The following is a 56,713-nucleotide window of genomic DNA, read 5'->3' on the forward strand; positions in this document are numbered from 1 at the left end:
CCCCGCCGGGAAGCGGAAAAGGCACTTTCTGTCAGATCGGCCTTCAGATACGGTCCACACCTGGTCCTCCACCCAGCCGTGCGCCGCCGGACCCTGCTCCAGGAATCCTGCCAGCTTTTCGAGGCAGTACGGCGACAGCCGGCATCGTGATCCACTCGGGCCACGCGAGGCCAGAGCTGCGACCCCGCCGTCCCGCCATAACTGATGCCACTGGTAGGCCGACTTCCGGCTCACCCGTGGGATAGTGCTCGCGGCGGGGGCTCTGGCGCCCGCGCATGCCGACGGCAAGACTCCTGGGTCCGCTCAGCGTGGTGGGGTGGTCAGCCAGGACTTGATGACTTCGGCCGGCACCGGCACAGGCGTGTGCGGGGTGAGAGCCTCGGCGATGGCGGCCGCGAGTTCGTCGACGGTACGGACCTGGTACCTCGGCGGGGTGATCCAGATGCGGGGTGCGGCATCGGGGTCGTCCTGGTTGGCGAAGAGCTGGGCGTACAGGCAGGCCAGTCCTTCGTCGTAGCCCCAGGTGCTGTAGTGGTCCCAGCCCGGCATCCAGAACGCCTGCGGACCGGCCCGGAGCGCGTTCGGGGTCACCGGCCGGGGCCGGGGCGGCTGGGTGTACGTCGGCCCGTAGACGATCTCCCACAGGCCGTCGGAGTGCTCGAGGACGTCCATCCGCACGTGCTGCTTAAGCGTGCGCAGCTGGCGGCGGAACTCGTCCGCGTCGAGGCCGGCCCGCTGGGCGAGCACGGGGATGTCGGCGTCCCACAGGTTTAGGCCGAGGATGTCGCCCTCCCCCTGGCTCTGCTCGGCCACGGCCAGGAACACCCGCCGGGCTGTCTCGTCTGCGATGTTCCTGCTGTGTACGTACGAGATGGCATGCTGGCTCACGTGGACGTTCCTTCCTGTCAGCGTTCGACGATGCGGCCTGCGGTGTCCCGGCTGCGCCCGTGGAGGGTGTCGAGAAGGTCCGCGAGGACCGACATGGTCTTGGGCTCGGCCCGAGCGATCTGGTCTGTGACGGCCAGCGCCTGAAGCGTCGGAGCCAGCTGGTTGAGCAAGGCCAAGGCGTCGGGCAGCGTCTTCGCGTAGACCCATTCGGAGTGGACCGCGCCCTCGAGGTCGAACAGGTAGCAGGGTTCACGCAGCCGCGAATAGACGGTCAGGATCAGCGGCATCGTGTACTCCTTCCCAACCCCGGTCCACGTCTCATAACCCGCAGCCTTGATGCCCGCAGTGAGATCGCTATCGGCTCCGGGCTGGTTCATCACCGGATCCTCGGTGATGAACCAGCTCCCCGCGCTGTAGACCCAGCCCTGTTGAGCCTCGCCAGCGCTCTGCAGCGTGCTGTCGTTCATGGCCTTCCCCTTCTTGGTGCGTGCTATCGGTTGTGATCGGCGTTATGCCTGTCAGGCCCGGACCACGGCTCGCCACCCCGCCCGGACGAGTTCTTCGTCGATCCACTGCGTGGTCGAGGCGGGGGGAGAGACGGCTCACCGGGAGGAAAGCCGCATCCTCGACTGGGAAGGATGGGGCCGCGCCCCCTACGGATACGACGCGGCCGCCCTGTACGTGTACGCCCTGCTCACCCCCGACACGGCCGCCCGTATCCGGACCGAGCTGGCCCCCCGTCCTGGACCGGCCCGAGGCCCGCACCGGCCTGCTCACCGTCTGCGCCCAGATCCTTCAGGCCCAAGACCGCATCGACTTCTACGCCGAGCTCGCCGAGCCCGTACGCGAGCACCTGGCCCACCTGTAGCTCTCGCGCCTGCACGGAGTCGACGCCGCGCCGACCGGCGGCCAGTGTCGGCGGGCCGGAGGCGGAGGGCTCCGACCCGGATCCACGCGCCCGGCGCTGGTCATCCCGTCACTTCCGCGGCAACGCCTGGCTGCGGCCGGGTCCGCATGCCCCATCGGGCAAGAGATGGGCCGACAGCGCCCAGTGCCGCGAAGAACAACGCCAGCAGCAGCCAGCCTGCTGTGCCGAGTCCGAGCACCACCGTGGTGAGGATCGCGGGGGCGAGAGCCTGGCCCGCGCTGAAGCCGAGACCGAGGACACCTTGGTACTGGCCCTGGGCGTGGTCGGGGGCCAGACCGAAGCCCAGGGCGAAGCCCGCCGATGACTCCCAGACCTCTCCCAGGCTGTGGACGAAGATCGCGGACAGGACCAGCCCTGCCGCGGCCCAGACCGGGGTGTACGCCGCCAGCGCCATAATCGGGCAGCTGACGAGGAAGAGCAGCCCCGCCGTGCGAAACGCCCGGCCGCCGTCGTGTGGGGTTTCGATACGCGAGCCGATCCTGGTCTGCATCAGCACACAGAAGAGGGAGTTGACGGCGAACAGCGCTGCCACCGTCCAGCGCGGCGCTTCGGTGTACTCGGAGATCCAGATCGGCAGGAGCAGCGAGACCACCGGGTACTGCAGTCCCATGGCCCCGTAGAGGGCGGTGAATGCCAGGAAGGGACGATCCGCGAAGACGAGCCAGCGCCGCTGCTGCGACGGCGCTGCCAGTACCGGATAGCGGGGCAGCAGAAGCAGCAGCACCGCGCGCAGGGCGAAGCTCGCCGCGTTGCCGAGGATCAGCGTGACGTAGGCGCCGCGGGTGCCCGCGGCCAGCGCCAGCCCCGCACCCACCGTTCCCAGGACGACGCCCAGGTTGACGAACGTGCGCAGCCTGGCACGGAACAGGGCCGGGCGCTCACCCCCCACCCGGACCACCAGCGCGCCCCACGCCGCCCCACCAGCCGCCGCGGCGATCTGGTCGACCGTCGCAATGAGCGTGAGCGCGGCCCAGCTCTCGACGAGGACGAGGGCCGCCATGGACACCGCCTGGATCACGAGAGCCAACATCATGATCATGCGTGCCCCTCGCCGGTCGGCGAGTTGCCCGCCTGGTATCCCCGCGCACAGGCCGATCACTCCGGCGATGGTGAGCGCGGCGCCGACCTGCACCGCGGGCAGGCCCACGACCAAGGTGAAATAGAGCGCCGACGCCGCGTTGAACAGACCATTGCCGACTCGGTTGACGAAACTGGCGGCGATCAGCACGCGTTCGGGCCCGCTGTCCCCCGCCATCCGGCCTATTCGGCCTGCCAAGCCGTCCTTGATCATGGACGGCAGGCTAACAGCGGCCGCTGATCCAGCAGCAGTCGCACCAAGATCGCGTGCTCTGGTTGCGCCACACGGACGAGGAGCGCTCGACCCCTGAAGGTTCTGTCGTCAAACGATGGGTCGCTGCAACCCTGTTGCGCCGACTGGTGACTCTGAACCTCACAGATTGGCGTCGGCGGGGCACCGCCCGCGGCTGCTGCGCGTGGCGGAGACCGCGGCGATGGTCCAGGCCGTCACCCACACGGCTCCCACAAGCAATGCCGCGAGCGCGGTGGGCATATGGGGAGGGGTGGCACCCAGGCTCGGCGCCAGGCCCGCCGCGCGGGCACCGAAGCCCTCACCACGGCAACTGAAGGCCGACCGCTACCCGGCTGGTCCACCGACGCCGGCCGCACCGAGGACATCCGGTGGCGCCAGGCCCGCACCACGCTGCTCGAGGCCGTCGCACGCCACCACCACGCTCACCTGCTCGCCGCCATCGTCGAGCTCGGCGGTGAGCTGGAGCTCCCAGCTACCCGTAGCGGGCGCTTCAGGGGCGCCGTCATCCCAGAAGGCTGCGCGGTCAGCGCCGGCCGCCGCCGATGCGGCGGTCGTCGGCCAGTGCGGTAAGAGGGCCGAACTCGCGGGCAAGCTGGTTCCACGTCAGAACCTCGCCACAGCGGGCCGGGAACTCCTTCGGGTTGAACTCGGGCATGGTCCAGGTGCCAGTGCCCCGGTCCCGCAGCCACAGGTCCCCGTCACCGTCGACCACAGTCGGCGGGACCGGTACGGGCTCGGCCTGATCGGTGGGTTCCCAGGTGACCCGGCCCGGGTGGGAAACGCGGCGCAGCTCGGTGGTGGCCAGCCGCGCGGCCAAGTCACGGGTGGACTCTTCGGCGTCCTTGACCGACGCGAGTCGGAATGCGTCGTCAAGTACGGGCAGGGCTGGATTCTTGCTGCGCTTTGAACTCATACGCTGACTACCTCCGATGGGGGGCGTCACATCCGTTATGGCACCCCGTAGAGGAACACGGTATCCGAGGCGGGAGCCGGGCCGGCTACGACCACTGTCCAGGTGGAGGCGCTGGCACACCGGGCGGTGGTGGCGAGCATCAGCAGTCGGCAGAGGTCGTCGCGGTCGTTCTCGTCGTACCGGAAGCGCAGGTGGTGGAGGAAGCTCTCCGGTTCGTCGTCCGGGAGGCCGATCGGCCTGACCTGACCCGCACCCACACGTCACCAGCCACCCCGGCGCCTGACCCGCCGCATCACAGGGCCGGCACTGCCCCGGCCGGAAGGCCGGTAGCCGCGCACACCCACTTTTCTGGACGTTCGGGCCCCGCCCTCGCGCGAATGGGCGCAGAGTTCGATGAATGCGAGAACCCGGCAGTGGTGGCGAGGAGAACATGGTGCGCCCGAGTGTGGGCCCGGAAGCACAGGCGAAGCAGGCCTGTGCTCTGGAGCGACTGAAGGAGCTGCGGGCAATCGCCGAGCGGGCCCGACTGGCGGCGGATCAGGCTGAAGCCGCGCTCCTGGATGCCTCGGTCGAGCTCATGTTGGACAGGGTGTTGGACCCCGGGGAGCTTTGGGGACCTCCGAGATCGCGAACGCCTCTGGCATTCGTTCGCGGATCCTGAGCAAGGCCGCAGGCTCTTCGCCTAGGTACGCCCAACTGCTGGAGACGGCGAAGGAACTGGAAGAAGGGTGAGGCCGCCAGCACGGTAGGCAGCCCTCAGACGCTCTTGAAGCTGGCCTCACTGCTCCGAGCGGACTCTGCCTCTCCCACCCCAGGCAGGACCGCCATGTTCGGGGACCCCGCCCCTGCCACCTTCGACCGCATGCCGGCCGCCCAGAAGCCCGCCGCCGACCAGCTCGGCCTCGAAGCCACCGGACGTCGAGTGTGGGGTACCGGACTGCACCAGAAGGCACTCGACGACAGCCTGACTCGGCCCACGTTCAGGAGATGGCAGCACGGAGATCCGGGCGCACCGCGCGGATCTCCGCCAGTTCTGCGGGCAGAGGAGTCGCTTCGCACGGGCTCCGCTCTCCTCGACCCGGGCTGGCGGTGTGACGGCAAGTCCGGGGGCGAGGGGCGGTGAGCCGCAGCCACCCTCCTGGGGTGCCCGAGGCGCCACCAGAACACCCCAGTGATCTTGCGTCGGCCACTCACCGCACCGGTCGTAGGTCTCCCATCACTCGTATGCGGGTGTGGACACGCCCACGACCAGTCTCTTCTCGACCGCGTGGCCGACGGTGGCCGGGCTCGGGTTCTCGATCATGACGGTCATGCGATGGTGCTCCTCTCGATCGGTTCGAGTGGTGCAAGGGGTGCAGCCGCCCCGGGGCCGTAGGAGTGCGGGGCGGGGGGCCTGTGGGGCGTCAGATCAGCTCGACCTCGATCGCCAGGGCGCCCAGGGCTTCCTTCTCGGGGCCGTAGATGGCGCGGATGTTGGTGAGCTGCTGTTCCCGGCTGGCGGAGGGGTTGACCTTCTCCGGGCCTTCGCCGTCCAGGAGGGCCTCGAAGGTGGGGTACTCGGCGACGCGGAGCACTGCGACCGCGCACCGCTCGTCGGTGTCTCTGATGCGGAACTCGATCCGGTCGCCGGCCGCGAGGTTCTCCAAGTGTGGGTACTTCACCCGGACCTCGATCGTCTTGGTGCCGGAGGCCACCAGCTCGAAGTACTGGCGGTAGAGGTTGAGGTGGTGGGTGGTGCTCATGCGGGGGTACGGCTCCCTGTCGTGGTCGTCATCATGCGGCCGATCTCGGCGGCCGAGTACGAGCGGAAGAAGTGGCGGGGGTCAGCGAAGAGGATCTCTGCGAGTGTCAGCAGGTTCTCGGCGTACTCGGTCAACGAGCCCGGCCACTGCCGCGTGTCAAGCATCCACGGTTCCGCGCCCTCGGGCAGCGCCGCGCCTCCCTCGCGGATCAGGGACTTGGAGAGCTTGGCACCGGTGTCGGTGACGATCTGCGGGCAGAACAGCCGGGCGGGAGGCTGGGCCAGGGGGAAGCCGAGGGCCTGGAGGGCGCCGTCGACCAGGTGGGAGCCGAACACCCAATCGCCGCCCTTGACCATGACGGGCAGCGTGTCCGGGTCACCTGCCGCGGAGAGTTCCTTCACCAGGTTCCGGTAGAGCGTGGCGAGGTCGAGGTAAGAGCCAGCGCTGGGGGCAACGATCCCGCTGTACGGGCCGTGGTGGAGGCAGTGGGCGTAGACCTGGGCGCAGTCCTGGCCCTCGATGACGACGCGGGTCCGCTCGGCGTACTTCTCCGCCCAGCCGCAGCCCGGCTCCAGGCAGGGGACGCGGACGTGCGGCATGCCCGTCGAGGGGGCCAGCCACCAGCGGGCCGCGTCCAGCCGGGACAGGATGCGCAGCCACGTCCGCCGGTACGTCTCGGTGCGCTGCTGCTCGGAGTACGTGTTGATCTCGTACCCGATTCCGGTGAGCGCGGAGAGAGCCTCGAACAGGGTGCCGTACACCTTCTCCACCTGGCCCCGGATCTCGTCCTCGCCGAGGGCCTGGGCGTAGGCGCGCTGGTAGCGGTGGCCGCTGGTCGGGTCCGTCGCAATTTCGTGCGGGGCGTTGTCGAGGGCGCCGAAGACGATGCTGACGGGAAGGTCGAAGCGGTCGCGGACGCGTGCCGCTGCGGCGAACGCGAGGGACTGGACCAGGGAGGTTCCGATGTGCGGGGCGCCGTTGATCTGGGTGCCCACGGTGAAGACGACGCGCTCGGGGGCCTGCGCGCGGATGCGCGGGGTGAGGACGTCCTCGGCATAGGTCAGTGCGTTGGCGAGGACGGTGTTCGGCGACGCGGGATGGGCGGACACGGCTTCTCCCTCGGGGTCGGTGGTCCATGCGGTGCTGTGCGGGGGTCAGCGGGCGTCGGCCTGGCGGAGGGCCTGGTGGTCGGCGATGACCCATTCGACCCCGCCCCCTTCCGGCCTGATGAAGACCGCCTCGGGGATGACACGGCGGGTCGCGGGGTCCTCCCACTCGCCGATGAACTGCACGACCCCTTCCCGGTCCCTGGCGGGGTCGAAGATCCGGGCGCCTTCGTACAGCCAGGAGGGGCGCCTGCTCACTGCGTACCGTCCTCGCCGGCAGGAACGACGCGGGCGTGCAGCGCGCCGAGCTTCTGCCAGCCCCGTTCCGCTCGCGCCATGAGGGCCAGGGAGGGCTGGCCGTATGTCTCGGCGGTGTCGGCTTCGACCGCGAAGGCGTCCCAGGGGATGCGTTCGGCGGGCTGGTCTTCGAGCTGTAGGGCCCGGGGGCGGTTGGGGAGTTCGGGGCCAGGCATCGAGCGCTCCTCTCCGAGGCGGTGCAGCGGGATGCAGGGACCGGGGAGGACGACTACGCCCCCGCTGCCGGGGTGGTGCGGCGTCAACCTCGCTCCCGCATAAGGGGGCTGGTCGATCCCGCGAGATGAACGTACGGTCGCGCTGCGTGCGGTAGGACTGACTGCGGGTACGTGTTACGGCAGGGGGCCGCACCGGGGAGCGCGCGATGGCCACGAGACCAATCACCGGCACGATCGCGGGCTTTGTGCTGCGCACAGCGCGGGAGTCGGTGCCGCTCACTCAGGCGGGGCTGGCTGAAGCCTTGGGCGTGGACCTGGCCACGGTCCAGGGCTGGGAGTCGGGCCGGCGGCCGGTCGCGAATATGAGGGCGGTGGCTCTGCTCGGGCTGCGGCGGAGGCTGGCTGGGCTCGGTGCGGACGCGACGATCGTTGCCCTGTTGGACGCGGCGATGGACGCGGACCGGATCATTGCAGCTACGCTCCAGCCCGCCGAGGGGTCGCACCCTCTGGCAGAGTGGGTACACACCCGGGACACCGCGCACATGCTTGCGTGGGCACTCACCGGGACCCGGCCGCCCTCTCTTGCAGGTATCCCCTCCCCGCGCCGTCGAGGGCCAGCAGCAGCATCTCCGCTCCTTCATGCTCCGGATCGGTTGGCCTTCTTCGAGCGGCTGCGCACCACGACGGAGGCGGCCCCTCGGACCGACCCCCAGGGCGTGCTCCTGCACCGGCAGGCCCTGTACCTGACCTCCTACGACAAGAGCCCCGAGGCGGTGGCCTGGACGGCACAGGCGCTGCATGACCGGCGCGGTCTGCTGGCCCGGAGGGGATGGACACCGCAGTGGGCCGAAGCGCGTTCAACGGCGACCGCCCTCGCGCGGCTGGGAGACCCGGTGCCGCTGCTCGACTTCATCGAGCGGGCCATGGTGGACGACGACGCGGGCGAGGCCGCGAACCTGAACTACTGGGCCTACTGGCTGGGAGGTACTCCGCTACCGCAGTCCGACGACATGTTCATGCGGGACCGGCAGCTCACGGGCTGGGACCCCGTCACCCTGCTGCGGGGGTTGACGTACGGACTCCATCACGCCCCGGGATACGTCGACCTCTACGCTCACACGATGTGGGCCCTGCTGACGGCCCACCCCTGGCTCCCGCAGGCGTCCGGCCTGCTGGTGCGGGACCTGGCGGAGCGTACCGAGCGACTGCTGGACTGGGGCGGCATCTCCGAAAGATCCCGGCGTGAACTCACCGGCGTGCATTACGTTCTTCGTGATCGAACCTGAAACCGGAGGTCAGCAGATGGCAGACGAGACGGCGAACGTCCAGGGCACAGCTGGATTCCTCTTCGAGATGGGCGTGCTCAAGAACGCGAAGCGGACCGGCTGGTGGTTCACCGGGAACAACAACCCGGAGTCGATCGCCGAGCACTCGTTCCGCGTCGGCATCGTCGGCGCCGTGCTGGCCATGATGGAAGGCGTCGACCCCGCGAAGGTGGCGCTGATGTGCCTGTTCCACGACACCCAGGAGACGCGGATCGGGGACATCCCGCACATCGGACGGCGGTACATCGACGCGGCCTCGAACGAGACCGTCACCGCGGACCAGGTTTCTGCCGCCCATCCGGCAGTCAAGGCCGGCGTGCAGCGCGTGGTGGGCGAGTACGAGAGCGGTGACACCCCCGAAGCGATCGTGGCGAAGGACGCCGACAAGCTCGAATGTCTGGTGCAGGCCGTGGAGTACCGAGCCCAGGGCTACAGCCTGGTGCAGGACTGGATCGACACCTCGTTGAACAGCCTCAAGACGGCGTCTGCGCAGGCCCTCGCGGAGGCCGCGCTGACCATGTCGCCGCTGGAATGGCGGAAGACCTTCCTGGGGCAGTAGCCAGGGTCGGAACCGACGAAGGCTCCACTGACCGGCTCCTGGCCGGGACGGGGCTTTCGTGTTGGTGGAGGTGTACTACGGCGACGTTCAGGATCCTGTGGGTTCCATCGGCATGAGGGAATAGGTGCGTCCGCCGCACCGAACCTTGTCGGCCGGGAAGCTGGGGGCGGGGCCGTGTCTGGCGCCGTGAAGGTGCTGGTTCAGGCAGAACGGACAGCGGGCCGAGATCGTCCAGGCGCCGCCGGGGTCGCGGAAGGCGAAGGCAGGGACTTCGGGTATCCCGCTCCGGTCACGCCGGCGGTAGAGGTACAACACATTTCCCCCGAAATTCGCGAAGCAGTAGACCGTGTCGGCGACGTCGTCCGGGTGACCGTGCCCGTCTTGGTCGCCCGCTGCTCCGGCCAGCCGCGACAGCGTGAGCAAGCCCTCGGGTCCTGGCGCGTCCGGCCCCTGGACACGCCAGGCCAACCGCTGTTCGTACCCAGCGCGCAATGCCTGACGGCATGGGATCCGACGCTCCTCATTGACCACGCGCCCGCCGGCTTCCAGGCGCATGGACATCGGCCACGCATAGAGAGGCGATCCCACCTCCCACGCTTCTCCCACCACGACCTCAAGGAAGGCACCACCTGCTGTGACACCAACCCGTTCTTCATCCCCACCGTCTCTTCTGGGAGTCTTCGGACACCCGGACGACGAATCCCTCCTGGCCGGCGGCGTTCTCGCGCAGCACGCGGCAGCAGGCGCGGTGACCGCCGTGGTCACCGCCACCTGGGCCCCCGACAGCCGCCGGGCCGACGAACTCGCCGAAGCCCTGGCCATCCTGGGGGCGGGAAAACCACGCATGCTCGGCCTCGCCGACGACCGAAGCCCCGAGTCCGCGCCCGGCCGGCCGCGGCTGTGCGACGCCCCGCTGGACGAGGTGGTGGAAGGGATCGTCGAGCACATCCGTGCCGTGAGGCCGCAAGTCGTCATCACCCACGACGCCTACGGGCAGCTGACCGGTCACCCTGATCATGTCCGCACGCACCAGGCCACCGTCATCGCCTTCCATGCCGCAGGCCTCGAACACCGCTACCCGCAGGCAGGCACACCCTGGCAGCCCGCAGCTCTGTACGCGGCCACGCACCCGCACTCTGGAGTGGACACGCTCGGCGCGCTCCTCACAGCGGTGGGGAAGAAGGTGCTGAGCGTGCCGGACGAGCACGTCACCGCGACGGTCGACGTAACCACTTGGTCGGAGCAGAAAATGGCCGCGATCTTGGCCCACCGCAGTGAAGCGGCACGGCAACGGTCCCTCCCCGGGATCCTGACCCGCCTGTCAGACCCGGCACGGAAGTCGATCATCGCGACGGAGTTCTACACCCGTCTCGACGCCGCACCTGGGCCCGTTGGGCAACAACAGCTCACCGTGTGACACGCCACCGGGGCACCTCTGATCAAAAGCCGGTGCACCAGAGGTACTCCCCGCCAACGCGCCTGCTGCCCTGGCTGCCGCGGTCGTCCGTGCGATGCTGCTTCCCTACGACGCGACGGCGATCCGCCCGGGACTTGGCCGCGCTGCTGCAAAGCTGGGGTGCTGGCAGTCAGAGCTGGGTTAGGCCATCGGCCAGCACGCAGAGGGCTTTGCCCACCGCTTCGGCTGCCCAGCCAACCCCAGCGGCCACTTCGGCCTGAGCCCGCGGCACGGGCACCTGCAGGTCGATCTGGCCTGGCTGCTCGACATCGCGCACCAGGAGGTCCCCGGCGACCCTGAGGTCGTGGACTGGGGAGTCCTCGAAGCCGCCCGGGCACGGCACGGCTTCCGTGTGATGGAACCAGCGCCGGCGCGGGCGCCCGGTCCGCCTGGTACGCAGCCCTGGCCACCGCCACGTAATTCCCCAGGCGGGGGCCCCTGTGGCGGAGCCTCCGCCTGGGGGCGTTGGAGGTGCCCCCTTCCGAAAGGTCCTACTCCTGCGTGAGGGTCACTCAACGCAGCCGGAGCACACCGCTGACGCCGGCGTGGTCGGAGGGCCACAGTCCTGACGGGGTTCGGTCGGTCTGGGCGTAGCCCACCTGGTTGGTCGACAGTGCGGTGGCCTTGCCGCGGAAGAGTACGTAGTCGATGCGCTGGGTGAGGTTGGAGGTGGGGTTGCGCAGGTCGGGGGCCTGGCAGCAGGTGAAGCCGGGGTTGCGGTGGCGGGTGGCGATCCAGGCGTCGGTGAATCCGGCGGCCAGGAGGCGGCTGTAGCTCTGGGTGTTCGTCCCTGGTGTCGCGCCGACTCCACCGGCCGCCGAGTTGAGGTCGCCGATCAGCACGGTGGGGAGCGTGGTGTTCAGCGGGCCCGCGAGCAGTTCATCGGTCTGTGCTTCCTGGACGGCGGGGGCGGCGGGCTCGAGATGCGTGGTCACCACCCGGGTGGTGCGGCCTCGTAGCGTGGCGTCGGCCGCTGCCCAGCCGCGCTCGATCCGCAGGGGCGGGTTGGGCGGGCAGCCCAGCACCGGCCGGCAGATGGGCACGTGGTTCTGGAACCGGGCGGCCTGCGCGTTCGCCACGGAGAACTTGTGTGCGGGCAGGTCGGTGCGGGCCAGCAGTACGTCGCGGTCGGTAAGGCGGATGTCCTGCAGGCCGCTGGGCGTGGAACGCGGGGCCTCGAAGTCGCTGCCGACGGTGACGCTGGCCACGGCCTTGTAGTGCTTGCCCCGGGCGGAGAGCTCGTCGAGAAGGATCTGCAGGAAGTCGTACTCCACGTGGGTGGCGCTGCCCGGCCCGGCGGGCGTCTGGCTGCGCCACAGAACGGCTTCCTGGAGGCCCACGAGGTGAGGGTCGGCCTCGGCGATCTCGTCGGCCAGCGCCCCGGCGCGCTCGGGGAAGTTCGTCGCCTGGACATTCGCCCACACCGCGGTCACCGCCGCGACGAGCCCCTGCGGGCTGGTCGCGGCGAGGACGGGCGCGAGGTCGGCGCCCAGGTAAAGGTTGCGGGTCATGACCCGCAAAGGGGTGGTCCCCCGGCCCTCGGCGGCCGAAGCCGCGCCGAGCGAACCCGGCGCCAGGAGTGCGAGCGCGCACAGGGCGGATGTGAACCAGCGACGAGTCATGCGGGCAGCCCTTTCGGTTAAAACCGGACAACTGCCTGCATTCTCGCCGGAACCTATGGTGTTCTCGGGGAGGCGGCGATCCAGGTGTAGGCCGGGCAGCCGAAGCGCGTCACAAGGAAGGGCGGCGAGGCTCCCACGGAGCGGCTGGTGCCGACGGAGCCGACTCCGGGATCCCCCTGGGGAAACGCGTGAACTTCTGGCTGGGGACATACGGACTCTGTCGGGGATCTTGTGGTGCTCCTTCAAGGGCAGGGGCGGCGAGTCACATCGCAGCCCGTTCTGCCGGCACTGACTCAAGACGGAGAAGTTCTTCGGCGGAACAGTCGGAATCAGGGTCTTCTACCAGGCAGAGATTGAGTCCTCGCTCGTCCCGCCGGACCAGAGCCGACAAAAGACAGGAGTCCTTCGGATCGTCGATGCGCAGGGAGACGGTGTCGCCGCTGGTGAGCGCATCGTCAGCGAAGGAGGAACCCGCGTCGTTCGGCGAGCTGAAGAAGCTCCAGCGTCCGGTTGCAGCGTCCGGGCACGATGTGCCTCCCAACATTGCACCGGTCAGGTTTTCCCCCGTCATACCGCGGTCCGCCCGCAAATGCAGAAGAGCGCCGCCTGGACTACTCCACTCGCCCGCAAGCGCCGACTGATCAACGCGAGCCGCGTCTCCACCCGCATCGGCGCAAGCAACGCAGGCCCACGCCAACGTAGCGACCAGAGCCGACCACCATCTCACTGAAGTGCTCATCCCTATCCCACCCCCACATCCGCCCGTCTGAACGCGTTCAGAATAGACGGCAGGCTCAGACGATCTCACAGTGGGAGGTCGCTGTCGCAGGGTCATGGGCCCAGGAGTACGCGTTGGCGCAGGAGGTCGAGGTTGGCTCGGCCGTAGGCCATGCGCTTGATGAGCTTGACGCGGGTGACGTGGCCCTCGACCTGGCCGGAGCTCCATGGTGTGGAGAGACCTGCGGTGACGGCGTCGAGGTCGCGTCGCAGGCCGCTGACCAGCGAGTGGAGGGCTGGGAGGTCGTCAGCAAGGACTCGCTCCATCCAGCCGGGAAGTTGGTCTCCGTGAAGGTGGTGGAGCATCTCGGCGAAGTCGTGGACGTGCCGGGCCGCGGCGTCGAGGTGAGGGCAGGCCGTACGGATCTCCTTCAGTTCCGCGGCGTCGGCGGCCGCGAGGTGTTGGGGGTGCGTCATGATCCAGCGGACGACGCGTCGGGGCTTCGGGGCCGACCTGGGCCGCGGCCGGGACACCGGTTGCTGCCTCCGTCCTGGCTGGCGGGGAGGTCTGAAGGCGCGGAAGTAGCAGCGGAGGCACTGGACGCTCCCGGTAAATCCGCGCTCGCGCAGTTCCCGGTGAAGCTGGGGAATGTCGTGACAGCCCTCCAGCCAGCGGGCATGGAGGTAGGTCTTGTGCTCGTCCAGCAGGGACAGTCGTCCGGTGGCTTTGGCCAGGAGTTCATCGAGGCTGGCGGCGCGGGCGAAGCGGCGGACGGTGGAGTGGTCCAGCCGCAGTGTCCGGCCGATCGCCGTCAGGGACCTTCCCTCGGCCAGCAGCGCCTGGAGCGCCGCGTATCTCTCTGTCGTGCGGGCCACCAGGCGCCGGGGTTGGCCGTTGACGTCGAGCGTGCCGTCCGGCGGGACGAACGGCACGGCCGCCAGCCTGGACGGCTCCGGCGTGACCAGGTCCCTGGCGGGAGCCTCCGCGGCGACCGGGGTCGCGGCGAACGCGGCCTGGATGCAGCCGTGGTGAGAGCCGACGGTTCTTTCCACCGCATCCGCGACGTTCCGCCACAGATGCCAGGCGTCGGCGACCTGCATCGCCTGCGGGGCGCCGTTTCGGGCCCCTTCCGCGTAGGCGCCGGCCCGGTCCCGGCAGATCACCTCTACTTCCGGGTGGCGGCGAAGCCATGCGGCCAGTGGCTCGGCGTCCCGGCCGGGCAGGACGTCGACCGGGCGGCGGGCTTCCAGATCAACCAGGATCGTCGCGTAGGAGTCGCCCTTGCGCAGAGCGAAGTCGTCCACTCCCAGGAATCTGACGGCGCCAGCGGGTGGCTGCGGAACCGAGCGGAGCAGGTCCAGCAGGGCGTCCTTGGCGATGCGGATCCCGAGGGCCGTAGCCAGGCGGGCTCCGGGACGGCCCGCCAAGCACAGAGCGATCGAGGCGAGCATCGACCGCAGCACCTGCGTCTGCCGGGCATACAGCCTGGTCAACCCCTCGATCTGTTCGGCGAACGTCACCGCCGGGCACCGGCTGCTCTCGTGTGCGCGCAGGCTGATGGCGCGGACGCGGGCGCGCTGGAGGGCGAGTAGGTCGTAGAGCTCGTAGGCGGTGGTGGCTATCGGCCGGGTTCGGGCGGTGGCTTCGGCGAGGGTGCGGCGGCGGGTGCTGGTGCTGCGGTCGGCGTAGCGGACGGACAGGGCCAGTCCGCCCGCGGCTTGCTGCCCGTCTCGCAGGCGGGCGGAACGCCCTCAGGCCGCGTCGTGGCGAACGCCGACGCGGCCCGGCCGACCCCGGGGCTTCCGAAGGGCGAGGGCAATGCACGCTCCGGGGGTCAGGTCACGGCGCCCGCGTTCCGGCGGCAAGGGGGCTCACGGGGTCGGAGACCTGCTCCACTCCGCCGCCCGACGCAAGCCGGTGCCGGGCACCTGGTCATCTCCAGGATCCGGAATGCCCCGGTCGCGTCTGATCGGTGACGGCTGAGGGACGGCGAGAGCATCGGCCAGGCCCGGCACGCCCGGCTCGCCCCCAGAGGACGACCGGGCCGAAGCGGCGTTGTCGGCGAGAGTGCGCCGCTGCGGCGCGTTGTTCGCCACAGGCGCCCGCAGGCTGCCGTCACGCCGGGCTCCGCTGCTTCACGCCCCTGCTCAAGCCCTCCCCAGCGGTGAGGATCCGAGCGGACAGTGGCGACTTCCGAATCCGATCCGAGCGGAAAGGGGAAGCGTGTCGCCCTGCGGTGTCGTGAAGTGGTTCGACCCTGACCGAGGCATCGGTCTCATCAGCCAGAAGGGCGCCGGACCGGACGTCCAGGCGGAAGCCTCGGCCATCCATGGAACGGATGGCCGCCTCCGCCCGGGCGAGGAAGTCCTCTTCGACGTCACCCTCGACAGCGCGGGACTACGGGCCGACAACATCCACCGTCCGATCCGCACCGAGACCCAGACCCCCGACCCATCGCACACGGTGACCCTGCACAAGGGAGTCTTCCGCCCCTGGCCAGCGGTGTCACACGTCCCAGAGGTCCTCCAGCGCGAACGCGGTCCGGGCACCTGCCCGGGGCCGTGCCGTGATCTGCGGGCACAGGACATCCAGGAAACAGCGGGACGACCGTGACGCCGCCGTGGGGCGCCGTGAGGCAACTGCGCCTCGGCGGCCGCGACCAGGCCCTGACCATCCTCGTGGTCAGCCGCTGCCGGCGGCTCATCCGCATGCTCTTGCCCTCCGACGTGTTCCAGGATGCCCGGTGGCGCGCCCAGGCCGGCGATCGATCGGCGCCCTCGTGGATCCGCGCTGCCGAGCGAGAGCTCAGCTGGACGGCGTGCCCGGGAACCACACGCCGAGCCACTGCTCCGCACCGTAGTCCTCGAAGCGCTCCACCTCGGTGAACCCCAGCTTCGCCGCGACGCGCATCGAGGCCTCGTTGGCGGTCTGGGTGGAGAGCACCACCGGCTCGCCGGGATGCGCGTCGGCGAACCAGTCGAGCGCCGCCGCGCTCGCCTCGGCGGCGTACCCGCGTCCCCATGCCTGCGGCAGGAACATGTAGCCGAGCTCGGGCTCGCCGCCTTCCGGACGAATGTGCCCCCTGCGCTCCGGGTCGCGCCGATCGAGCGTGATCATGCCGATCGCTGTTCCGTCGTGCTCGACCACGAAGAAGCCGAAACGCTGCCCGGGCACCTCGGGCATCGTGCGCTCGACCTCGTCGCGCGCACGAGCGCCGCCGACGTAGGTACCCACCTCCGGCGAGGCGAACAGCTCGATGAGCGCCGCACGGTCCCGGGCGTCGGACTCGCGGAGCAGAAGCCGCTCGGTCCTGATCGGGGCAGGTGGCCAGGTGATGGTTCCAAGATCATTCATAGCGGTAAACCTATCGTCAGGCGCCTCAGCGGCGCTGCCGGGCGGCATACGCGCGTACGGAGGCCCCCCGTAGACCTGCCCCGCCCCGGCGCTTCTGGTCGCCTCTGCGCGCCCGTCGCGCGATGCACGTTGCCCCGGAATGGTCACCTGGGCCAGGTCGAGCCGGTTGGTCATGTCGAGTTCGAACCGACCGTAGGGGTTGACGCGGGTCCAGAACAGCGGGGACAGCGCCCGCCGGTCGGCGTCGGTGAGCCTGCCGGTCCACTTCGGTTCGGCCGGCACCTCCTGCAGCAGCAGGGTGTTGACGTGCACCAGGGTGGCCTGCAGCAGGTGCAGGGCGAGCGCGCGGCCCCTGAGCCGACCGCAGGTCCTCGCCACCCGGTAACCGGGGGTGGCTTTGTCGCCGAGAGCCGGCTCTGGCACAACTTCTGTGGATCCGTGGCAGCGGTTCCTGACAACCGGATAAAGGTTCGTCCGCAGAGGCCGGTGTCCCTACGCTTGGTCAGAGCGGGAGTGCGCGCATTTCCGCAGGTTGCGGTGCCGTGGCAGAGCGGTCCATTGCGATCGCCGTGGGCGAGGTCCCTCCCACGGCGACTGACGGAGACGGGGCGGACCTGCTCCCATCTGTCTCGCGGGTTCAAATCCCGTCGGCACCGCAGCCGACCCGGACGTAGCACAGCGCACGGACCTGCCGCCTCGCGCCAGGTCCGCAGACGTTGCGCCAGAACCCGAGAGTCAGCAACGTGTGTTGGTCAGAGCCGAGAGCAGTCGGTCAGCGGCTGGAACCGTGCTGTCGGGTTCTGAGAGCGCCGCAGTACTGGATGGTGGACGTCTGTGGTCGCCGGCTCGGTCACGCGGTGGGCCATGTGCCGAGAGCGCGGGCCAGTCGGTCGCTCTGGTCACGGGTGATTCCCTGGGCAAGGCGAGTGCCGGACCGCGGGCTGTGAGGATCGTCGCAGTACAGGATGCCCGGGAACGGGTCCTCGCCTCCCGAGAGCGGGGAGACGCCGGGAAGCGCCCACTCGACGGGCTCCCACAGGGGGTGGTTCTCCAGTAGCGCCCGAGCCGGCCCGGGAGCCTCGTCGTCGGCGACGCCCACCTCGACCAGCGCGTCCGCGACCAGCCCGGTCGCCTCGGAGGGCAGGTCGACGTCGCCGAGCGCGGGCAGCAGGAGCAGCAGGCGGACGCCCGGCGCGTGGACGCCGGTGGCGTCCCGGTCCGGTGTGGCGGCGATGTGCGCGAGCTCGCGCCAAGAAAGTCCCGGGCCCGCATAGTGCCCGTCGATGGTGGCCAGGTACCCGGGCCGGTCCCACTCGGGGTGGGAGATGAAGTACTCGGTTCCCGCGTCGTCAGCGAGGTTACGGCCGACGACGACCGCGGTGTGGCCGGCGCCGAACGGGATCCGGAAGACCGGCCACCGCTGCTCATCGCTCAGGGCCTCGTAGGCCGCGTCCGTGTCGGCCTCGTCAGCGCCGAACCACCCCGGCTCCGGCTCGTTGTCCCCGGTCTGGCACAGCCACAGCAGGTAGGCGGGCCAGAACCCGGGCAGCGACAGCAAGCCCTCCCCCGCGGTCAGCGGGTCGCTCTCGTATCCATCGATCCACACAAGCCCAGACTGCCGGCCGCCACCGACAGCCTTCCCTCCGGGGAGGCGTTTCCGCTTCTCGCCAACATTGCGCAACGCCCCATGACCAGCTGTTCCTGAAAGCCACCGACAATCGCTCTTGCCGGCGACCTACGTAGCCACCGGGGGCACCTCGAGAACGAAGAACAGGTAGCACATCGTCGTCGAGAAGCGTTGGAAGTCGCTGGGGTAGAGCTCGCGGGCGGCCGGATCGGGCTGGGGCTCGCTGATGACGGTCAGACGGAAACCGGTGGCAGAGAAGGCGTCAGTCATCGCGTGCAGCGGCCTGCGCCAGAAACTCATCCGGGCGTTCTGCCCCACCAGGTCGGTCCATTCCTGGGTGTAGCTGGTGGTCGCGTGATAGTCGGGCCGGGGGTCCTGGATGGCGTAGTCCACGAAAGGATGCTGCACCGACGCGATCAGTCGACCGCCGGGCCTGAGCACTCGCCGCATCTCGGCCAGCGTCGGCCCCCAGTCCTCCAGGTAGTGCAGCACCGGCGAGGCGAGGACGTCATCGAACGCACCGTCGGCGAACGGCAGCGGGTCACCCAGGTCGGCCACATGCAGGGCCGCGTCGCCGCCCAGCCGCCGCCGTGCCAGCTCCACCATTTCGGCGCTGGAGTCAAGGCCGGTGACGAGGGCACCCCGATCGCGTAGGGCACCGAACAGGGGGCCGGAGCCGCAGCCGGCGTCAAGGATCCGGCGGCCGACCACGTCCCCGGCGAGGGACAGCATCGCCGGCCGCTCGTAGTAGGCGTTCAGGAGACTGGTCTCGCTCAGGGCCGAGTACGCCTCGGCGAAACTGTCGTAGTCGTTCACCCGGGCCGCGAGTGCGGGCTGGGCATGGTCTTCGGGGGTAGGCACGCTGCGGGCCCTGACCCCGGGTTTTGGACACCGGAGAGACTTGGATCTTGATGGTCCAGGAGAACGGAGTCCCCGTGGGGATGAAGCACTACCCCGCCGAGTTCAAGGCGGACGCGGTCGCGCTGTACCGGTCGAGGCCCGGGGCGACGATCAAGTCCGTCGCAGCCGATCTCGGGGTGAACACCGAGACGCTGCGGAACTGGATTCGGGCTGCCGACGGGCGCCGCCCGGGCGCCCACTCCTCAGCGCCGGCCGCTGCCCGGGATGGCGGTGACGACGTTCAGGCGGAGCTCGCCGCAGCCCGAAAGAGGATCCGCGAGCTCGAGGAAGAGAGCGACATCCTCCGCAAGGCAGCCCGGTATTTCGCGACGGAGACGCGCTGGTGAACCGCTGCCAGTTCGTTGAAGATCACCAGCGCCGTCACGGCGTGAAGCGGCTCTGCGACATCCTCGGCCTCTCCCGCTCGAGTTTCTACTACTGGCGCCGCACCGCGGCCGCGCGGATCGCTCGGCAGACCGCCGAGGCCGGGCTCGCAGCCCGGATACGCAAGGCCCACCAAGACTCCGACGGCACCTACGGAGCCCCCGAATCACCGCCGACTCCGTGACAAAGGCGGCCCGACGGTCAACCACAAGCGCGTCGCCAGGATCATGCGGTCCATCGGACTCGAGGGAGTCCGCCTGCGCCGCCGGCACCGGACCACCGCCGCGGACCAGGCCGTGGCGAAGGCGCCGGATCTGATCGGCCGTGACTTCACCGCATCCAAGGTGAACACGAGATACGTCGGCGACATCACCTACCTGCCGGTCAGCGGCGCGAAGCCGCTCTATCTCGCGACCGTCATCGACCTCGCCTCCCGCCGCCTGGCCGGATGGGCGATCGCAGATCACATGCGAACCGAGCTCGTCACCGATGCCCTGGCGGCCGCCGAACGGACCCGCGGGAGCCTGGCCGGAGCGGTGATGCACACCGACCACGGATCGCAATACACGAGCAGGGCCTTCGCTGAAATCTGCAGGTCAGCAGGGGTCAGGCAGAGCATGGGCGCGGTCGGCTCCAGCGCGGACAATGCCGCCGCGGAAAGCTTCAACGCCGCCTTCAAGAGGGAGACGCTCAAAGGCCGGAAGGCCTGGTCGAGCGAGCGCGAGGCCAGGCTCGACGCGTTCCGCTGGCTGACCCGATACAACACCCGACGCAGGCACTCCCGCCTCGGCCGGCGGTCCCCGATCGCCTACGAAAACGACCTCCGACCAACAGCAACTACCCTGGCCCAAGCCGCATAGACGTGTTCAACATCCGGGGTCAAGGCCCCTTCGTGTCCGTGAACACGGCTCCTGGCCTTCGGTTCCGGCATGGCCCATCAGCGATCTTGACGGCGTGTCCGCGCTGTCTGACGGTCATCGGGCCTTGATGCCCGCGTGCCCGACCGCCCCGCCTTCCACCCCCTGCCGATCGTCCGGCGGACCGCCCCGGCACGTTGTTGCGCTTCAGATCCTCCCCACAGTGTGTGATCACCCCCTCACGAAACGGTCCACCACGCTGCGGACCGTGACCGGCCGACCCGCGGCAACTTGCCGCCGCCGAGGATCAGGAGCGCGGCCTGAACGTCCACCTCGCGCTACCGATCACCGAAGGCCCGTTGTGGCTGCCGACGAGCTGGGCGGTGGCGGAGTTACGCATGGGCGTCTCTCCGATCTTGGCGCAGGAAGACAGCCGACGGGGCCGTAACGCCGGCACGCCCCTACGTCGGCCCGTGCTGATCCAATCGAACCGCACGTGTCCATTACCGCTCGGCGGCCCCCAGGTCGAACGAGAAGGTCCCCCTCCCCCGGCTGGCCGGGAAAGGGGGACCTCGCGGTTGGCAGATCTACTCGGGCCTGCAAAGCGGTCCGAAACGGCTAGTGCTCGACACCGACCGGGATCAGCACCGCGACCAGTTTTGTATTTCCACTGGTTACTTGGGGACTACCCAGGAGTTCTGCCACCTCTGTCAAGATGGACAGCGCTTCAGCTGTAGCGCCCGCACGAAGGGATTCATGCTGGGCAGCATCCTCCCAGAGGATGACGACTCGGGTGGATGCCAGGCTGAGAAGGCCACCGAACAGGGAATCGGAGAGCGCTTCCCAACTGCGTGCAGTCTGCACAGGCGGATCCATGGGCAGATCCCGGCGAAAGGCCTCGAAGATCGCCTCGCGGTCGCCCGATCCATTGGTCCTCAACCGTAGAAGACACAGTCTTTCGAGCGGGGCGTCAGTCAGGAGGCGACTGACCTCTTCCTCGCCGACGAAGGTCACACCCGATTCGTATTCCATGTCTCACCGAACCCGTACGAAGGCGGGCTTGCCGCTGTCACCATAATGAGTCCACGTGTAGTACGTCTCACCAGTGAACTGGTTACGGACCACTCGCAGTGGGCCCGGCCCCGAGGTTCCGGCAGGCGGTGCAACACGATACTCCAGGTAGGGAGAGTGTTCACCCACACCACCGGGGAGGTCGACGTCACGGTTGTTGAATTTCGTCCCCCACTTGATGCTTGTCGGTCCGGTGGGCACCGTATTGGCAGTAATGTGCGCCAGCGTGTCGTTGAGTGCGGCTTCTTCTGCTGCGGGCAGCCTGCTGGTTATCCAGGGAACCTGCGGACAGGGAACAGGGCCACCCGTGTTGTGTACCAGGACAGGAGTCCGGCCCGCGAGCACGTAATAGGTGTGCAGATCGTCAACGGTCAGGTTGTAGGCGGGCTGCAGGGTCCTCCAGTGACGCACCGACCCGATCTTCGCGGTCGCGCCCTGAGCGGTGAGCAGGGTGTCGCCGGCCTTGAGATCGGCTGCATCGGTCCAGGTCCGCGTGTTCTGGGACCAGAACGGGTGGTGGGCCGTCGCGGTGACGGATGCCGCCTTCTTCCCCGCCAGGGTGATGTCGGTGAAGTCGCGGTCGTCCGGCGTGTAGATGGTGGCTTCGACACGACGAGGTCCGGACGTTCCTGTTTCCGGGTCTGCGGCTTGGACGAAGTCGCCGACACGGATCTTTTCAATGGGCCGTGCGGATCCGTCACCCATCAGGACAGGAGTACCGGCAGGGAAGCTGTTCCGGCCGACCGGGCACACGGGCGGCGCCTTGCGGAAGACCTCGGAGAGGTCGTCGAAGAGCTTCTTGGCGTCCGGGCCGTACTTCTCGCCGTAGCGGGCCCACTTCAGCGGGGTGGTTCCCCAGCCGGCGAAGGGGACCATCGAGGCGCAGGCGAGGCCGGCGTCGAGCCAGGCACCTTCGCGGCCGATGGGGTGGAAGTACTGCACGGTGCCTTCCACCGCATAGATGGCACAGTTCGCACCGTCGGCGATCTCACCGACGCCCGGAATCATTCCGAGGATGTCGAGCGTGCCGTGGAGCAGGTCGAGCCGCACGCCGAGCGGCATGTCCGGTGGGAGCATGCCGGTCGTGAGGAAGGTGATTACGCCGGTACCGATCTTGATGAGGTTGCGCTTCTTGGCCGCAGCCTCTTCGGCCTGCCGCTTCTGGACCTCCCTGTTGTATTCGTCGATCATGAAGCGCTGGACGGTCTGCGCATGCTTGATCTGCGCGGCCTCATTGCTCATGCCCGCGTTGATCGCGGAGGTCTTGGCGGCTTCGGCGGCTTTGAAGGCGCTCGCGGCGTAGTCCGCGGCTGCCAGGGAGCTCGCGTAGGCCGAGGCGGCCGATTGCTCGGCGCTCGCCGCGCTGCGTGCGGCTTGGACTTCTGCGTTGCGTGCGGTGGCCGCGGAGGCTGCGGCTTCGTTGGAGGATTTGCGGGCGTTGTCGGCGGACTGCTTGGCCTGGGTGGCGTAGCCGCTGGCCTCGTTGGCGTATTTGGTGGCCTGTTCGGCGTGTTCCCTGGCTGCGTTGGCGTCCTTCTGCGCGTCCGATGCGGCTTGGGCGGCCTTGAACGCGTCTTCGTAGGCGCGGGAGGAGGCTTCGTGGGCCGCGGCTGTGATCGCCTTGATCTGGGCGATGTGGGCCGTGTTGAGCTGGTCACGTCGCTTGGCGCGGTGCTGGCCGGATTCGACGAAGGTGCGGAGCTGGGTGTCGGGGCTGGCCAGCGCCGTTTCGGCGGCGGCCTTGACCTCGGGGGTCCCACCCTCGGCCAGGCGCGCGGCGGCGACGCGATCGTCCTCCAGGCGTGCCCGGTGCTGGCCGGCCTCAAGGAAGTCGTTCAGGGCCTTGGGATTGGCATTGTCCAGTGCCGCCGAGGCTGCCTCCTTCACCACCGTGCCACCGGCTTCTTCGATGCGGGCGACCTCGACTCGGCGGTCGGGGGCTGCGGCCTGGTACTGACCGGTGGCCAGGAAGGCGCGCACCTGCGCGGCATCGCCCGTGAGGGCGGTGGCGGCGGCGGCGCGAAGGTCCTTGTAGCCGCCTGTCAGCGCGATCTGGTTGACCTGCTGGCGTTCGTCCTGCTCGGTCGCCTTCTTCCAGCCGTCGGTGGCGTAGGCGATGACGGCTGCGTCGTCGCCAGCGAGGGCGGCTTCTGCGGCCGATCGGGACCAAGGGCCGTGGACCTGAAGGGCGGTGAGGGCCATCTTGCGGCCGGTGGCGGCGATCTGCGTGCGGTTGGCTCCGGGCTGTTCGGCCTGGATGGCCAGCTGGGCGAAGTCGCCCTCGAGCTTGTTCCGCTCCTGCAGCAGCCGGTTCATTTCCGCCTTGGCCAGGTCGTAGAGCTCCTTGGCATCGGCGGCCTCGTTCACCTGGGTGGCGGTGCGGGCCTTGACTTCCTCGGCCTCGCGGGCGCGGGCCTTGTCCTGGACGGACTCGATCTGCTTGACGGCCTCACCGGACCTCTGGGCGGCGGCGAGGGCTTCGGCGGCGTTCGCCTTGGCCTTGTCGGCAGCGGCCTGGGCGTCGCCGGCGTGTTCTGCGGCCTTGCGGGCGGCAGTGGCAGCGTTCCGGGCGTGGGCCGCGGCCGAACGGGCGGCCGTGGCCGACTCCTGGGCGGCGGTCGCTGCGGCGTTGGCGTGCGCACGGGCCTGCTCGGAGGCGCGCTTGGCCTCGGCGGCGTGGCGACGGGCGGAGTTGGCGGCGGCCTTGGCTTCGCCGTAGTGCACGCCGGATTCTCGGGCCCACTTGTCGGCGTCGTCCGCCTGGCCGGCGGAGGCGGTCATGTCGTTGATCGCCGAAAGCGCCGCTTCCAGCGCTGCGTTGGACTGCCTCAGCGTCTCGCGCATGGCGTCGGCGGAGTCCGCGATCTTCATCGCGTCGGCGGCGGCACGGTCAGCCGCGGCGGCTATGTCCTCGTGGACCTTGCCCGAGTTCGCGGCTGCCCAGGCACCGTCGGCGGCCTGGGAGGCGTACAGGGCTGCGGTGGAGGCGTTGTGGGCCGCCGTAGCCGCCGCTTGGGCGGCTGCATTTGCGGCGCGGGCGGCCGCGACCGCCGTACGGGCTGCCGAAGCGGCGCGGCGGGCGGACTCGGCCGCTCGGCGTGCGGCGTCCGCTGCGCGCCGAGCGTCGCCCTTGGCGGCCTTGGTCTCCGCGGCCGCCTTGGCGGTCTCCTGCTTGGCGAGGGCTGCGGATGTCTTGGCCTTCTGTGCCTGTTCCTCCGCGCTCTTACGGGCCTTCTCGGCTGCGGCCTGGGCGTTCTTGGTCTGCTGAGCCAGGTCGGTGATGGTGGCGTGTTCCTGGTCCTGGGCGCGGGTGATGTGCTGCCCATAGGTCAGGAAGTCGCGGACATCGTCGATCGAGCCGCTCAGAGCGTCGCCGGCGGCACGTTTGGTGGCCGGCCCTCCGTCGGCCTCGATCTGCGCGACACGAAGGCGGGCATCGTCGTCACGTTGCTTGTACTGGCCCTCCGTCAGGAATGCCTTGATGTCCTCAAGGCTGCCCGCCATGGCCTTGTCGCCGGCTTCGCGGGTGCTGAGGCCTCCGCCTTCGGTGATGCGGGCGGCCTCGAGGCGCTGGTCGTCGGCGAGCGGTGCCTTCCAGCCGTCCTTCATGAAGGCGGCCAGCTGCTCGGGCGTCCCGTCGAGCGCCTTGCGGGCCGCCTCGCTCACGCCCGGACCGGCTTCGGTGACCAGCTTGAGCGCGGCTTCACGGAGGTCGAGGTCGTCGGCGATCTTCTGGCCCTGGGCCAGGTACGCGCGGAGCTGCTCATCGGTGCCGACGAGGGCAGATCCGGCGGCCGCCTTGACGGCCGGGCCTCCTGCCTTCCAACTGTTGACCACTCGTTGACGGTCGGACAGCGGAGGTGTGGCTGGTTCGTCCGCGGCGGCGGGCGCCGCAGAGACCAGTCCGGCGAGCATGGTGAGTGGGAGCAGAACGCGGCCGGCCCGTCTGGCCATGGCGTATCCGTTTCCCCATCCCGTGGTACGCCGGCTTCTGTTGCGAAGCACGGAGTGTTGTTCCCCTCAAAGATGGTACTGAGGCAGTCCGCGGCATACCGGAGCTGCACCCTGGTCAGCGACGGGGTGCGTGCGGGCTCCATTGCCCGCAGGCGTGCGGCGTTGAGGCTGCTGCCCTCCTTGAATCGGCTTCCCCAGGCCGGAGGGCAGCAGTCCCCGTCCCCCCGCCCCCCGGCGCGCCGGGGAACAGAACTGCTGGTTCAGCAAACGGAGACTGCGCGCTCGGGTCGAGGGTTGTAGCCAGAACGAGAGCGTTACCATTCCGTAATCCGATGGTTTTGGCGCGTCCCTGAGCCGACCATCGGCGACAATCCTTGTGGTCAACACGCCCTCCCACGTTGGGTTATCCTGCTCGCCGGCCTCCCCAGGCGTTCATGTTCGGCCACGTGGAAGTGGACCGGCCGACTCGATCCCACCCTGCATGACACAGCAGTTGTGGGAGTTCACGAAAGCGAAGAAACCAAACCCGTGCGCATACGCAGATCGCTGCCAGCGGCCACCGTCCTTTCCGCCGCTGTTGTCCTGGGGACACCGCTGCCGGCCATGTCCGTCGCCGACGGCGGACCTGAGAACGCCACCGCCCCGTACGCGGCCGAGGACGGCGCCTACCCGAACCGCGCAGCCGCCTTGGCCGCCACCGGTGCCGACCTGATCGCCGGCGACGGGAACATCATCCAGACCCCCTGCAGCGGGGACCATCAGATCCAGGTGTGGGCCCTGAACCTGCCCGCCGCCAACGACTCCAAGATCTGCTTCAAGGCCGCCGACACCGGCTACCTGAAGGTGAGCATCCCGCGGGCCTACCGGATCCGCACGTTCGGCCGCGACATCAAGGCTTCGGTGTCCATCGCGAACACCACCGAGCAGCTCAACGTTCCCAAGGACACGTCCAAGGGCTTCGGTGAAGCCGACCCCAGCGACCCCAAGCAGGCCGTGGTGCTTGACCTGCGGGTCACCGGCACCGGCTCCACCACGCCTCCTGGCGTCTCCGCGGACGTCAAGGGCCTCGGCTTCAATGGAAAGCTCCTCATCGGCGAGACCAGGCGCTGTTCTGCCGCGCTGGTCGACGCGCAGTGGGTCATCTCCGCCAAGAGCTGCTTCGCAGACAATCCGGCCGAGAACAACACCGTCGCGGCGGGGGCTCCCAAGGAGAAGACAACCGTCGTCCTGGGCAAGCCGCACATCAACCTGCTCGGTGGCCACACCAGCGAGATCGTGCAGCTTGTTCCGCATCCGGACCGGGACCTGGTCATGGCCCGGCTGGACAAGCCGGCCGCCGACATCGCGCCCGTCCCCCTCGCTGCCGCCGCCCCGGCCACGGGACAGCAGCTGACCGTCGCGGGCTTCGGACGGACCACGAGCGAATGGGTGCCCGGCACGCGCCACGAGGCCGCCTTCACCACCGGCGCGGTAGCCGCGTCCGGCTTCGACCTCACGGCGAAGACACCCGCCGACGCGACCGTCTGCGCCGGCGACGCCGGCGGCCCCGCGCTGCGCCAGGACGACGTCAACAAGTACACCCTCTTCGGTATCACCAGCCGGTCCTGGCAGGGCGACTGCCTGGGAGCCAACGAGACCCGGAGCGGTGCGTTCGCCACCCGCGTCGACGATGTCGTCCCGTGGGTCCTGCAGACCCGTGCCCTCGCCCCCGGCTGGAAGACCGAGACCCTCGTTCAGACCAGCTCCAGCCTCTACCAGGGCATCCGTCTGGCCGATGGCTCCTGGACCGGCTTCACCGATGTACAGGCCAAGGCCGGCGACATCAAGGGTGTGCGGTCCGCCGCAGCTGCCGGCATCAACGCCGACACCCATGTCGTGGCCCTCGGCGGTGACGGCATCATCCACCACACCCACCGCAAGGCGGACGGCAGCTGGTCGAGCTTCGGCGATGTCGGCTCCGTCGCCGGTGTCCTCGGCAACGTCACCCAGGTGTCGGCCGTCTCCATCGGTAACGACCTCCACGTCGTGGCCGTCGCCGACGGGAAGATCTTCCACACCCTCCGCAACTCGACCGGCCACTGGTCCCGCTTCGGTGACCTCTCCGGAGCCGCCGGACCGATCGGCACCGTGACCGCCGCCGCCACCGCCAGCGTCGGCGGCGAGCTCCAGGTCATCGCGGTCAACAACGGCAAGGCATTCCACACCGTTCGCAACACCGCCGGACAGTGGAGTGCGTGGGGCAATGTCGCCCAGGCAGCCGGCACGACCGGCCCCATCACTGCCGTGAGCATGGCCGGCACCGGCGGCGACGCACAGATCGTCATCGCCACCGACAACGGCACTCGCCAGTACCACGCCATCCGTAAGGCCGACCGCACCTGGGACTCGTTCGGTGACCTGAAGGGCTACCTCGGTTCTGTCACCGTCAAGTCCCTGGGTGCCGCCAGCGTGGACGGCGCCCTCCAGCTCACCGCCACCACCGCCGACAACAAGCTCCTCCACGTCATCCGCCGTGCCGACCGCACGTGGTCCCCGACCACCCCGGTCGACCTTCAGGGCGTCACCGGAAGCCTCGGCAGCACTGCGCTCACCGGCACCCTCTGACCCACAACCGCTCCATCAGAACCGAGAGGCGCGAGGATTGGAGCCCGAATGAGGTTGTGCGTCTCCTGGCTCTCGGATTCTGTGGCTCTGATCCAGCCAACGGCGGGGCCCGAGCGCTTTCCACGATGACTCCTCGAAGGTGACCCGGTGGACGCCCAGAATGACCCCCTCGTGCACCGGCGCCCCCGCGACGTGGGCGACGTCAACGTCCCCGTCGGCTCGGCGCGCTTGCAAGCGGGCGCACGGGAACGGCGCCCTCGGGTGTAGCGCTTCGGTCAGGATGTCGGGGTGAGGGCTTTGCGGCCCGAACGGAGTTCGGTCAGAAGGCGGCCGATGTCATTTGGTCCCCGTCGGCCGGCATCAAACACCGGCGGCACGCGCGACCGGATGGTCAGCAGGCCGCGGTCCGTTGCACGGGCTCCTTCTGATCGCGTTCGATCTCGGCGCGTTCCTGCGCGATCTCCCAGGTGAGGAAGAAGTTGAGGATGGTGCGGATGGCGGCGATGGCCGCCAGCTGGCCGATCTCGGTGAAGCTGGGAGCGACCGCCGTGCGCAGGACGTCACCCGCCAGTTGAAATTCCAGTCCCAGGACAAGAAAGCGGCCAAGGCTGAGACGGATCTTGTTGAACTCTCCGATGAGGGAACGTCGGCGGAGGCCGGTCGTGGCGAACCGGGTGAAGGCTCAGACGGCGCCCGCGAAGATGATCAGTGCGCCGGCCGCCTCGATGGACGACGCCTGCCAGACGGCCCTCAAGCGGCTGCGGGGCTTGGGCGACGGCGAGTTCGCCTGGGTCCGGCTCGCAGACCCCTCGCAGAGCGACCTGGCCCAGTTGACCCAGGAGCTGGGCCTGCACCCACTGTCCGTCGAGGACGCGCTCCACGGACAGCAGCGCCCGAAGGCCGAGCGGTTCGGCGACATGCTGGCCGTAGCGCTGAAGACCCTCCGGTACGCCGAAGAAGAGACGGCGGTGGAAACCGGCGACATCATGATCTTCGCAGGAGCTCGCAGCGGTCTTACCGTGCGCCACGGACCGATCGACCCCTGCCTTGAGGCTGCCCGCAGGCTCGACGCGGATCCGGACATGCTGCGCCTTGGCCCCTGGGCGGTCCTGCACGCCGTGCTGGACGTCGCCGTCGACGCGTACAGCGACGCCGCCCGCAAGGTGCGCGCCACGCTCAACGGGCTCGAAGATGAGGTGTTCTCGACGTCCCGCGTCGACCACACCCAGAGCATTTAGACCGTGTCCTACATGGTGAGGTTGAGGAAGCGTTTGAAGCAGCAGATGGCTGCGGCCAGGCCGAGAAAGGCCAGGTAGTTGCCGGGGTTCCGCTCATAGCGGTGGTTGAGCCGGCGGTAGCCGGTCAGCCAGGACATCGTCCGCTCGATCACCCACCGGCGGCGACCCAATCGTTCGCTGGACTCGATGCCCTTGCGGGCGATGCGGACCCCGATCCGCTTGCCCCAGAGCCATCGCCGCAGGTGGGGGATGTCGTAGGCTTAGTCCGCGTGGAGTCGTGTCGGTTTGGAATCGGCTGCGTGGGATTCGTGTCCCATGTGGAAATGGGACAGCATCGGCTTCAGCCCGAGGCTGTCGTGAGTGTTCGCCGCGGAGAGTCCGACGCGTAGGGGCAGTCCGTCCGCGTCCGACAGGACGTGCATCTTGGAACCTGACTTGCCCCGGTCCACGGGGCTCGGACCTGTGGGTTCGCCCCCTTTTTAGCGCGGACGTGCGCGGAGTCGAGTACCGAACGGGAGAGGTCGACCAGGCCCTGTTCGTCCAGGAGCTGGAGGACCTTCTGGTGAAGCCGGCCCCAGACCCCGGCCCGCGACCAGATGACAAACCGGCGGTGCACAGTCGACTTCGACGCCCCGAAGCACGGAGGCAGGGCCCGCCAGGCGCACCCGCTGACCAGCACGTAGATGATGGCGGCGAAGACCGCCTCATCATCGATGTTCGCGATCCCGCCACCTTGCGGCCGGACCCGTGCCGGCGGCAACAACGGCCGCACTATCTCCCACAGTCCATCCGGAACGATCCATCCCCACCGCCCACTCCCCATGCCCACCACAACGGCCAACGAGCCATGTAGGACACGGTCTAAGCACTCTCGGCATCGGGCCTACCCCGGGGGCGCCACATCGGCGCGGCTGCCGCCGACCCCAGCCCCGGGTCCACACCAGCCGAAACGAAGCCGGAGGGTATCGGGCTGACGTCTGAAACCGACACCGCCGCGCGCGGTGTGAAGGCGGCTCCCCACCAAGCACGGCACGGGCCGATCCTGGAAGACGCCAGCCCGGGCGCCCCGCCCGCAACGGATCGAGGTACCCCAGGCAGGGGCGTGCACCCGCCGGTCCAACGAGCTCTCGCAGAACCTGTTCCCAGAAGTGTGGACCGCCACAGGGTTAGGGCGTTGTCCTGCCCGCCGGACTAACTCGGCGCCGGTGTCTGGCCGGACACCTCGACGCCTGCCTGGCGGAAGTCGTCCAGAGTGGAGGCAATGGTGTCGGGGGCGACACCGACCGAGTAGTCCAGGCGTACTCGGGTTCCGAATCCAGCCGAGGCAGCGTCCAGGGCGGTGGCACGCACGCAGTGGTCGGTCGCGATGCCCACCACGTCGACATCCCGCACCCCGCGTGCACGCAGCCAGTCCGCGAGGGAGGTGCCTTCGCTGTCCGCGCCTTCGAAGCCGCTCTTGGACGCGCTGTGGGCGCCCTTGAAGAAGACGGCGTGGACCTTGCCGCCGGCGACGGTGGGGGCGAAGTTCGGGTGGAATTCGCCGCCTTCGTCTCCGGCGACGCAGTGGACGGGGAAGCTGTCCTTGAAGTCCGGGTTCGAGGAGAAGTGGCTTCCCGGGTCGATGTGGTGGTCGCGGGTGGCCACGACGTACTGGTAGTCACCGTCCGCGCTCTGCTCCACCAGCTCGGCGATCGCGGCGGCGATCTGCGCGCCTCCCGCGACAGGAACGCTGCCTCCTTCGCAGAAGTCCTTCTGCACATCCACAACGATCAAGCCTCGGCTCATCACGAACACCCCTCAGGACGACGGAACGACCCCCGTCTTCTACCGGCACCCTCACCTTCGCCGAAGGCATGGCGGACTGCGCTCACCCACACAGCCGCAGACATTCACCGCAGGAACGATTCTCACTGTCGAAGGCGGCGAAAGGCCGAGTGAGCGGGTGGGGCAGGGTCTACGTGGGGCGCCAGTGGTTCCCGCGGCTGACGGGCGTGGGCAGTCGGAGCGGCACCGTGGCTGCACGCAGCACAACGACGGCGAAGACGATGAACGCCGCCACGCCGAGCGCCAGGAGCACGGTCGCCGACCGGGCCGCGACCTTGCGGTTGGCGGGCGACAGACGCTTGCGGGGATGGGCCGGCCGGCCCTCCCGAAGGCGCGGGCCGCCGGCGTTGGGTCAGGCTGCTGCCTCGGCCGGCCTGGGGAGCCGGAACATCAGCGCCCACATCACCGCGAGAGCAGCAATGACGTACCAGACGCTGCCCGCGAAGGCGTGGGTCACGGTGATGCCGTGACTGCCCGCCGAGGCGTGGTTGAAGAACACCAGCGACGCCGTCGCGATACCGAGCGCGGTGCCGAGCTGCATAGCGGTGTTGAACGGTCCCGCCGCAGACCCTGCGTCATGGTGGCCGACCTGGCTGAGGGTGAGCCCGGCAAGCCCGGCACCGACCATCCCGAAACCGGCGCCGACGAGGATCACCGGGGCGACCGCGGCCACGAACGGCATCCCGGTCTGCTGGGCGGAGACCAACAGCTGATAGCCGACCAGAGTGAGAGCGATGAGTGCCACCCCGGCCTGCGGCACGCGCCGCAGGTGGGCTCCCGCCCACGTGGAGGCGAGCCTCGCGCCAGCCATGCCGCCGATGGAAATCGCCACCGAAGCGGGGGCGAACTGACCGGGTCCATCCGGAGGCAGGCATGCCCCTCCAGTGAGCCGAAGCGCGACGGTCGACACAGAAGCGGGCTTGCCGTCGCCCGGTAAGCGGCTGGTGTGGGCAGGGTCGCCTTTGCGGGGGCGGTGCCCGGGTCGGCTCCCGACCCGGGCACCCGGTTCCGTCTCTACTCCATGAACTGGAAGGTCCACGCCTGGCGTCGGTTGCTGACGTCGAGTGGCCTCAGGGCGATGCGGGGCGGGAAGATCCGCAGCAGGCTGAGGTCCAGGGCCAGCTCCTCGCCGTCGACGGGGCCTCCGGGGACGACGACGTGGAAGGTGTGCGGCTGGTCGCTCTGGTAGAGCGCCCACTCGCGGGGCTCGGGGTATCCGACGACCGGCTTGTTCATCTCCGGGTCGCCGTCGTAGGAGACATAGGTCTCGCTGCGGAGATTGCGGATCGTGTAGTTGCCGTTGCTGAGTTTCTCCAGCTGCCATTCCTGCTCGCCGGGGTTGCCGGTGGGCGGCAGCAGGACAACGGGTGTCTTGGGTTCCGGTGCCCCGTCCAGCAGCGTGAGCAGCTGCTCGGGAGGGCGGGTGATCGTGTAGGTGCCGTTCGGTACGGGTGCCATGGTCGGCTCCACTTCTGACGTGCGGCGCCCGCACGGGTCGCCGCTGATCTTCTGGGCCAGTCGGATCCCTTCCCCGCCGACGTGCGACAGAGGGACGGAACGGCTCTGCGTCACCCTTCAGGAGTACGGCGGATGCGTCCCGGTGTTCGCCCGGCCCGGTGCAGATGCCCTCCGGTGCCTTCCGTGGTGTGTCCGGTGGCAGTTGCTCCCACGAGAGAAACAGGGCCGGACCGCATACCCGGGCAAAGCGGGGCACAGCCCAGAAGCGACGGTTGTGTGTCAGGCGTCCGAGCAGGGGCATCAGAGGCTTCATGACTCTGACACTGCTGTTTCTGCTGCCTGTAGGGCTCGCCTTGGTCCTCCTGACCACCGACAGCCGGCACGGCCACGGCCGACACCGCGACTCTCACTGACACCCGTCAGCCACCACACCCGGCCACCCGTACATCTCATGGACGGCTACGCCCCACACGCCTGCACAGCGGGCGCAGTTACGCCCGTGCTGAACCCCCCTTACGAGCGCTTGTTGCGGGCCGGTCACAACGGCCGGCCCCTAGTACTGCAACGGTCTTTTCTGTGATGGTTTGTTGGCTTCTGGTGGTGTGTGGCCGCGTTGTTTGTAGTGGCTGGTGCGGGCTTGGTGTTGGCGTCTGCGTCGCCAGTGTGACCAGTGCAGGACGTGGTCGGTGCTTGGGCGAGGCCGGGTGAGGCGGCTGATCAGGCGTCGGATTTCGGGGAGGGTGAGGGGTATGAGCTGGGAGGATCCGTTTCTGCTTTCCCGGTGTCGAGTTCGCGGGCCCGCAGGACGGTGAGGCAGGCGTGGGTGGCCATGGCCAGGGTCATGTGGCGGTGCCAGCCGTCGTAGCGGCGGACCTGGTAGTCGTCCAGGCCGCACTCCTGCTTCGCGGTCTGGAAGCATTCCTCGACCGCCCACCGGCTTCCCGCGATGCGGATCAGCTCGTCGAGTGTGCTTTCGGCCGGGCAGTAGGCGATGTAGTAGGAGATCTCCTCGGGCCGGCGGACACTTCGGCGGGCGATCACCCAGTGCCGGCGGTCCTCGCGGTGCCAGGGCCGGACCTCGACCCTGGCCCAGTCGTAGACCCTCGGGCCGTGGGCGCCGCTGCCGCAGGAACGGCGCTTCCACTTCTGCCGGGGCAGGGCGGGGAACAGGTCGTGGACGGGGTGGTCCAGGGCCCATCGGGTGACGACGGTGTCGTGCCGGGTGGTGGCCATGACGTGGAAGACATCCGCCCGCTCGAGCTCGGTGCGCCAGCCTTTGGAGAAGCCGTAGGCGGCGTCGGCGGTCACCCACCGGAACGGGATCCGGTCCGTGATCGCCCGGCGGACCATGGCCTTGGCCATCACCACTTTCGTCTCGAAGGCGACCGTGTCGTCGATGCCGGCGGCCCGGCACCGGTCGCGGTCATCCGTCCATGACGTGGGCAGATAGAGGCGGCGGTCGATCAGGGTGCGGCCACGGCCTCCGGCATAGGCGAGGAACACCCCGATCTGGGAGTTCTCCGTCCGGCCGGCGGTTCCGGAGTACTGGCGCTGGACACCGGCCGAGCGGACACCCTTCTTCAGGAACCCGGTGTCGTCCACGATCAGCACCGCATCCGGATCGCCGAGATGCTCGATGACGTAGTCCCGCACGTCGTCCAGGACCTCGTCCGCGTTCCAGTCGATCCGGTTCAGCAGCCGGTGGATCCGGTCCGGGCCGCCATGCCCGGCCTCTTCGGCAAGCGTCCAGCCGTTCTTCCGCTCCAGCGGAGCTATCAGCCCTCGCATATAGGCAAGAGCCGACTCCCGCGGCTCCGACCGCGAGAAACGGTGCACGAACCGCTCATGCAGAGCCTTCAATTCGCCAGCCCACAACCGGGCATCCCCAAGTTCCCCACCCATGACCTGACAAACGACCGACCTGCCCAACCGTCACGGCAAAGACCGTTGCAGCACTAGAGGCCGTAGGAATCTCCATCCCACGCCAGATCGACGCCAGAACCCACGCAGACAGATTCAAGGGCAACTGCTCGATCTACCCGCTCCCGTGGACGTGCAGCGAAGCCCGCCGGTGATACACCGCCTCATCCGGGAAGCCGCCCACCGCAGAACGCACCACGTCCCGCCGCTCCGCATGCTCCTCCGGCCACGGCACGACTGCCACCGCGCTCCGTATCCGCGCGATCGGCGACCTTGACCTCCCCGCGGGCGCGGGGTCGACGCGAAGAAGAGCAGGGAGACGGTCGCTTGGTCGCCCTCGACGAGAGCGGCCGGGTCCTGGGGTGAGCCGCCGTCGCGCCGGTGCCGTCCAGGAAATCGGAGGCGCCACTACCCGCGCGTCTCATACCCTCGGCCCGCACCGACCCGTCGAAATCACCAAGGACTTTGTGAATCACTCCGATCTCCTCGCCAAGGCCCCCTCGCTCGCGGCCGGCATGGCCGCCGCCGAGCACAACCCGGACACCCAGCTGTCCCAGACTCGCCACCGTGCCGCGCTCGTGGCGAGCTGGCACATCGCACCCGGCTCAACCGTCCTCGAGCTGGGCTGCGGCCAGGGCGACATGACCGCCGTCCTTGCAGAGGCGGTTGGGCCCAAGGGGCGCGTGGTGGCCGTTGACGTGGCCGCACCCTCCTACGGGGCGCCGGTCACGCTCGGAGAATCGGCAGCCCGGCTCGCGGCGGGCCCACTCGGGCCACGCATCGACTTCCGCTTCGCCACCGACGTCCTCGACCCATCGGTCGACTTCCCCGAGAGCACATTCGACCATGTGGTGTTCGCGCATTGCTCCTGGTACTTCACATCGCTCGGACACCTGCGAGACACCCTGGCCCGGGTACGGCCGTGGGCGCGGCGACTGTGGTTCACCGAGTGGGACCTGACGCCTACCTCTGACGACCAGTTGGCGCACCTGCTCGCCGTGCTGATCCAGGGGCAGATCGAGGCCGCGGGATCGCATGGCCAGGGCAACGTCCGCACACCCTTCTCCCGTGAGGGCCTGCTGCGGCTCCTGCCCGAGGCCGGCTGGACGGCCGACGGCAGCGGGCCGGTCGATACCGAAGAACTGCAGGACGGCGACTGGGAAATCGCAGCTTGCCTCGACCTGGTGGGAATCGATGAGCGTCTGGCCGCGCTGCCCGAGCCGATGCGACAGCTCGTCCTGAGTCAGGCCGACGTTCTCCGGGCCATTGCCAAGCCGCGCGGCAACCGCGCGCTCGCCGCGTATTCAGTCACCGCGCGCTGACATACGACCCCAGCGGCCGGCCCGGTCAGGGTTCAGTGAGATCAGCCAACCTTCACCCACCTCCGCCCCCGGGCCGCCATGTCTGCAACACCGCCCCGCCAAGGCCCCCCGGACCGACCCCGCGTCGGCGCCCCGCCTCCGACGATGCGGCCCTGCAGCCCTGCAGCCCCAGCACACCGCCCTCGGCTGCCGCCCGCGCCAATCCGGCTCCCATGGGCCCGGCCTGGGCGACGGCGAAGTCGGCCGCGATGCGGCCGTCGTAGCCAACGGCCGCCCAAGACCCGGTGGCAGGATCCCAGACCTGAAGACGGGTGTGGGCGTGGTCGCCGCTGGTATCCCAGGCGAACGAGGCACCGGGGACGACCAAGCCGACGGGGAACTCGGCGTCGAGGTCGCCGCCCGCGACCGCCCACGGCGACAACTCTGTCGACGAGCGCGCGACGGCGCTCCTGTCGAGCTCCCGATTGTCGAGGTCCAGGTGGCGGACGGTGGCGGTCGGGCGGTCCGTGAGCTCCTGGCCGACCGCGTACATGCGCCGGCCGGCTGCGCTGCAAAGGCGGCCGGTGAGCTCGATGCCGTCAAGGGCGACGGGATCGACCGGCGCGGCGGTAGCGAAGGCCAGGCGCAGCCGGTGGTCGATCGCGGTGCCCACGTGCCGACGCCCGACGGGCGCTGCAGGACAGGCCCGGCCGGCTGCCGGCTGCGGTAGCTCTCCTGCAAGGGGCGTGGGCCTGAGGACAGTTCCCTGTCCAGGAATTGGCGCAGTGGGGTGCGCGGTCAGTGCAGTCCGGAGGACAGGCTCATGGGAGGTCACCGACTCGGAACGAGCGCCGCGGGGGGCGCGGTGAGCGTCACGAGCGGGATGCTGGAAAGCAGGTCTGACAGCCTGTCACCGGGAAGGAGCACGTCGGGTGCGAATGGGTCAGGACATGGCGGTGCGCAGCATCGCCCCGACAACGCTCGCCGCTGGGCCGACACCGGACGCTTCCCCATCCTCCTCGACGGCAGAAAACGCCTGATCATCGGCGAACGCCTCGCGCTTTCTCCGTCGAACTCGCCCGGGAGAGCACCGCCGACGACACAGAGCTGCTGCGGCAGACCTCGGCACGCAACGCCATGCTGGCATCGTCACCAAGGTGACCGTCGGGGACGTGAGCGCCCAGGTCGAGATCCAGGCCGGCCCCCACCTCCTCGTCTCCCTACTCACACGCGAAGCTGCGAAGAACTCCGCCTCGAAGTCGGTGTGAAGGCCACCGCGCGGGTGAAATCGACGAGCGTCCACGTCACCCGCGACTGACACCATCGCACGGCAACTGCTGCGGGCGGGCCCCGCCTTGCGTATTCGGGCCGTGACGGACGCGGGCCGGTCAGTATGTTCGGGGACAGGAGGGCACGCACCCTGCTCGGGTCCTACCTGAGCCAGGTACGCCCTCCCCCGACAGAGTGAGCTTCCCTTCCCGACCAGCGATTGTCGGCCCAGCCAGGCGCCTGACGAGTCCTCAGCTCATACCCTCGTGGGCACCGACCCTCTGGGAGACCGCGTCCTGGAGCGGTTTCATGCGATCCACGAGCTGCTGGAAGTCGGCGGTGCGGCCATCGGACCACTGCCCCATGGCGACCACCATGACCCGGCCGTGGCCCGTGAAAGCCTGCACCAGCCCGCTGTCCGCCGGCAGGGTCGGCAGACCGGATCCGGGAGGCGGACCCTGCACGGCGACCTGGTAATCGTCGAAGGCCATCGCCAGGTCGGTCACCAACGCCAGAGTGTCCTGCGGGTCCTTCATCGTGAAGACGGCCATGTTGAACTGATTGTTCCGGTCATCCTTGTAGAGGGCGATCTGCTCGCCGACACAGCCCGCACTGTCCTCGATCATGGCGGCCAGCCGGGGTCCGACCCCGTCCGGCTCCGTGCACGACTCCATCATGGTCGAGCCCAGCCTGGTGAATACAGCGCCGGATCCACCCTTGACCTCCGCCGGGAACAGTTCGGCGAGCGGCATCATCGGCCGCGTGCCGCCGGCCGCGGCCACCGTGCCCCGCGACGGCGCGGCGGAGGACGCCCTGGTGGGTGTGGACACGGCCGGAGCCGGCGCGGCGTTGCCGTCGCCGGGTGACACTCCGGTGTACTTCAGCACGACAAAGGCGGCGCCCACCGCCACCAGTGCCAGTGTCAGGTTCAGCGGCCACACCCGCCGGGGCCGCGGCGCGGATCGCAGACCGGATTCTTCCGCTTCGAACCGCCGGACCAGGTCATTCCACTCATCGTCACCCGAGCCGCTCGGGCTTGTGGGTATCTCGTTGTTGTTCGGCACCCACGAACTCTAGTGATCAGCGCGGGTCAACTGAACAGCCCCAGGTCACAGCCTCATCACTCTACCGGCGGGCAGAGCTCCAGCGAGGACCAGTACGGCCCCCTCCGGACCATCGGAGGCCGACTCTTTCGGAGGCCCGACCGCAGCTACGGGCGGAGCAGCTCGGCGTTGGGGGGAGGAACGCGCCTCGCTCGGATGGGGACACGAAGTCTCCCAAGTCCGAGAAGTAGTAGGAGCCTGTCGATCCGGTGCACACCTCCAGAACGAAGCGGCTGCACGACGACGTGGGGTGGAACTCCCACAGGGGGCCGCGGCCTTCGTTGAGGATGACCGGCCACTCCTCCGGGGGAACACCGGGAAGCACGAGCCAGTAAGGAACCTCTCCCCCGTTCTCGACGGTCTGCGCAAGCAAGTCGTACGTCCCATCAGGGCAGCACGGATCCATCAGCCACAGAACCCCCAAGAAACGCCACCGCTGTACACCTCGATGAGCCGCTTAGTCGCCAGCAGGGGGCGGTACCCAACTGCTCCTCCGCCGTCGGCCAGTCCACGGGCCGCCTCGCAGAGGAAGGAGGCGGACAGGCGCGGATCAGCGGCTCGGTGCAGCGCAGGTTCCACCCGAGGGACGGTCCTGGTGGTCGTCGACCAGCCGGCCTCGATCGGGGCCCTGCCTCTGGCGGTGGCGAGGAACATGGGCTGCCCGGTCGCCTACCTGCCCGGATTAGCGATGCGGCGGATCGCCGACCTCTATCCGGGCGAGGCCAAGACAGACGCGAAGGATGCGTCCATCATTGCGGACGCGGCTCGCGCGATGCCCCACACGCTGCGGGCCATCGATCTCGAAGACGAGACGATCGCCGAAGATCTGGTCGAGTAGGGAGCCGTCGGCGATGTCCCCGTCGTAGGCGGGGCGGCCGGTGACCCCTACTTGGTCCCGAAGCTGAGAGCAGTCCAGGGGAACAGGTCGAAGAGCAGCAGCACCGACCACGTCAGGTGGATGCCGGCGGCCAGGATCCATGCGGGTTTGTTCGGGATCTTCATCAGCCTCAGCCCCCCGTACAGCGGTGGGAGGTAGAAGACGATGCCCACGAACACGTCGGCGAGCTGCGTGCCCCAGTTGTCTCGTTCGGCGGCCACGCCCTGGCCGATCAAGTACAGGAAGACGCTCAGGCCCAGTGCGCTCATGCCTGCACAAATCCTGAGCAGCAGGGCCGGGTTTGCCCCTGCCCTGCGCGCTGCATGGGCGAGCTCAAGCATGGCAATGCCGGGTGCGAGGAGGACGGAGCCGAGTGGCGTCTTGGCGTAGCGGCTGAGCCAGAGGTCCACCGGTGCCGGGGTGCCCTCCCTGGTCGCGCCGACGGCTGTGCCGGGCGTCGCCTCGTCCACCACCTCCAGCAGCCCGAGCCGGATTGCCGCCCGTGTGCCGACCCAGAGGCGCCGTGTATCCGGGACAAGACGCGATCCGTCAACTGCCTCTTCTGGGAGACGCGATCGCGGAGCTTGCGCATGCTGCGATTGCGTTGGAGGGTCCGAGGCGTTCCGTTCCACGTCGTTGCCGGTGGGAGGCTTGTCCAACGCAACTTTGGACGCGCGTTGGACGCCACGGGCGGCCGCAGTCAGGTCCTCATGACCAGCGGGGCGGACAGGGGGCTGCTGCTGGGGGACCTCTTCCGTGTTGGACAGGGGTTGGACACGTTCCTCGCCGACGAGGAGTACCTGGAGCTCGGCGGTGTCGGGGGTCGCGGGGGTGGGCTGGAGGTCTTCCTCGATGAGCGCATCATCGTGGAGGCCCTCGACGGTGATGTGCTCCAGGCGGGCTTCGAAATCGGAGTCGTCCACCGCATCGGCGGTATCGGCACGGACCGGTTCGAGTGCGCCGGGCGGGACGACCACGAGGTCCTGTGCCTCGCGTTCCAGCCGGCTGATCTCCTCCTGCGCGACCATGGCTTCGGCCATCCAGAACTCCTGCTGTTCCTCCGCCGTCATCCTGCGGGTGCGGGCCCGTTCCTGCTGCACGTGGACCCGGCTGAGGCGCTCCTTGGCCTGGCCGAGCCGGCGCTCCACCCTCGCCTGCTCGCGTTCGCCGCCGAGCTTCAGCTGAAGCTCGGCGTTCTCCAGCCGGCTCTGGGTGTAGGCGAGCATGGGCCGTAGTTCCGCGAGGTGCTTCTCCGCGTTCGCCGCGAGCGCCTGGTACTTGATGACCTGCTGGAGTGCGTCGTCGCGCCGCTGGTGCTGGCGCACCAGTTCCCCGCCACCCGGTAACCGACCGGCACGGCGTTCGATGTCCGCCGCCTTCCACAGCTCCAACGCCTGGACCGACGCGGTGCTGCGGCGGGCGCCGGGCGGGGTGAAGGCCTCCACCAGTTTCCCGACCAAGGGCTTGGGGATGAGCTGCGAGCCGTTGAGGTAGTTCCCCCAGCTGGAACTGCTCCGGCCGAACCTGTCGGCCAGGTCCCGCACCGATGTGCCCCTGGTCAAAGCCACCAGGAACAGGGCCAACCGGCCGGCCGCCGTCTCGTTGTTGATCTCACGCTGCGGAGACACCGCGCCCCTCTCCCACCCTGTCGTCCAACCCTGACCATCCGATGACCACGCCCGAACCCCCTCCCAGCAGGCACAACGCCTCGCACCTGCCCATGGACAGGCCCGGCGCGGCGAATCTCTCCTCACCTCAACCGGCTCTGCGACCAGGGGAGAACACCATGAGCCTGTCCACGCTGTACGCATTCCTCGGCCACGACCTGCTCGGCAACGTCATCGCCGCCTGCCTCGTCGCCGGGACCGGGTACCTGGCCAAGAAGATCCGGACCAAGGCCCGCAACCGGAACAGCTGAACCCGCAACACCCGCCAGTAGGCGCAACGACCTCCTGGCGAACACGGCCCAGGGCCGCCACTCCCTACCTCAGGGGTGGCGGCCCGCCGACGGCCGGGTCTCGCAGCCGGCCTCAGGCCAGGGGGGCGCGTGCCGGCTCCGTCCGCGGGGCTGAGCCCTTCCCGTCGACGTCGGCAGGGCGGCGCGGAAGACTCCACGCCCGACGCGTTGTGGATCGGGCCCGTTCGGGAGGGGTACGGCAGCCGTCTCACGGGCCCGCTCCAGGATCCCGTCGGCGTCCTTTCGGGCCTGCTCGCGGAGTCGCTCGGCGTCGGCCTCCGCATTCGTGCGGATCCGTTCGGCTTCCGCGTGTGCGTCGTGGCGGAGGGCTTCGGCTTCGCGTAAGGCGTTGTCGTGGACCTCCCGGACCGTGGCGCGCACGCGCTTGTTCGCGGGCTGGGCCCGGCACTGGAGCAGCTTGACGTCCTGCCAGTACCCGCGCCACTGGTCGACGAGCGCGGGATCGGCTCGGAACTTCTCGGCGGCCGGCTTGTCCAGGCCGCTCGGGGTGGTGACGATGCGGACGAACTCGAGGAGCGACTCGAGCAAGGGCAGGCGTTTTCCGGAGAGCATCTCGTTCAGGCCGGTCGTGGTCAGGCGCGGGCGCACCGAGGCGGAGGCGACGGTCGCGTAGGCGGGGCAGCCGCCTGATATGTGGAGGAGGTTCAGCTTCTCGGTGAAGGTGGCCAGTGCGCCTTCGTATGCCTCGATCGCCTCGCGGTCCTGCGGCTCGACCTCGGGTTCTTCGGCTGCCATCAAACCCCCCTGCCTGTACGGAAAAGCCACGCTAGAGGGCGGTGAGGCCGTACGTATGCGGATTGCGCCGAACGGCTGCGGACGCCTCGCCCCGTCCGGAGCCGGCCCGAACTCCGCCGACCGAAGCGGAGGATCGTCCAGCCGCGCCTCGAGGCCGGGAAAGTCGCGCTCGGCCACCACGGGGTCGGTGCCTGGCGGCGTGCTGCGGGCTTGTAGGCCTCGAAACCTGCGTGAAGCCGAAGAGGCGCCGGACCCGGGGCCAATGTCAGATCAGGTTGTCGAACGGCCCCAGCAACGCCGGTTCCCGATGGCGCCTCATGGTGCGTGTTACGGCGTCGGGGTCGGCCCAGGCGGGCCCCCGGCCTTCTACCCGTACGGGTGTGAGCCGGGTGTCGGGAGGAGGCGAGCCGCGGTGGCGGTGGGGATACGGAGGTAGTCGCCGAGGTCATTCGCCGTGGCCACACCCGATGCGTTCCCGGCGCGCTCGAGGAGCTGGGTCGGGCATGCGTCGTCGGTGAGCGCGTCGTTCAGGTATGCGGCGGGGATGCAGCGCTCCGCCAGGTCGAACAGGTGGGTGGAGGCGAGCTCCCCGGACCACAGGAGGAATTCCACCGTGGCCTTGGTCGGGCCCCAGTTCCAGCCGGCACCGGCTTCAGTCTTTCAACGCAGGCTGCACAGCGGGAGCGGGCCATCTCAGGGTGATGCGGTCGCACAGTACGGCCCGGGCCTGTTAGTCGCCACGAAGTGACAAGTAGCTCCCTGTAGCAAATCCGGGGTGGGCTTGTCCGGGTTTTCGATCTTTCCGGATTCTTGAGGAGCCGCTCCGCGACGTTGGTCCGGTCACGAAGACCGGCGGGAGTGCGGAGTGCGGCAGGAGTGGAAGCCGGAGGACTTGATCAAGGTCTGGACGCTGTTTGGAGGAGGACCAGGAGCGGCTTCGGAGCAAGTCGGGGGCGGCGAGCCGGCTGGGTTTCGCGCTGTTGCTGAAGTTCTTCGGCTTCCGAAGAACCGCCGAGGAACACGGAACGGACCGGGGCACCCCATACGTTGAGCAGGGCGGGGCCACGCCGTGCGCACCCGACGAGCACCGAAGGGATGGGGGGACGCGTGCCGCAACAGAGCCGCTCCGCGCGCCTGGCCGCGTCCGCGCTGACCTTCGTCGTCACCGTCCTCGCGCTGTTCGTCCCGGTGGCCGGGGCGCAGGGCATGCCCATGCCCGCCGACAAGCCGCTCGCCCACCACACGGTGGCGGGGCACGCCGGACAAGGGGCAGGACCGGACGACGTCCCGGCGCGGCATGTCGCGGTCACCCACCGACCTGACGCCCACATCCCGGGCCCGCAGCCTGCGGGCCCCGCGCGTACGGCCGTCGACACGGCCCCGCGCCGCGCCCTGGGCGGGCCCGACACGGGCCCCGCCACCGCACTCGCGCCGCCGCGCAGGCCGGCCGGGTCCGCCGCCCCGCGCGGCCCGCCCCACCGATGAGCACGCAGACCGTCATCGACGCCTGACCCTTCTGACCCGGCGCACACCGCGCGGGGCCGGTCACGCGTCCCTCCGTCCTGCCCTCATCGTGGAGTACGCATGTCTCGCGCACCCTTGTCCCGCCCACCCTTGTGGAGGGCGATCGTCGCGCTGGCAGCAGTCGCGCTGTCCCTCTACATCGCCCTCACCCAATCCGCCCGCCTCGGCCTCGATCTGCGCGGCGGCACCCAGATCGTCCTGGAGACCCGGGACTCACCCACCGTCAAGGCCGACGCCACATCCACCGACCGCGCTCTGGAGGTCCTCAGGCAGCGCGTCGACGCCCTCGGCGTCTCCGAACCCGGCATCGCCCGCTCCGGAGAGAAACGGATCATCGTCGAACTGCCCGGAGTGCAGGACCCACGCAAGGCCGCCGAGGTCATCGGCCGCACCGCACAGCTCACGGTCCACCCGGTGACGGGGGCGACGGCCGACAAGGGCTCCGCGAAGCCCGAGGCCGACGGATCGCGCACCCTGCCCGACCCGGACCGGCCGGGCAACCACCTGAAGCTGGGTCCCACCGCCCTCACCGGCGAAGGGGTCGAGGACGCCGAGGCGGTCCTGGACCAGCAGTCGCTCAGCGGCTGGATGGTCTCCCTCGACTTCCGCAAGGGCGCGGGCGACACCTGGGCAAAGATCACCTCGGACGCGGCCTGCGCGCCTCAGGGCGCTCCGGAACGCCGCGTCGTCATCACCCTCGACAACAAGATCATCTCGGCGCCCGGCGTCACCGCGGACGTGGTGTGCGGGACCGGTATCACCGGCGGCTCCACGCAGATCAGCGGCGGCTTCGGCCGGGCCGATGCGCGCGAGCTGGCGGCGCTCGTGAAGGGCGGCGCGCTGCCGGTGCCCCTCGACGTCGTGGAGCAGCGCACGGTCGGCCCGACGCTCGGCGCCGACGCAATCGAGGCGAGCACCAAGGCCGCGCTCATCGGCATCGCCCTGACCGCACTGTTCATCACCGTCGTCTACCGGCTCCTTGGCGCGCTCGCCGCCTTGGCCCTCGCGCTGTACGGCCTCATCTCGTACGCCGCTCTGGTGGCGCTCGGCGCGACGCTCACACTGCCGGGGCTCGCCGGGTTCGTCCTGGCGATCGGCATGGCGGTGGACGCGAACGTCCTGGTCTTCGAACGGGCCAGGGAGGAGTACCTGGGCGTCCGTTCCAAGGACTTGGCGAAGGCGGTGAAGACCGGCTTCGCGAAGGCGTGGAGCGCGGTGATCGACTCGAACGTGACGACGCTGCTCGCCGCGGGATTGCTGTTCTTCTTCGCCACGGGCCCGGTCAAGGGCTTCGGGGTCACCCTGTGCATCGGCGTCCTGGCATCGATGCTCACGGCGCTCGTGATCACCCGCGCGCTCGCGGACTTCGCCGTCGCCCGCAGCTTCGTACGCAAGCGCCCCGGTCTGACGGGCATCACCTCGACGGGCCGGGTCCGCACATGGCTGTCCCGCCGCAACCCGAACCTGGTCCGCCACCGTCGCCGTCGGCTCGGCGCGAGCGCACTCCTGGTGGCGGTGGCCGTCGCAGGAATCCTCATCCGCGGCCTGGACTTCGGCGTGGAGTTCACCGGCGGCCGCCTCGTCGAGTACAGCACCAGCAGGTCCGTCGACGCGGACACGGCCCGGAACGCCGTGTCCGACGCGGGGTTCCCGCGCGCGGTGGTGCAGGAGTCCGGCGACGGCGACATCACCGTACGCACGGAGAAGCTCACCGACGACGAACAGCAGCGCGTCAAGGCGGCCTTGGAGAAGCCCGGCGGGACCGTCACGGTGGAGCGTGACGAACAGATCGGCCCGAGCCTCGGCAGCGAACTGCGCCACAAGGCGCTCCTGGCCCTGGGCATCGCGGTGGTCGCCCAGCTGATCTACCTCAGCGTGCGGTTCCGCTGGACCTTGGCGGCAGCGGCAGTCTCTGCGATGGTCCACGACGTCCTCCTCGTGGTGGGCCTGTTCGCCTGGCTGGGCAGGCCGGTGGACAGCGTCTTCCTGGCGGCGCTGCTCACGGTGATCGGCTACTCCGTGAACGACACGGTGGTCGTCTTCGACCGCGTCCGCGAAGCGCGACGCCGAGACCCCCAAGGCGACCTGGAGAAAGCGGCCAACCACGCGGTGGTCCAGACACTCCCGCGCACGGTGAACACGGGTATGGGAGCCCTGTTCATCCTGACCGCACTGGCGGTACTGGGCGGCGACTCGCTGGCGGACTTCTCCGTGGCGCTGATCGCGGGCGTCCTGGTCGGCATCGCCTCGACCATCTTCACCGCGGTCCCGATCGCGATCGCCCTGGAACACCGCAACCCGACACCCCCACCGGCACGGAACCGCCGCGCTGCGAAGGAAGTCCCTGACGGGTACGGCCCGTTGGAGGCGCGGAGGAAGAAGGAGAGGGGGACGGGGGCGGTCGTCTGAGCCCGCGAGGACGGCCCTGAGGTCGAGAGCGGGTGGGCGAGCTCAGTGGCCGCTGGGGGCCTTCGCCGGTCCCCAGACCCCCGCTGCCCCGGCATCCCGCAGCGCGGGCCGGTATCACCGTGGTGGAGCTCCCTGCGCGCTGCGGGACACCGGGGACTGGATCCGCCGGTACCGGATCAGTCGGGCTGGACTCCGAGCCACCGGCTGCGTTCGGCAGCGGCGCCCTTGGCCGGGTGCGGCGGTGTGAAGCCCAGCGGGTACGGGACGGTCCCCGCCTGCTGGCCGGGGGGAGTCCGCAGAACCACCTGGTACCACCCTCGCCGACGCTGGCCTGCCCGACACCGCCTCGCTCGCGGCCGCCGGCTGGGATCTGGTGCTGCTCGCCGCGATCGCCCGGGGCCAGGGCTGGGGCCGCCTCTCGAAGGCGGCCGCCGCCGTGTGACCCGTACGCGGTCGTCGCAGCTGAGCGTCGGCGGGCCCCTCGCCGGGCTGCGCCTGGTGGCGGCGGGCCGCCTTCGGAGCGGACGGCACGTGCGAGCGCGGCTGCACCCGTCGCCTGCTCGGGCCCGGGGCCGACACCGCTTTACGCCGCCGACTTCCTCGCCGACGCCTGGAACACCACGCCCCCACCCCCGGCGGCCGACCGGCTCACCGCCACCGCGGCCGGAGGCCACGGGGGGGCAACCAGGACATCCCCGGGGCCCGGCTCAGGGGCGCACCGTCCAACGACGTCGTACACCGACAGGGAGCCCCAACCCCTACGGGATGGCAGCGTCCGGTTCGTCGCCGCACTCGTGATAGACGTACTGATCGATATCGAGCGATGCCTTGGCTGCCGCGATCCAGGAAAGCAGGTTGGCTCCTAGGAAGATACCTTTTTGCTGTGGGTCATCCAGGTCCCTTATTTCCTGGACGATTTCCAGGGTGACTGCAGCCTCTCCTGAGTCTACGAGTCGACCGAGGGCGACAGCGAGATCCGCACCCCACCCGAGGACCACCGGCTCCATGTCCTCCGGCCGGGCGTCGCCTCCCGTTGTGCTGACGCGTCGGATCCAGGTCGCGTGGGACTGCGGTGGTGACTGGGGACGCCTGCGGCTTCCGATTGACGTTGACTCGTCGGGCTCCGCCCCCAGCTTCATGGAGATTTCCTCCGGCTGCAAAGCCTCACTGACCACTCTGAGATATATGCGAAATGCGCTCATGGCTTCTTGTACTTGTAATTCGTCGGAACCAAGATCCTGCCGTCCTTGCTCACGAGGTTGATCCGATTGTCGGCGTCACGCATGGCATCGAATCGCGACATCGTATTCTCCCCGACCCGGTCGGCCTTGAAGCTGTGCGGGTCCTCGTCGAGCTTCTCGAGGGCCTCCTTCAGTTGCTTGTCCTTGAGCTTCACCAGCGAACCACGATTGATGGCTGCGGCGTCGGGGATGGCACCGGGGACAATTTGGCGCCGATTCGTTTACACGTCGAGTGAAGCCAGTGCCCTGCGAGTGACGTCGGCTGGGGCCGCAGCGATGACGTTATCGAGCGCGTCCATGGAAGCCTGAAGGTCGCTGATGACCTGAGCGATGCGGTCGCGCTCCTGGTGGAGGTCGGCAAGCAGGTCCGAGCAGGTGGGGACGAGACGGTCGCCGGTATCCCGCAGGCACGGCAGGACCGCGGTGATCGTAGAGGTGCCCAGGCCGGCGGCCAGCAGGCTGCGGATGCGGCGGACAACGGCAACGTCCTCCTCGACGTACTCCCGGTAACCGCTGGGGCGACGCTGCGGATGGAGCAGACCCTGCTCCTCGTAGTAGCGCAACAAGTACACGGCCACGTCGGTCCGCCGGGACAACTCACCTATACGCACATGGACCTCCTGATAGTCGCGCGGACATTGCCCGTTCGACTTGACTCTCATACCGATGTGAGACTTTAGCGTCTGCGGCATGAAGGTGAACAAGGGTTTCGCGACGCTCGCCGCGTTGTGCGCAAGCGTCTTCGTCGTGGGTACTTCGGAGTACCTGATCGCCGGGTTGTTGCCCCAGGTCGGCGAGGATCTGGATGTCTCCGTGGGAACCGCCGGACAAGCGGTGACCGCATACGCGCTCGGAGTCGTGGTCGGAGGGCCGCTCATGGCCCTGCTGACCTCGCGTCTGCCGCGCAAGGGCCTCGCCATCGGGCTGATGCTGCTGTTCGCGGCGGGCAGCGCGATCAGCGCCGTGGCGCCGTCGTTCGGCCTGCTCCTGGTGGGCCGCATGGTGTCCTCGCTGAGTCACGCCGCCTTCCTGGCCCTGGCGCTGGTAACGGCGACTCGGGTGGTCCCGGCCGAGAAGACGGGCTCGGCCATCGCCACCGTGGCCTCCGGCTTCACTGTGGCCACGCTCCTCGGAGTGCCCCTGGGGGCACTGCTCGGGCAGGGCGCCGGATGGCGGGCTCCATTCGCCGCGCTGACCGTTCTGTCCCTGGTGGGCACCGTGCTCCTGGCCGCCGTACTGCCCCGGCAGGAAGCACCGTCCACGCGACTGCGTGACGAAATACGCGTGGTGACGCGTCGGCCGGTCATGCTCGCCATCGCCACCACCGCGGTGGGCTTCTCCGGGGTCGCCACAGTGTTCACCTACATCGCCCCGCTGCTGACCCGGGTCTCCGGCTTCTCCGCCGCGGCGGTCTCCGGTCTGCTGCTCGCCTACGGCGCGGGTAGCTTCCTTGGCAACCTCACCGCCGGAAAGCTGACCGACAAGTCGATGAGCGCCACCGTACGCGGGGTCTTCGGCGGGTTGGCGGGGACGCTCCTGCTCGTCCCGTTCGCCGTGGTGTGGCAGCCCACCGCCGTGGCAGCAGTCCTGGTACTCGGTCTGTTCGCCACCGCGACCATCGCCCCGCTGCAGGGACTGATCCTGCACCACGCGGGCGCCGCGCCGAGCCTGGCGGTCTCCGTCAACGTGGGCGCCTTCAACCTCGGTGCAGCAGCCGGCTCGGTCATCGGCGGCGCGATCGTCGCCGCCGGTGCTCTGCGGTGGACCGGCCTGGCGGGCGCGGTACTGAGCCTGATCGGACTGGCCCTGACCTATCTCGTCCTGCCCCGGACAGGGACGTCGGCGAAGGACGCCGCACACGAAGCTTCGGTCACCTGATTCCCTGTCCACTCGCCTCGCACAGGAGGTCGCCATGTACGCGATCCGAATCGCTCGTCACGGCGGGCCCGAAGTTCTGTCCGTCCAGGAGATTCCCCAGCCCACTCCAGGAGTTGGCGAAGTACTGATCCGTACCGTCGCCGGCAGCCTGAACCCGGTGGACCGGAAAACCCGCGCATGGGGAGTCGGGCCCCAACTCCCCGCCACCTTGGGTGGGATCTGGCCGGAGTCGTCACCGCCTCCGACCACTCCCGCTACCGCCCTGGGGGCCAGGTAATAGCGATGTCCGCACAGATCGCCACCAGCCGCGGTACCTGGGCCGAGCAGGTCTCCCTGCCGCGCCCTGCCCGTGTCGGTGCCGCGCCCCGACCTGTTCCGCATCCGGGACCGGACCACCGAGGGCTACGCCTACCGGGCCGAGCTGTACGCCTACGCCCCGACCCGATCGTCTCCCCGCGCCCCGTCCTCGACGAGGACCCCGGCCTGCCCGAGACCTGGTGGAAGGAGATCGTCGCCGCCCTGGCCGCCCTCGCCGACGTCCCACCGCCGGCGGACCGCGAGGCCGTACGCGAGGAGTACCTGCGCCACGTCATCCCCGAGTACACCGGCCACCAGATCGACGCCGTCACCTGGACCACCGCCCACGGCGACCTCCACGACGGCAACATCACCCGCGGCCCGCACATCCTCGACCGGGAAGGATGGGGCCGCGCCCCCTACGGATACAACGCCGCCACCCTGTACGTCTACGCCCTGCTCACCCCCGACACGGCCGCCCGCATCAGGGCCCAGCTGGCCCCCGTCCTGGACCGACCCGAAGCCCGCACCGGCCTGCTCACCGTCTGCGCCCAGGTCCTCCAGGCCCAGGACCGCATCGACTTCCACGCCGAGCTCGCCAGCCCCGTCCGCGAGCACCTGGCACACCTGTAGCCGCGCCCGCCCCCCTCTACCCGGAGTCGACGCTTCGCCGACCGGCGCCCAGTGTCGGAGGGCTCCGATCCCGACCCATGCGCCCGACGCAGGCCCGGCTGCGGCACGGGCAGAACCGAGACACCGTGCTGCCGCTCGTCCTCACCGACCCGGACGGGGGCGGACGGGGGCGGACGAGGCGTACGGGGAAGAATGCGCCTGGCGGACTGCGCGGAGGCGCTGCCCGCGCTGACGCGGGACCAGGGCACCGCATCAGTAGCGTGGTTGGGCACCGAAGGCCTTCAGAAAGCCGGCAGCCGGGCGCGGCCCGGGTCGCCGTCGCAGCGGCCAGCCCCCGCCGCCGGGGTGGAGGGACGATCGTGCGCCGGCGCGTCGTTCCGGGGGTGGCGGCCGTTATTCGACGAGTTCGATCTCGTCCTCGAGGCCACTGCACGCCTTCGGACTCGCACGGCCCCCGAAGCCGTTCCGGCCCCGAAGGGAGACACGGCCCGTAGAGGGCGCCTTACGGCGGTGGCACCGCCGACCCCGGGCTCCAGAGCACGGAGGCCCGGGCCTGCCCACGAACGCCGCGGAGACGCTGACCACTTGGCCGCGATCACGCTGATGACCAAGCGTCTGACTCGCACGGGCTCCACCTTCTGTCTGAAGAGGCCAAAGGACGCCGCTGACACATCCCCGCAGTTCACCCCTGCTGACGCCTCTGGGTAAACCGCCGGTTCTGCCCCAGCAGTTCCCGCTCGGCAGCCTCAACAACAAGGCCCTGCCCGGCGAACGTTTGCCGCCCAGACTCCCTGAGAGTCCTTGATCACGTCGAGGATGACAGTCTCGGCCGCCACCAGAGCGCGTGCACGACAACAGAGCTGGATGGCTGAGGAGTACACAACGGCGTCCGGTTCGACCTCGCCCCACGCGATGACGCCAACTCCAGTTTTCGGATCGAACCACGTCACAGTGCCCCTGGGCAGAACGCTCACCCTCTCTCAAGAGCAGGATGTGAGCCAGGACTACCGGCCAGAGCCTTGCGGTTCGCGCAAGCAAGACAGTCACCCATTCAAGCGAACTTCGCTCCGACCGTGAACCACGAGGTCAATGCGCCTCCGCGACGGGTGGTGGCCCGACCTCCGGCGGGACCAGTACCGCACCCCTACTGGACGGCCGCCGCCTGGCGGGCCGGCAGCGTCGAGCTGCGGCACGCCGCCCGCCCCCACACCTCCGAACCGGCGGAAGGGGCGGCCGCAGCATGAGCGAGCGGACCACCACCAAGGCCCGCGCGCAGGTCGTCACCGCCACCGGTGCGGCTGCGACCTCGCCGCGCTGTCGGAGCGCCCCAGTACGTCCAGCACACGGGCGGCGCCCCTCCGCCTTGCGAGGCACTGCACCGAGACGACCTGGCGTTGTGAAGGGAGGGTTCGCCGGGCCGGCGGGCTGCGCCGGGTGGGTGGGTCTCGTGATGCCAGCGGGTGACGGATGCGGACAAAGGTCGGCTACGTCCGAAATCCGGCTAATAACACCGAGTCCTGTGCACCGAGCGAAGAGGTTGTACCGACTGTGTTGAAAACCGCAATCCGGATCGCTTCCGCCACCGTCCTGGCCGCCGTCTCCTTGGGGTTCGGCTCACCCGCCGGCGCCGCGGCGGACCCGTACCCGGGCACCCCGCAGCAGATCCGTGATACCGGCCCCTGCGGCCCGACCGGCGGCTACCGCGCGTCGGAGTGGCTGCAGACCACGACGGACCCCACGATCCGGCCGGACGTGGACCTCCACGCGGTGCAGGAGGCCTGGTACTGGCGGCACGACGTGAACACGCTGTGGCGGGGCGACACGCGAGACCCCCAAACGATCTTCGCCAGCGGCTTCGCCCCGCGGGGCTCGAATCTCACCCCGCTGGTGGATTGGATCACCGGGGGTGCCGGGCAGACGGGCGCCGCGCACGTGAGCACCAGTTGTGAGCGGTGGGTGGCGCAGGAATTCGCCACGGGGGGCGGGAACGACGGCTGGGTCTACGCGATCCAGGCTCCCGGCGGGATCGACATCAACGCCACCGCGCGGCAGACCGGCCTCACATCGCAATACCTGTGGAACAAGGAGATCGACTTCCCCGGCGGCATCGAAGCCAGGTTCATCGAAGGGGCCTGCCAGTACCACCTCGTCGGCCACGACCCGCAGACGAACGACCGCATCTACCGGAACCTCGGCTGCGTGACGAACAGCAACTTCCGTCCGGTCCCGAGCAAGCACAAGGACAAGGAAAAGGAAACGGTCGGCTCGTCGCACTGAGCTGATCCCCACCGGGAGCGGGTGCCGCACCGGCCGTTCGCGTGATGCGCAGCGCCAGGTAGTGACGAGGGGCAAACCCTCGACCGCCTGGCGCTGCGCCCTTGCTCACCCCTAAGAGGTCGTTTTATCCCGCTGTTTTATCCCGTGATCGGCCGTTTGGTCTGGTGTGTCGGATCGCGCCAGGAGATGGTGTTCTCGCCGGTGAGGCGGCGGGCCATGAGGTCGGTCATCGCGATGTGGATGATGGCCTCGGAGCGGGTGGGCAGGGTTTCGTAGTCGCGGGCCAGGCGGCGGTGGAGCATGAGCCGGCCGTAGGTCCGCTCGATTGCCCACCGCTCGGGTATGGGGGTGAAACCCTTGGTCCCGGGCTTGCGTGCGGTGATTTCCATGTCGATGCCCAGCGCGGCGGCATGCTCGACGAGGTGCTGGCGGTATCCGCCGTCGACCCACACTTTGCGGATTGACGGGTGGTCGGCGGCGGCCTGGTCGATGAGGCGGGTGCCGGCCACGGAGTCCTGCACGCCGGCCGCGGTGACCAGCACGGCGAGGAGGAGGCCGAGCGTGTCGGTGACGATGCTCCGTTTGCGGCCCGCGATCTTCTTGCCCGCGTCGATGCCCTGGCTGGCGGCAGGAACGCTGGTGGAGGTCTTGACGCTCTGAGCGTCGATCACACACGCGGACGGCTCGGCATTCCGCCCTTCCTTCTCCCGCAAAAGCTGCCTGAGCAGGCCATTGAGCTGGGCGAACACGCCCTCGTCAGCCCATCTGGCGAAGTAGCCGTAGACGCTCTGATGCGGCGGGAAGTCATGCGGGAGGTAGGCCCACTGGCAGCCGGTGCGGTCCACGTAGAGGATCGCGTTCATGATCTCGCGCAGGTCATGCCGCGGAGGCCGGCCGAAATCCAGAGCCCGGCCACGCCGCTCGAAACGCCACGCGGACAGCACCGGCTCGATCAACTCCCAGCGCGCATCGGACAGATCACTCGGATACGGACGTCGCGTTGTCATGATTCCGGCGTACCGCCGCGGACCGAATGCGCCCAGGCGCACGGCTGCGACATTGGAAGCACGCGGGCCATCCACGGCCGGACTTCCTGGGATGAGACAGGCACAAGAACCAGCCCGCCCCACAAGCCACCCCACACACCCCACAGACACCGACTCCATCAATGGTCACTACCGCACCGCAGCCGACTCCCTCAAGAATCGCATCAAATCTCTAGATTCCGGAATAAAAGGACCTCTAAGACCTCGTTTCTTATGGTGTGATCATTTGTTGTTCATTGCATGCCATCCGCGGCCAGGTCCCACCGCAGCTCGGTGCCCACCCACTTGGCCACGTACTCGCAGTGGTAGCCGACGGCCGGGGGCAGCCACTCCGCCGGATCCCGGTCCGCCTTGCTCCGATTCGAGGCCGCGGAGACCGCATAACCAGCGTGTCCGGGCAGGTGTTCCACACGATCCGCACCCCTGCCGGCAACTGGTCGCTCTGGGGCAACGTCGCCCAGGCCGCCAACCCCACCGGCCCGATCACCTCGGTCACCATGGCGGGCACCGGCAGCGACGCCCATATCGTCATCGCCGCCGACAACGGCACGCACCAGTACCACGCCATCCGCAAGAGCAACGGCAGCTGGGACACCTTCGTTGACCTGAAGGACGCCCTCGGCACCGTCACTGCCAAGTCCCTGGGCGCCACCACCGTCGACGGCGAGCTCCAGCTCCCCGCCACCACCGCGGACAACAAGGCCCTGCACACGATCCGCCTACCGAACCACGCGGTACTCGCCGCGTCCGGCCGGCCCTGGGAAGCAGGTCCCCACCGGCGCAAACGGCACCGAAGGCCTCCACACAGGGTGGACTCACGAGCGCAGCGCACGCCGTGCTGCTGCGCGCGGAGCGCGTGGTGCGGTACGAGCCGCCCGGTGGCGGGCGGCTGACCATCTGGGCGATAGCTGCGCTGCCGGATACCGGGCGGGAGGAGGGCGGCCGGTGCCGGGTGCTTCTGGGGACGGAGGCTTCCACCGCCGACTGGCACGCTCTGCTCAAACGTCGGCACCTCTGCGGCGAGCACGTCGGCCCCGGCGTCGGAGTCGAAGGCCCGGTCTGCGGCCGCCAACAGCCGCATGGAGCGCTCCTGGTCGGCCTGCGCCCGGCCCCCGCCCATCCACCGCGCCCGCAGGGGCGACGACGTGGCGGCCGACGGCGTGCAGAGTACTCCCGACCGCCACACGCGGGACAGCACCGCCACGCCCGCCAGCGCCGACAGTCCCAGGCCCGCGGCGCCGTACCCGCCCCGGTCCGCTCCCCCTCCACACGCCGCGAGAACCACCCCGCCACACCCCCTCCGGCCCCGCCCCGGCCGGTACCCCGCCGGGCGCCAGCTGTCAGTCCCTTCTCTCCCCCACCCCGACGCCACGTCACCTCCAGCGACCTCCCCCTCTCCGAGCGCGGCCGGCCGCGGTGAGCGGGGACGGCGGCCTCTGTCGTCATCGGCCACAACGCCACGGGGCCGTCAGTGCGTGCTCGGAGAACAGGTTCTCCAGCAGTGCGCGCCAACCGGCGTACGGGCGCGTCACAAGCTCCTGGCCGTCCTGCTGCAAGAGGTCGAAGGCGAAGTAGGCCGGGCGGCGGCGCCGCGGGCTCGGGTGGCGGCCCGGCGCTGCAACGCCTCCAACGACAAGCGAGTGACGGTCATACGACCCCGTCGCGGCCCGTAGTACCGCATGGCGTTCTCGCTCAGGCCCACCACCTCCGGCGCCGGCGGGAGCGGGTGCCGGGGTGGCCGGCTGCGGGCAGTTGGTTCCGGGTCATTGCGGTGTGCTGAAGGCGCCGGCGCCGCCCGCCGCGGCCGCGGCCCGGGCGGCGCGGTGCGGCAGCGTCGGGTCGGCGACGGCCCGGAGCAGGAGCAGCTCGTGGTAGAGCGGGGCGGTCGCCGCGACGAGCAGCGCCCGGCTGTCGACGGGGCCGGGCAGTTCGCCCCGGTCGGCTGCGCGGGTGACGACCACCGCGCACCGTGCGTAGCGGTCCTCCCAGAAGCGCGACAGGGCCGTCGCCGCCTCCGTCGAGCGGAATCCGGCGGCGATCAGGGCCGTGGTCAGGTTGGGCCCGCCGCCCGCGAGTGCCTCGTACACCTCCTGGTTGAGGGCGGTCAGGTCGTCCTCCAGCGACCCGGTGTCCGGTGGGCTCCACGTGTCGTCGGACGCGGAGTCGAGTACGTCGGCCAGCAGGTGCCCGACGTCGCGCCAGCGCCGGTAGACGGTCGTGCGGTGGACGCCGGCGCGTTCGGCGACCGCGTCGACCGTCAGCCCGTCGTACCCGGCCTCCAGGAGCAGCGCGCTCACCGACTGCAGCACTTGGACGCGGACACGGGCGCTCCGGCCGCCGGTCCGGCGCCGCCTCGTGACCGGTTCCTGTTGGCCGGAATCTTCGCTTGCCTGCGCGAGGGAATCCATGCCAGCATTTTAACGCAACATCCGTCGCCTTAAAAGGAGAAGTCCCGTGGCCACCCACCGCATTACCGCCTATCACACCGCCGCCGTGACGACCCCCGCCCCCGAACCGCTGGAGCCGCCCTGTGACCGCACAGCTCACCGCGTCTGACCTCACCAAGTCCTACGAAGGCCGCCTGGTCCTCGACTCCGTCGACTGCTCCGTCCCCGTCGGCGAGCGTCTCGGCATCGTCGGCGAGAACGGCTCGGGCAAGTCCACCCTGCTCCGGCTGCTGGCCGGGGCCGAGCGCCCCGACCGCGGCGAGGTCGTCCTGCACACCGAAGGCGGCGTCGGCTACCTCGCGCAAGAGGAAAGCCTCCCCCCACACCTGACCGTCCAACAGGTGGTGGACCGCGCCCTCGCCGAGCTGCGTGCCCTGGAGCGGGACCTGCGTCGGCTGGAGGCCCGCATGACCGGCGGCGACGCCACCGCCGAGACCCTCACCCTGTACGCCGACGCCCTCACCGCCTTCGAACTGCGCGGCGGGTACGACGCGGACGCCCGCGTGGAGCGTTCCCTGCACGGCCTCGGCCTGCCGGGCCTGCCCCGCGAGCGCACGGTCGGCGGCCTGTCCGGCGGCGAGGCCGTACGCCTGCGCCTGGCCGTACTGCTCGCCGCCGCCCCGGAAGTGCTGCTCCTCGACGAACCCACCAACCACCTCGACGGCGCCGCCTTGACCTGGCTGGAGGACCACCTGCGGGCCCGGCGCGGCATCACGGTCGCGGTCTCCCACGACCGGGCCTTCCTGGAACGCGTCGCCACCTCCCTCCTGGAGGTCGACGGCGACCTCCACAGAACCGTGCGGTACGGCAACGGCTACACCGGGTACCTCGCCGAGCGCGCCGCCGAGCGGCGGCGCCGCGCCGAGGCCTACACCGCCTGGCGGGCCGAGACGGCCCGGCTGCGCGAGACCACCGCCGTCACCGCCCGCCGGGTAGCACCCGGTCGCGCCATGAAGGACGGCAACAAGATGGCGTACGACCGCGCCGCCGGCCGGGTCCAGCAGTCCCTCGCGAGCCGGGTCCGCAACGCCGAAGAACGGCTCGCCCGGCTGCTGGCCCGGCCGGTGCCCGCACCCGCGGACCCGCTGCGGTTCACCGCCGTACCGCGCACCGCCACAGCCACAGCCGCCCCTACCGCCGGACCTGAAACGCCCGCCGAACCGGCCGGGTCCGGCGACGCGCGACGCGTGCCGCTGGCCGCGGCAGGCATCGCGGTCGTGGGGCGGCTCGCTCCGGTGGACGTGACCGTGCCGGCCGGCGGCCGGCTACTGGTCACAGGCCCGAACGGGGCGGGCAAGAGCACCCTGCTGCACGTTCTGGCCGGCGCCCTGGCCCCCGACCTCGGGCAGGTCATCCAGCACGGCCGGACCGGGCTGCTGGCCCAGCACACCGACGCCGGCACGGGTCGCGGGACGCTGCTCGCGGCCTACGCCGAAGGCCGCCCCGG

At 69.6% G+C, this 56,713-nt stretch carries 49 protein-coding genes, 1 tRNA gene and 10 pseudogenes (1 of these 60 cut by a window edge); 21 read left to right on the forward strand and 39 right to left on the reverse strand.

Features of this window, described 5'->3' with window-relative positions:
* Positions 1-303: 303 nt before the first annotated feature.
* On the reverse strand, positions 304-888 hold the full coding sequence (locus AB8A24_RS06985; RefSeq protein WP_369475142.1) for a hypothetical protein: 585 nt from the start codon (positions 886-888) through the stop codon (positions 304-306).
* 17 nt (positions 889-905) lie between these two features.
* Positions 906-1,355, reverse strand: a complete 450-nt coding sequence (locus AB8A24_RS06990) for a hypothetical protein (RefSeq protein ID WP_369475143.1) — start codon at positions 1,353-1,355, stop codon at positions 906-908.
* A gap of 154 nt (positions 1,356-1,509) precedes the next feature.
* On the opposite strand from AB8A24_RS06990, the pseudogene AB8A24_RS06995 reads away from it, so the two are divergent.
* A pseudogene (locus AB8A24_RS06995) lies at positions 1,510-1,756 on the forward strand (hypothetical protein); the annotation flags it as partial.
* 100 nt (positions 1,757-1,856) lie between these two features.
* Here AB8A24_RS06995 and AB8A24_RS07000 read toward each other — a convergent pair.
* The 7 genes from AB8A24_RS07000 to AB8A24_RS07030 form a co-directional block, all read right to left on the reverse strand.
* The gene (locus tag AB8A24_RS07000; protein WP_369475144.1) at positions 1,857-3,107 is read right to left on the reverse strand and encodes an MFS transporter; all 1,251 of its coding nucleotides are present in this window, start codon (positions 3,105-3,107) and stop codon (positions 1,857-1,859) included.
* A gap of 562 nt (positions 3,108-3,669) precedes the next feature.
* Positions 3,670-4,059: a hypothetical protein gene (locus tag AB8A24_RS07005; protein WP_079403197.1), complete on the reverse strand. Its 390-nt coding sequence runs from the start codon at positions 4,057-4,059 to the stop codon at positions 3,670-3,672.
* A gap of 35 nt (positions 4,060-4,094) precedes the next feature.
* Positions 4,095-4,316, reverse strand: coding sequence for a hypothetical protein (locus AB8A24_RS07010; RefSeq protein ID WP_328959739.1), 222 nt, complete (start codon positions 4,314-4,316; stop codon positions 4,095-4,097).
* A gap of 1,146 nt (positions 4,317-5,462) precedes the next feature.
* Positions 5,463-5,801, reverse strand: a complete 339-nt coding sequence (locus AB8A24_RS07015) for an ASCH domain-containing protein (RefSeq protein WP_328959740.1) — start codon at positions 5,799-5,801, stop codon at positions 5,463-5,465.
* Positions 5,798-6,910 carry a hypothetical protein gene (locus tag AB8A24_RS07020; RefSeq protein WP_328959741.1) on the reverse strand — a complete coding sequence of 371 codons (1,113 nt, stop codon included), beginning with the start codon at positions 6,908-6,910 and terminating at the stop codon, positions 5,798-5,800. The genes AB8A24_RS07015 and AB8A24_RS07020 overlap by 4 nt, the downstream gene beginning before the upstream one ends.
* 45 nt (positions 6,911-6,955) lie before the next feature.
* A complete protein-coding gene (locus AB8A24_RS07025; RefSeq protein ID WP_328959742.1) occupies positions 6,956-7,165 on the reverse strand; it encodes a hypothetical protein in 210 nt (69 codons plus the stop codon).
* Positions 7,162-7,380, reverse strand: coding sequence for a hypothetical protein (locus tag AB8A24_RS07030; RefSeq protein ID WP_328959743.1), 219 nt, complete (start codon positions 7,378-7,380; stop codon positions 7,162-7,164). The genes AB8A24_RS07025 and AB8A24_RS07030 overlap by 4 nt, the downstream gene beginning before the upstream one ends.
* Positions 7,381-7,586: 206 nt before the next feature.
* Between AB8A24_RS07030 and AB8A24_RS07035 the strand changes: the two are divergent.
* The 3 genes and pseudogenes from AB8A24_RS07035 to AB8A24_RS07045 form a co-directional block, all read left to right on the forward strand.
* A pseudogene (locus tag AB8A24_RS07035) lies at positions 7,587-7,724 on the forward strand (helix-turn-helix domain-containing protein); the annotation flags it as partial.
* 309 nt (positions 7,725-8,033) lie between these two features.
* A complete protein-coding gene (locus tag AB8A24_RS07040; RefSeq protein ID WP_328966152.1) occupies positions 8,034-8,666 on the forward strand; it encodes a hypothetical protein in 633 nt (210 codons plus the stop codon).
* A 16-nt stretch (positions 8,667-8,682) separates the two neighbouring features.
* Positions 8,683-9,264 (forward strand): HD family hydrolase, encoded by a 582-nt coding sequence (locus AB8A24_RS07045; RefSeq protein ID WP_369475145.1) that lies wholly within the window; start codon positions 8,683-8,685, stop codon positions 9,262-9,264.
* A gap of 87 nt (positions 9,265-9,351) precedes the next feature.
* Here AB8A24_RS07045 and AB8A24_RS07050 read toward each other — a convergent pair whose 3' ends face one another.
* Positions 9,352-9,825, reverse strand: a complete 474-nt coding sequence (locus tag AB8A24_RS07050) for a hypothetical protein (protein ID WP_369475146.1) — start codon at positions 9,823-9,825, stop codon at positions 9,352-9,354.
* A 73-nt stretch (positions 9,826-9,898) separates the two neighbouring features.
* Here AB8A24_RS07050 and AB8A24_RS07055 point away from each other — a divergent pair, with 73 nt between their 5' ends.
* Entirely contained in the window at positions 9,899-10,681 is a 783-nt protein-coding gene (locus tag AB8A24_RS07055; RefSeq protein WP_328959745.1) for a PIG-L family deacetylase, read from the forward strand.
* A gap of 169 nt (positions 10,682-10,850) precedes the next feature.
* Here AB8A24_RS07055 and AB8A24_RS07060 read toward each other — a convergent pair whose 3' ends face one another.
* The 5 genes and pseudogenes from AB8A24_RS07060 to AB8A24_RS07080 form a co-directional block, all read right to left on the reverse strand.
* Positions 10,851-10,997 carry a hypothetical protein gene (locus tag AB8A24_RS07060; RefSeq protein WP_328959746.1) on the reverse strand — a complete coding sequence of 49 codons (147 nt, stop codon included), beginning with the start codon at positions 10,995-10,997 and terminating at the stop codon, positions 10,851-10,853.
* Between the two features lie 235 nt (positions 10,998-11,232).
* Positions 11,233-12,342 (reverse strand): endonuclease/exonuclease/phosphatase family protein, encoded by a 1,110-nt coding sequence (locus AB8A24_RS07065; protein ID WP_369475147.1) that lies wholly within the window; start codon positions 12,340-12,342, stop codon positions 11,233-11,235.
* A gap of 262 nt (positions 12,343-12,604) precedes the next feature.
* On the reverse strand, positions 12,605-12,913 hold the full coding sequence (locus tag AB8A24_RS07070) for a hypothetical protein (RefSeq protein WP_369475148.1): 309 nt from the start codon (positions 12,911-12,913) through the stop codon (positions 12,605-12,607).
* Positions 12,914-13,173: 260 nt separating this feature from the next.
* Positions 13,174-14,580 carry a transposase gene (locus AB8A24_RS07075; RefSeq protein ID WP_369475149.1) on the reverse strand — a complete coding sequence of 469 codons (1,407 nt, stop codon included), beginning with the start codon at positions 14,578-14,580 and terminating at the stop codon, positions 13,174-13,176.
* Positions 14,581-14,613: 33 nt separating this feature from the next.
* Positions 14,614-14,796: pseudogene (locus AB8A24_RS07080) on the reverse strand (hypothetical protein); the annotation flags it as partial.
* A 505-nt stretch (positions 14,797-15,301) separates the two neighbouring features.
* Here AB8A24_RS07080 and AB8A24_RS07085 point away from each other — a divergent pair.
* Positions 15,302-15,673: a cold-shock protein gene (locus AB8A24_RS07085; protein WP_369475150.1), complete on the forward strand. Its 372-nt coding sequence runs from the start codon at positions 15,302-15,304 to the stop codon at positions 15,671-15,673.
* A 192-nt stretch (positions 15,674-15,865) separates the two neighbouring features.
* On the opposite strand, the gene AB8A24_RS07090 is transcribed toward AB8A24_RS07085, so the two are convergent.
* Both AB8A24_RS07090 and AB8A24_RS07095 read right to left on the reverse strand, forming a co-directional pair.
* Complete coding sequence (locus AB8A24_RS07090; RefSeq protein WP_369475196.1) at positions 15,866-16,414, reverse strand: GNAT family N-acetyltransferase; 549 nt, start codon at positions 16,412-16,414, stop codon at positions 15,866-15,868.
* Positions 16,415-16,609: 195 nt separating this feature from the next.
* Positions 16,610-16,837, reverse strand: a pseudogene (locus AB8A24_RS07095) (Tn3 family transposase); the annotation flags it as partial.
* A gap of 113 nt (positions 16,838-16,950) precedes the next feature.
* On the opposite strand from AB8A24_RS07095, the gene AB8A24_RS07100 reads away from it, so the two are divergent.
* Positions 16,951-17,070, forward strand: a tRNA-Gly gene (locus AB8A24_RS07100).
* 194 nt (positions 17,071-17,264) lie between these two features.
* On the opposite strand, the gene AB8A24_RS07105 is transcribed toward AB8A24_RS07100, so the two are convergent.
* Both AB8A24_RS07105 and AB8A24_RS07110 read right to left on the reverse strand, forming a co-directional pair.
* Complete coding sequence (locus tag AB8A24_RS07105; protein WP_328959751.1) at positions 17,265-18,020, reverse strand: hypothetical protein; 756 nt, start codon at positions 18,018-18,020, stop codon at positions 17,265-17,267.
* Positions 18,021-18,149: 129 nt separating this feature from the next.
* Positions 18,150-18,902 carry a class I SAM-dependent methyltransferase gene (locus AB8A24_RS07110; RefSeq protein ID WP_328959752.1) on the reverse strand — a complete coding sequence of 251 codons (753 nt, stop codon included), beginning with the start codon at positions 18,900-18,902 and terminating at the stop codon, positions 18,150-18,152.
* Between the two features lie 74 nt (positions 18,903-18,976).
* On the opposite strand from AB8A24_RS07110, the pseudogene AB8A24_RS07115 reads away from it, so the two are divergent.
* Positions 18,977-20,185, forward strand: a pseudogene (locus tag AB8A24_RS07115) (IS3 family transposase).
* Positions 20,186-20,800: 615 nt separating this feature from the next.
* Here the strand turns inward: AB8A24_RS07115 and AB8A24_RS07120 are convergent.
* Together AB8A24_RS07120 and AB8A24_RS07125 are read right to left on the reverse strand one after the other, a co-directional pair.
* Positions 20,801-21,214, reverse strand: a complete 414-nt coding sequence (locus AB8A24_RS07120; RefSeq protein ID WP_328959753.1) for a barstar family protein — start codon at positions 21,212-21,214, stop codon at positions 20,801-20,803.
* 3 nt (positions 21,215-21,217) lie between these two features.
* Positions 21,218-25,207 (reverse strand): polymorphic toxin-type HINT domain-containing protein, encoded by a 3,990-nt coding sequence (locus AB8A24_RS07125; RefSeq protein WP_328959754.1) that lies wholly within the window; start codon positions 25,205-25,207, stop codon positions 21,218-21,220.
* A 528-nt stretch (positions 25,208-25,735) separates the two neighbouring features.
* Here AB8A24_RS07125 and AB8A24_RS07130 point away from each other — a divergent pair.
* Positions 25,736-27,811 (forward strand): trypsin-like serine protease, encoded by a 2,076-nt coding sequence (locus AB8A24_RS07130; RefSeq protein ID WP_328959755.1) that lies wholly within the window; start codon positions 25,736-25,738, stop codon positions 27,809-27,811.
* Positions 27,812-28,202: 391 nt separating this feature from the next.
* Here AB8A24_RS07130 and AB8A24_RS07135 read toward each other — a convergent pair whose 3' ends face one another.
* Complete coding sequence (locus AB8A24_RS07135; RefSeq protein ID WP_328965749.1) at positions 28,203-28,448, reverse strand: DUF1622 domain-containing protein; 246 nt, start codon at positions 28,446-28,448, stop codon at positions 28,203-28,205.
* Between the two features lie 25 nt (positions 28,449-28,473).
* Between AB8A24_RS07135 and AB8A24_RS07140 the strand changes: the two genes are divergently transcribed.
* On the forward strand, positions 28,474-29,049 hold the full coding sequence (locus AB8A24_RS07140; protein ID WP_328959756.1) for a CorA family divalent cation transporter: 576 nt from the start codon (positions 28,474-28,476) through the stop codon (positions 29,047-29,049).
* 8 nt (positions 29,050-29,057) lie between these two features.
* Here the strand turns inward: AB8A24_RS07140 and AB8A24_RS07145 are convergent.
* The 5 genes and pseudogenes from AB8A24_RS07145 to AB8A24_RS07165 all read right to left on the reverse strand — a co-directional run bounded on the left by AB8A24_RS07145 (position 29,058) and on the right by AB8A24_RS07165 (position 34,233).
* Positions 29,058-29,872 (reverse strand): annotated as a pseudogene (locus AB8A24_RS07145) (IS5 family transposase).
* A 368-nt stretch (positions 29,873-30,240) separates the two neighbouring features.
* Positions 30,241-30,834 (reverse strand): isochorismatase family protein, encoded by a 594-nt coding sequence (locus AB8A24_RS07150; RefSeq protein ID WP_328959757.1) that lies wholly within the window; start codon positions 30,832-30,834, stop codon positions 30,241-30,243.
* A 391-nt stretch (positions 30,835-31,225) separates the two neighbouring features.
* Positions 31,226-31,684 (reverse strand): hypothetical protein, encoded by a 459-nt coding sequence (locus AB8A24_RS07155; RefSeq protein WP_328959758.1) that lies wholly within the window; start codon positions 31,682-31,684, stop codon positions 31,226-31,228.
* Between the two features lie 203 nt (positions 31,685-31,887).
* Entirely contained in the window at positions 31,888-32,331 is a 444-nt protein-coding gene (locus AB8A24_RS07160) for an RICIN domain-containing protein (protein WP_328959759.1), read from the reverse strand.
* A 717-nt stretch (positions 32,332-33,048) separates the two neighbouring features.
* Positions 33,049-34,233 carry an IS701 family transposase gene (locus tag AB8A24_RS07165; RefSeq protein ID WP_328959760.1) on the reverse strand — a complete coding sequence of 395 codons (1,185 nt, stop codon included), beginning with the start codon at positions 34,231-34,233 and terminating at the stop codon, positions 33,049-33,051.
* Between the two features lie 485 nt (positions 34,234-34,718).
* Here AB8A24_RS07165 and AB8A24_RS07170 point away from each other — a divergent pair, with 485 nt between their 5' ends.
* Positions 34,719-35,573, forward strand: a complete 855-nt coding sequence (locus tag AB8A24_RS07170; protein WP_369475151.1) for a class I SAM-dependent methyltransferase — start codon at positions 34,719-34,721, stop codon at positions 35,571-35,573.
* Between the two features lie 52 nt (positions 35,574-35,625).
* Here AB8A24_RS07170 and AB8A24_RS07175 read toward each other — a convergent pair whose 3' ends face one another.
* Positions 35,626-36,225 carry a hypothetical protein gene (locus AB8A24_RS07175; protein ID WP_328959761.1) on the reverse strand — a complete coding sequence of 200 codons (600 nt, stop codon included), beginning with the start codon at positions 36,223-36,225 and terminating at the stop codon, positions 35,626-35,628.
* Between the two features lie 297 nt (positions 36,226-36,522).
* Here AB8A24_RS07175 and AB8A24_RS07180 point away from each other — a divergent pair.
* Positions 36,523-36,870: pseudogene (locus tag AB8A24_RS07180) on the forward strand (molybdopterin-binding protein); the annotation flags it as partial.
* Between the two features lie 202 nt (positions 36,871-37,072).
* On the opposite strand, the gene AB8A24_RS07185 reads toward AB8A24_RS07180, so the two are convergent.
* Complete coding sequence (locus AB8A24_RS07185; protein WP_369475152.1) at positions 37,073-37,885, reverse strand: hypothetical protein; 813 nt, start codon at positions 37,883-37,885, stop codon at positions 37,073-37,075.
* Between the two features lie 487 nt (positions 37,886-38,372).
* Here AB8A24_RS07185 and AB8A24_RS07190 point away from each other — a divergent pair.
* Positions 38,373-38,735, forward strand: a pseudogene (locus tag AB8A24_RS07190) (transposase); the annotation flags it as partial.
* A 74-nt stretch (positions 38,736-38,809) separates the two neighbouring features.
* Here the strand turns inward: AB8A24_RS07190 and AB8A24_RS07195 are convergent.
* Positions 38,810-40,429 (reverse strand): hypothetical protein, encoded by a 1,620-nt coding sequence (locus tag AB8A24_RS07195; protein WP_369475153.1) that lies wholly within the window; start codon positions 40,427-40,429, stop codon positions 38,810-38,812.
* Positions 40,430-40,587: 158 nt separating this feature from the next.
* On the opposite strand from AB8A24_RS07195, the gene AB8A24_RS07200 reads away from it, so the two are divergent.
* Positions 40,588-40,719: a hypothetical protein gene (locus AB8A24_RS07200; protein WP_328959764.1), complete on the forward strand. Its 132-nt coding sequence runs from the start codon at positions 40,588-40,590 to the stop codon at positions 40,717-40,719.
* Positions 40,720-40,788: 69 nt separating this feature from the next.
* On the opposite strand, the gene AB8A24_RS07205 is transcribed toward AB8A24_RS07200, so the two are convergent.
* Together AB8A24_RS07205 and AB8A24_RS07210 are read right to left on the reverse strand one after the other, a co-directional pair.
* Positions 40,789-41,514 (reverse strand): ATP synthase F0 subunit B, encoded by a 726-nt coding sequence (locus tag AB8A24_RS07205; protein ID WP_328959765.1) that lies wholly within the window; start codon positions 41,512-41,514, stop codon positions 40,789-40,791.
* 366 nt (positions 41,515-41,880) lie between these two features.
* Positions 41,881-42,150 (reverse strand): annotated as a pseudogene (locus AB8A24_RS07210) (crosslink repair DNA glycosylase YcaQ family protein); the annotation flags it as partial.
* 471 nt (positions 42,151-42,621) lie between these two features.
* Here AB8A24_RS07210 and AB8A24_RS07215 point away from each other — a divergent pair.
* Together AB8A24_RS07215 and secD are read left to right on the forward strand one after the other, a co-directional pair.
* Complete coding sequence (locus AB8A24_RS07215; protein ID WP_369475154.1) at positions 42,622-42,999, forward strand: hypothetical protein; 378 nt, start codon at positions 42,622-42,624, stop codon at positions 42,997-42,999.
* 99 nt (positions 43,000-43,098) lie between these two features.
* Positions 43,099-45,447: a protein translocase subunit SecD gene (gene secD / locus AB8A24_RS07220; RefSeq protein ID WP_369475155.1), complete on the forward strand. Its 2,349-nt coding sequence runs from the start codon at positions 43,099-43,101 to the stop codon at positions 45,445-45,447.
* A 176-nt stretch (positions 45,448-45,623) separates the two neighbouring features.
* Here secD and AB8A24_RS07225 read toward each other — a convergent pair whose 3' ends face one another.
* The 4 genes from AB8A24_RS07225 to AB8A24_RS07240 all read right to left on the reverse strand — a co-directional run bounded on the left by AB8A24_RS07225 (position 45,624) and on the right by AB8A24_RS07240 (position 47,299).
* Positions 45,624-45,752 carry a hypothetical protein gene (locus AB8A24_RS07225; protein ID WP_328959768.1) on the reverse strand — a complete coding sequence of 43 codons (129 nt, stop codon included), beginning with the start codon at positions 45,750-45,752 and terminating at the stop codon, positions 45,624-45,626.
* 453 nt (positions 45,753-46,205) lie between these two features.
* Positions 46,206-46,649, reverse strand: a complete 444-nt coding sequence (locus AB8A24_RS07230; RefSeq protein WP_328959769.1) for a DUF4279 domain-containing protein — start codon at positions 46,647-46,649, stop codon at positions 46,206-46,208.
* The gene (locus AB8A24_RS07235) at positions 46,646-46,843 is read right to left on the reverse strand and encodes a hypothetical protein (RefSeq protein ID WP_328959770.1); all 198 of its coding nucleotides are present in this window, start codon (positions 46,841-46,843) and stop codon (positions 46,646-46,648) included. Before AB8A24_RS07235 ends, AB8A24_RS07230 begins: the two co-directional genes overlap by 4 nt.
* A 66-nt stretch (positions 46,844-46,909) precedes the next feature.
* Positions 46,910-47,299 carry a MerR family transcriptional regulator gene (locus AB8A24_RS07240; RefSeq protein ID WP_328965751.1) on the reverse strand — a complete coding sequence of 130 codons (390 nt, stop codon included), beginning with the start codon at positions 47,297-47,299 and terminating at the stop codon, positions 46,910-46,912.
* Between the two features lie 79 nt (positions 47,300-47,378).
* On the opposite strand from AB8A24_RS07240, the gene AB8A24_RS07245 reads away from it, so the two are divergent.
* The 3 genes from AB8A24_RS07245 to AB8A24_RS07255 all read left to right on the forward strand — a co-directional run bounded on the left by AB8A24_RS07245 (position 47,379) and on the right by AB8A24_RS07255 (position 51,773).
* Positions 47,379-48,566, forward strand: a complete 1,188-nt coding sequence (locus tag AB8A24_RS07245) for an MFS transporter (RefSeq protein ID WP_328959771.1) — start codon at positions 47,379-47,381, stop codon at positions 48,564-48,566.
* A 282-nt stretch (positions 48,567-48,848) separates the two neighbouring features.
* On the forward strand, positions 48,849-49,496 hold the full coding sequence (locus AB8A24_RS07250) for a hypothetical protein (RefSeq protein WP_369475156.1): 648 nt from the start codon (positions 48,849-48,851) through the stop codon (positions 49,494-49,496).
* 1,467 nt (positions 49,497-50,963) lie between these two features.
* Positions 50,964-51,773, forward strand: a complete 810-nt coding sequence (locus tag AB8A24_RS07255; RefSeq protein ID WP_369475157.1) for a hypothetical protein — start codon at positions 50,964-50,966, stop codon at positions 51,771-51,773.
* 137 nt (positions 51,774-51,910) lie between these two features.
* Here the strand turns inward: AB8A24_RS07255 and AB8A24_RS07260 are convergent, their stop codons facing one another.
* Positions 51,911-52,780, reverse strand: coding sequence for an IS5 family transposase (locus AB8A24_RS07260; RefSeq protein WP_369475158.1), 870 nt, complete (start codon positions 52,778-52,780; stop codon positions 51,911-51,913).
* A 284-nt stretch (positions 52,781-53,064) separates the two neighbouring features.
* A pseudogene (locus tag AB8A24_RS07265) lies at positions 53,065-53,199 on the reverse strand (HNH endonuclease); the annotation flags it as partial.
* Positions 53,200-53,208: 9 nt separating this feature from the next.
* Between AB8A24_RS07265 and AB8A24_RS07270 the strand changes: the two are divergent.
* A complete protein-coding gene (locus AB8A24_RS07270; RefSeq protein WP_369475159.1) occupies positions 53,209-53,712 on the forward strand; it encodes a hypothetical protein in 504 nt (167 codons plus the stop codon).
* Between the two features lie 870 nt (positions 53,713-54,582).
* On the opposite strand, the gene AB8A24_RS07275 is transcribed toward AB8A24_RS07270, so the two are convergent.
* On the reverse strand, positions 54,583-55,227 hold the full coding sequence (locus AB8A24_RS07275) for a TetR/AcrR family transcriptional regulator (RefSeq protein WP_369475160.1): 645 nt from the start codon (positions 55,225-55,227) through the stop codon (positions 54,583-54,585).
* Positions 55,228-55,349: 122 nt separating this feature from the next.
* Between AB8A24_RS07275 and AB8A24_RS07280 the strand changes: the two genes are divergently transcribed.
* Positions 55,350-56,713 carry the 5' portion of an ABC-F family ATP-binding cassette domain-containing protein gene (locus AB8A24_RS07280; protein WP_369475161.1) on the forward strand. Its footprint extends 328 nt past the window's final position, so 1,364 of the gene's 1,692 nt are visible here — the first part of the coding sequence; it begins with the start codon at positions 55,350-55,352; its stop codon lies off the right edge, out of view.

Source organism: Streptomyces sp. BF23-19 (assembly GCF_041106355.1).
GTDB classification, from domain to species: domain Bacteria; phylum Actinomycetota; class Actinomycetes; order Streptomycetales; family Streptomycetaceae; genus Streptomyces; species Streptomyces virginiae_A.

Coding starts and splice junctions, on each gene's coding strand:
- AB8A24_RS06990 (WP_369475143.1), bottom strand. CDS start 1,355: ATGAACGACAGCACGCTGCAGAGCGCTGGCGAGGCTCAACAGGGCTGG.
- AB8A24_RS07000 (WP_369475144.1), bottom strand. CDS start 3,107: ATGATCAAGGACGGCTTGGCAGGCCGAATAGGCCGGATGGCGGGGGAC.
- AB8A24_RS07005 (WP_079403197.1), bottom strand. CDS start 4,059: ATGAGTTCAAAGCGCAGCAAGAATCCAGCCCTGCCCGTACTTGACGAC.
- AB8A24_RS07015 (WP_328959740.1), bottom strand. CDS start 5,801: ATGAGCACCACCCACCACCTCAACCTCTACCGCCAGTACTTCGAGCTG.
- AB8A24_RS07030 (WP_328959743.1), bottom strand. CDS start 7,380: ATGCCTGGCCCCGAACTCCCCAACCGCCCCCGGGCCCTACAGCTCGAA.
- AB8A24_RS07045 (WP_369475145.1), top strand. CDS start 8,683: ATGGCAGACGAGACGGCGAACGTCCAGGGCACAGCTGGATTCCTCTTC.
- AB8A24_RS07050 (WP_369475146.1), bottom strand. CDS start 9,825: ATGTCCATGCGCCTGGAAGCCGGCGGGCGCGTGGTCAATGAGGAGCGT.
- AB8A24_RS07065 (WP_369475147.1), bottom strand. CDS start 12,342: ATGACTCGTCGCTGGTTCACATCCGCCCTGTGCGCGCTCGCACTCCTG.
- AB8A24_RS07070 (WP_369475148.1), bottom strand. CDS start 12,913: ATGACGGGGGAAAACCTGACCGGTGCAATGTTGGGAGGCACATCGTGC.
- AB8A24_RS07090 (WP_369475196.1), bottom strand. CDS start 16,414: ATGAATGATCTTGGAACCATCACCTGGCCACCTGCCCCGATCAGGACC.
- AB8A24_RS07120 (WP_328959753.1), bottom strand. CDS start 21,214: ATGGAATACGAATCGGGTGTGACCTTCGTCGGCGAGGAAGAGGTCAGT.
- AB8A24_RS07125 (WP_328959754.1), bottom strand. CDS start 25,207: ATGGCCAGACGGGCCGGCCGCGTTCTGCTCCCACTCACCATGCTCGCC.
- AB8A24_RS07150 (WP_328959757.1), bottom strand. CDS start 30,834: ATGAGCCGAGGCTTGATCGTTGTGGATGTGCAGAAGGACTTCTGCGAA.
- AB8A24_RS07155 (WP_328959758.1), bottom strand. CDS start 31,684: ATGGCTGGCGCGAGGCTCGCCTCCACGTGGGCGGGAGCCCACCTGCGG.
- AB8A24_RS07160 (WP_328959759.1), bottom strand. CDS start 32,331: ATGGCACCCGTACCGAACGGCACCTACACGATCACCCGCCCTCCCGAG.
- AB8A24_RS07165 (WP_328959760.1), bottom strand. CDS start 34,233: ATGGGTGGGGAACTTGGGGATGCCCGGTTGTGGGCTGGCGAATTGAAG.
- AB8A24_RS07200 (WP_328959764.1), top strand. CDS start 40,588: ATGAGCCTGTCCACGCTGTACGCATTCCTCGGCCACGACCTGCTCGGC.
- AB8A24_RS07205 (WP_328959765.1), bottom strand. CDS start 41,514: ATGGCAGCCGAAGAACCCGAGGTCGAGCCGCAGGACCGCGAGGCGATC.
- secD (WP_369475155.1), top strand. CDS start 43,099: ATGTCTCGCGCACCCTTGTCCCGCCCACCCTTGTGGAGGGCGATCGTC.
- AB8A24_RS07230 (WP_328959769.1), bottom strand. CDS start 46,649: ATGAGCGCATTTCGCATATATCTCAGAGTGGTCAGTGAGGCTTTGCAG.
- AB8A24_RS07245 (WP_328959771.1), top strand. CDS start 47,379: ATGAAGGTGAACAAGGGTTTCGCGACGCTCGCCGCGTTGTGCGCAAGC.
- AB8A24_RS07250 (WP_369475156.1), top strand. CDS start 48,849: ATGTCCGCACAGATCGCCACCAGCCGCGGTACCTGGGCCGAGCAGGTC.
- AB8A24_RS07255 (WP_369475157.1), top strand. CDS start 50,964: ATGCGGACAAAGGTCGGCTACGTCCGAAATCCGGCTAATAACACCGAG.
- AB8A24_RS07260 (WP_369475158.1), bottom strand. CDS start 52,780: ATGACAACGCGACGTCCGTATCCGAGTGATCTGTCCGATGCGCGCTGG.
- AB8A24_RS07275 (WP_369475160.1), bottom strand. CDS start 55,227: ATGGATTCCCTCGCGCAGGCAAGCGAAGATTCCGGCCAACAGGAACCG.